The sequence below is a fragment of the Streptomonospora halophila genome, assembly GCF_039542725.1.
GTDB lineage: Bacteria > Actinomycetota > Actinomycetes > Streptosporangiales > Streptosporangiaceae > Streptomonospora > Streptomonospora halophila.
This window is the reverse complement of the sequence record NZ_BAABIK010000012.1, coordinates 1-56,474: the sequence shown is the minus strand read 5'-3', so window position 1 is coordinate 56,474 and position 56,474 is coordinate 1. Positions and strand designations below refer to the sequence as shown.

The 56,474-nt window shown below is 73.7% G+C and carries 47 protein-coding genes; 21 read left to right on the top strand and 26 right to left on the bottom strand.

Annotated features, from left to right (window positions below; genetic code table 11):
• Positions 1-236 precede the first annotated feature (236 nt).
• The 5 genes from nrfD to ABEA15_RS12030 form a co-directional block, all read right to left on the bottom strand.
• Positions 237-1,313, bottom strand: a complete 1,077-nt coding sequence (gene nrfD / locus ABEA15_RS12050; RefSeq protein WP_344147252.1) for an NrfD/PsrC family molybdoenzyme membrane anchor subunit — start codon at positions 1,311-1,313, stop codon at positions 237-239.
• Positions 1,310-2,170 (bottom strand): 4Fe-4S dicluster domain-containing protein, encoded by an 861-nt coding sequence (locus ABEA15_RS12045; RefSeq protein ID WP_345556758.1) that lies wholly within the window; start codon positions 2,168-2,170, stop codon positions 1,310-1,312. Before ABEA15_RS12045 ends, nrfD begins: the two co-directional genes overlap by 4 nt.
• 87 nt (positions 2,171-2,257) lie before the next feature.
• Complete coding sequence (gene fdh / locus ABEA15_RS12040; RefSeq protein ID WP_345556694.1) at positions 2,258-5,509, bottom strand: formate dehydrogenase; 3,252 nt, start codon at positions 5,507-5,509, stop codon at positions 2,258-2,260.
• A 244-nt stretch (positions 5,510-5,753) separates the two neighbouring features.
• The gene (locus ABEA15_RS12035; protein WP_344147247.1) at positions 5,754-6,029 is read right to left on the bottom strand and encodes a hypothetical protein; all 276 of its coding nucleotides are present in this window, start codon (positions 6,027-6,029) and stop codon (positions 5,754-5,756) included.
• A 50-nt stretch (positions 6,030-6,079) separates the two neighbouring features.
• Positions 6,080-7,762 carry a sodium:solute symporter family protein gene (locus ABEA15_RS12030; protein WP_345556693.1) on the bottom strand — a complete coding sequence of 561 codons (1,683 nt, stop codon included), beginning with the start codon at positions 7,760-7,762 and terminating at the stop codon, positions 6,080-6,082.
• A gap of 616 nt (positions 7,763-8,378) precedes the next feature.
• Between ABEA15_RS12030 and ABEA15_RS12025 the strand changes: the two genes are divergently transcribed.
• Positions 8,379-9,224 carry a DeoR/GlpR family DNA-binding transcription regulator gene (locus tag ABEA15_RS12025; protein WP_345556692.1) on the top strand — a complete coding sequence of 282 codons (846 nt, stop codon included), beginning with the start codon at positions 8,379-8,381 and terminating at the stop codon, positions 9,222-9,224.
• Between the two features lie 91 nt (positions 9,225-9,315).
• On the opposite strand, the gene ABEA15_RS12020 is transcribed toward ABEA15_RS12025, so the two are convergent.
• Complete coding sequence (locus ABEA15_RS12020; RefSeq protein WP_345556691.1) at positions 9,316-10,773, bottom strand: YcaO-like family protein; 1,458 nt, start codon at positions 10,771-10,773, stop codon at positions 9,316-9,318.
• Between the two features lie 283 nt (positions 10,774-11,056).
• Between ABEA15_RS12020 and ABEA15_RS12015 the strand changes: the two genes are divergently transcribed.
• Positions 11,057-12,079 carry a methyltransferase domain-containing protein gene (locus tag ABEA15_RS12015; RefSeq protein ID WP_344147237.1) on the top strand — a complete coding sequence of 341 codons (1,023 nt, stop codon included), beginning with the start codon at positions 11,057-11,059 and terminating at the stop codon, positions 12,077-12,079.
• Between the two features lie 87 nt (positions 12,080-12,166).
• Positions 12,167-12,298 carry a hypothetical protein gene (locus ABEA15_RS12010; RefSeq protein ID WP_345556690.1) on the top strand — a complete coding sequence of 44 codons (132 nt, stop codon included), beginning with the start codon at positions 12,167-12,169 and terminating at the stop codon, positions 12,296-12,298.
• A 98-nt stretch (positions 12,299-12,396) separates the two neighbouring features.
• On the opposite strand, the gene ABEA15_RS12005 is transcribed toward ABEA15_RS12010, so the two are convergent.
• Complete coding sequence (locus ABEA15_RS12005) at positions 12,397-13,938, bottom strand: sodium:solute symporter family protein (RefSeq protein ID WP_344147234.1); 1,542 nt, start codon at positions 13,936-13,938, stop codon at positions 12,397-12,399.
• A 274-nt stretch (positions 13,939-14,212) separates the two neighbouring features.
• Here ABEA15_RS12005 and ABEA15_RS12000 point away from each other — a divergent pair, with 274 nt between their 5' ends.
• Positions 14,213-14,437: a hypothetical protein gene (locus ABEA15_RS12000; protein WP_344147231.1), complete on the top strand. Its 225-nt coding sequence runs from the start codon at positions 14,213-14,215 to the stop codon at positions 14,435-14,437.
• Positions 14,438-14,549: 112 nt separating this feature from the next.
• Here the strand turns inward: ABEA15_RS12000 and ABEA15_RS11995 are convergent, their stop codons facing one another.
• The 3 genes from ABEA15_RS11995 to ABEA15_RS11985 form a co-directional block, all read right to left on the bottom strand.
• Complete coding sequence (locus ABEA15_RS11995; RefSeq protein ID WP_344147443.1) at positions 14,550-14,927, bottom strand: RidA family protein; 378 nt, start codon at positions 14,925-14,927, stop codon at positions 14,550-14,552.
• Between the two features lie 137 nt (positions 14,928-15,064).
• Complete coding sequence (locus ABEA15_RS11990; protein ID WP_345556689.1) at positions 15,065-16,393, bottom strand: alanine racemase; 1,329 nt, start codon at positions 16,391-16,393, stop codon at positions 15,065-15,067.
• A gap of 112 nt (positions 16,394-16,505) precedes the next feature.
• Positions 16,506-17,783 (bottom strand): amidohydrolase family protein, encoded by a 1,278-nt coding sequence (locus ABEA15_RS11985; RefSeq protein ID WP_345556688.1) that lies wholly within the window; start codon positions 17,781-17,783, stop codon positions 16,506-16,508.
• Positions 17,784-17,938: 155 nt separating this feature from the next.
• Between ABEA15_RS11985 and ABEA15_RS11980 the strand changes: the two genes are divergently transcribed.
• Positions 17,939-19,084, top strand: a complete 1,146-nt coding sequence (locus ABEA15_RS11980) for a sugar kinase (protein WP_345556687.1) — start codon at positions 17,939-17,941, stop codon at positions 19,082-19,084.
• A gap of 13 nt (positions 19,085-19,097) precedes the next feature.
• On the top strand, positions 19,098-19,865 hold the full coding sequence (locus ABEA15_RS11975) for an IclR family transcriptional regulator (RefSeq protein WP_344147219.1): 768 nt from the start codon (positions 19,098-19,100) through the stop codon (positions 19,863-19,865).
• Positions 19,866-20,363: 498 nt separating this feature from the next.
• Here the strand turns inward: ABEA15_RS11975 and ABEA15_RS11970 are convergent, their stop codons facing one another.
• Entirely contained in the window at positions 20,364-21,845 is a 1,482-nt protein-coding gene (locus ABEA15_RS11970) for an aldehyde dehydrogenase (NADP(+)) (protein ID WP_345556686.1), read from the bottom strand.
• Between the two features lie 509 nt (positions 21,846-22,354).
• The gene (locus ABEA15_RS11965; protein ID WP_345556685.1) at positions 22,355-23,338 is read right to left on the bottom strand and encodes a hypothetical protein; all 984 of its coding nucleotides are present in this window, start codon (positions 23,336-23,338) and stop codon (positions 22,355-22,357) included.
• Positions 23,339-23,757: 419 nt separating this feature from the next.
• On the opposite strand from ABEA15_RS11965, the gene ABEA15_RS11960 reads away from it, so the two are divergent.
• A complete protein-coding gene (locus tag ABEA15_RS11960) occupies positions 23,758-25,209 on the top strand; it encodes a GntP family permease (protein WP_344145435.1) in 1,452 nt (483 codons plus the stop codon).
• A 145-nt stretch (positions 25,210-25,354) separates the two neighbouring features.
• On the opposite strand, the gene ABEA15_RS11955 is transcribed toward ABEA15_RS11960, so the two are convergent.
• Positions 25,355-26,125 carry an IclR family transcriptional regulator gene (locus ABEA15_RS11955; protein ID WP_344145433.1) on the bottom strand — a complete coding sequence of 257 codons (771 nt, stop codon included), beginning with the start codon at positions 26,123-26,125 and terminating at the stop codon, positions 25,355-25,357.
• Between the two features lie 240 nt (positions 26,126-26,365).
• Positions 26,366-28,102: an IlvD/Edd family dehydratase gene (locus ABEA15_RS11950; protein ID WP_344145431.1), complete on the bottom strand. Its 1,737-nt coding sequence runs from the start codon at positions 28,100-28,102 to the stop codon at positions 26,366-26,368.
• A 203-nt stretch (positions 28,103-28,305) separates the two neighbouring features.
• On the opposite strand from ABEA15_RS11950, the gene ABEA15_RS11945 reads away from it, so the two are divergent.
• Positions 28,306-29,106 (top strand): IclR family transcriptional regulator, encoded by an 801-nt coding sequence (locus ABEA15_RS11945; protein WP_344145428.1) that lies wholly within the window; start codon positions 28,306-28,308, stop codon positions 29,104-29,106.
• A 272-nt stretch (positions 29,107-29,378) separates the two neighbouring features.
• Complete coding sequence (locus ABEA15_RS11940; protein WP_345556684.1) at positions 29,379-30,317, top strand: fumarylacetoacetate hydrolase family protein; 939 nt, start codon at positions 29,379-29,381, stop codon at positions 30,315-30,317.
• Between the two features lie 72 nt (positions 30,318-30,389).
• Here the strand turns inward: ABEA15_RS11940 and ABEA15_RS11935 are convergent, their stop codons facing one another.
• From ABEA15_RS11935 to ABEA15_RS11925, 3 genes are all read right to left on the bottom strand, one after another.
• Positions 30,390-31,544, bottom strand: a complete 1,155-nt coding sequence (locus tag ABEA15_RS11935; protein WP_345556683.1) for an aromatic ring-hydroxylating oxygenase subunit alpha — start codon at positions 31,542-31,544, stop codon at positions 30,390-30,392.
• Positions 31,541-32,716 carry an N-methyl-L-tryptophan oxidase gene (solA, locus tag ABEA15_RS11930; RefSeq protein WP_345556682.1) on the bottom strand — a complete coding sequence of 392 codons (1,176 nt, stop codon included), beginning with the start codon at positions 32,714-32,716 and terminating at the stop codon, positions 31,541-31,543. The genes ABEA15_RS11935 and solA overlap by 4 nt, the downstream gene beginning before the upstream one ends.
• 101 nt (positions 32,717-32,817) lie before the next feature.
• Complete coding sequence (locus ABEA15_RS11925) at positions 32,818-35,304, bottom strand: GcvT family protein (RefSeq protein WP_345556681.1); 2,487 nt, start codon at positions 35,302-35,304, stop codon at positions 32,818-32,820.
• A 409-nt stretch (positions 35,305-35,713) separates the two neighbouring features.
• On the opposite strand from ABEA15_RS11925, the gene ABEA15_RS11920 reads away from it, so the two are divergent.
• Together ABEA15_RS11920 and ABEA15_RS11915 are read left to right on the top strand one after the other, a co-directional pair.
• Positions 35,714-36,070: a bifunctional 3-phenylpropionate/cinnamic acid dioxygenase ferredoxin subunit gene (locus ABEA15_RS11920; protein ID WP_345556680.1), complete on the top strand. Its 357-nt coding sequence runs from the start codon at positions 35,714-35,716 to the stop codon at positions 36,068-36,070.
• Positions 36,067-37,236 (top strand): NAD(P)/FAD-dependent oxidoreductase, encoded by a 1,170-nt coding sequence (locus ABEA15_RS11915; RefSeq protein WP_345556679.1) that lies wholly within the window; start codon positions 36,067-36,069, stop codon positions 37,234-37,236. Before ABEA15_RS11920 ends, ABEA15_RS11915 begins: the two co-directional genes overlap by 4 nt.
• A gap of 88 nt (positions 37,237-37,324) precedes the next feature.
• Here ABEA15_RS11915 and xylA read toward each other — a convergent pair whose 3' ends face one another.
• The 4 genes from xylA to ABEA15_RS11895 all read right to left on the bottom strand — a co-directional run bounded on the left by xylA (position 37,325) and on the right by ABEA15_RS11895 (position 41,975).
• Positions 37,325-38,482 (bottom strand): xylose isomerase, encoded by a 1,158-nt coding sequence (gene xylA, locus ABEA15_RS11910; protein ID WP_345556678.1) that lies wholly within the window; start codon positions 38,480-38,482, stop codon positions 37,325-37,327.
• Positions 38,483-38,619: 137 nt separating this feature from the next.
• Positions 38,620-40,011 carry a xylulokinase gene (gene xylB, locus ABEA15_RS11905; protein WP_345556677.1) on the bottom strand — a complete coding sequence of 464 codons (1,392 nt, stop codon included), beginning with the start codon at positions 40,009-40,011 and terminating at the stop codon, positions 38,620-38,622.
• A 257-nt stretch (positions 40,012-40,268) separates the two neighbouring features.
• The gene (locus ABEA15_RS11900) at positions 40,269-41,177 is read right to left on the bottom strand and encodes a helix-turn-helix domain-containing protein (RefSeq protein WP_344145410.1); all 909 of its coding nucleotides are present in this window, start codon (positions 41,175-41,177) and stop codon (positions 40,269-40,271) included.
• Positions 41,178-41,738: 561 nt separating this feature from the next.
• Entirely contained in the window at positions 41,739-41,975 is a 237-nt protein-coding gene (locus tag ABEA15_RS11895; RefSeq protein ID WP_345556757.1) for a DUF397 domain-containing protein, read from the bottom strand.
• Between the two features lie 490 nt (positions 41,976-42,465).
• Between ABEA15_RS11895 and ABEA15_RS11890 the strand changes: the two genes are divergently transcribed.
• From ABEA15_RS11890 to ABEA15_RS11880, 3 genes are all read left to right on the top strand, one after another.
• Positions 42,466-43,029 carry an ATP-binding protein gene (locus ABEA15_RS11890; protein WP_345556676.1) on the top strand — a complete coding sequence of 188 codons (564 nt, stop codon included), beginning with the start codon at positions 42,466-42,468 and terminating at the stop codon, positions 43,027-43,029.
• Between the two features lie 1,047 nt (positions 43,030-44,076).
• The gene (locus tag ABEA15_RS11885; protein WP_344145402.1) at positions 44,077-44,694 is read left to right on the top strand and encodes a TetR/AcrR family transcriptional regulator; all 618 of its coding nucleotides are present in this window, start codon (positions 44,077-44,079) and stop codon (positions 44,692-44,694) included.
• Positions 44,691-45,884: an FAD-dependent monooxygenase gene (locus ABEA15_RS11880; RefSeq protein WP_345556675.1), complete on the top strand. Its 1,194-nt coding sequence runs from the start codon at positions 44,691-44,693 to the stop codon at positions 45,882-45,884. Before ABEA15_RS11885 ends, ABEA15_RS11880 begins: the two co-directional genes overlap by 4 nt.
• Positions 45,885-45,919: 35 nt before the next feature.
• Here the strand turns inward: ABEA15_RS11880 and ABEA15_RS11875 are convergent, their stop codons facing one another.
• Complete coding sequence (locus tag ABEA15_RS11875) at positions 45,920-46,546, bottom strand: TetR-type transcription factor C-terminal domain-containing protein (RefSeq protein ID WP_345556674.1); 627 nt, start codon at positions 46,544-46,546, stop codon at positions 45,920-45,922.
• Between the two features lie 245 nt (positions 46,547-46,791).
• Positions 46,792-47,553: a glycerophosphodiester phosphodiesterase gene (locus ABEA15_RS11870; protein WP_344145396.1), complete on the bottom strand. Its 762-nt coding sequence runs from the start codon at positions 47,551-47,553 to the stop codon at positions 46,792-46,794.
• A gap of 326 nt (positions 47,554-47,879) precedes the next feature.
• On the opposite strand from ABEA15_RS11870, the gene ABEA15_RS11865 reads away from it, so the two are divergent.
• Positions 47,880-48,650 carry a DeoR/GlpR family DNA-binding transcription regulator gene (locus ABEA15_RS11865; RefSeq protein ID WP_344145394.1) on the top strand — a complete coding sequence of 257 codons (771 nt, stop codon included), beginning with the start codon at positions 47,880-47,882 and terminating at the stop codon, positions 48,648-48,650.
• 84 nt (positions 48,651-48,734) lie between these two features.
• Here the strand turns inward: ABEA15_RS11865 and ABEA15_RS11860 are convergent, their stop codons facing one another.
• On the bottom strand, positions 48,735-49,145 hold the full coding sequence (locus ABEA15_RS11860; RefSeq protein WP_344145392.1) for a VOC family protein: 411 nt from the start codon (positions 49,143-49,145) through the stop codon (positions 48,735-48,737).
• Between the two features lie 331 nt (positions 49,146-49,476).
• Here ABEA15_RS11860 and ABEA15_RS11855 point away from each other — a divergent pair, with 331 nt between their 5' ends.
• Positions 49,477-50,157: a PhzF family phenazine biosynthesis protein gene (locus tag ABEA15_RS11855; RefSeq protein ID WP_345556673.1), complete on the top strand. Its 681-nt coding sequence runs from the start codon at positions 49,477-49,479 to the stop codon at positions 50,155-50,157.
• Positions 50,158-50,195: 38 nt separating this feature from the next.
• Here ABEA15_RS11855 and ABEA15_RS11850 read toward each other — a convergent pair whose 3' ends face one another.
• Together ABEA15_RS11850 and ABEA15_RS11845 are read right to left on the bottom strand one after the other, a co-directional pair.
• Positions 50,196-50,837: a class F sortase gene (locus tag ABEA15_RS11850; protein ID WP_345556672.1), complete on the bottom strand. Its 642-nt coding sequence runs from the start codon at positions 50,835-50,837 to the stop codon at positions 50,196-50,198.
• A complete protein-coding gene (locus tag ABEA15_RS11845; protein WP_345556671.1) occupies positions 50,827-51,321 on the bottom strand; it encodes a hypothetical protein in 495 nt (164 codons plus the stop codon). Before ABEA15_RS11845 ends, ABEA15_RS11850 begins: the two co-directional genes overlap by 11 nt.
• 158 nt (positions 51,322-51,479) lie before the next feature.
• On the opposite strand from ABEA15_RS11845, the gene ABEA15_RS11840 reads away from it, so the two are divergent.
• The 5 genes from ABEA15_RS11840 (at position 51,480) to ABEA15_RS11820 (ending at position 55,607) form a co-directional block, all read left to right on the top strand.
• Entirely contained in the window at positions 51,480-52,088 is a 609-nt protein-coding gene (locus ABEA15_RS11840; RefSeq protein WP_345556670.1) for a PadR family transcriptional regulator, read from the top strand.
• 136 nt (positions 52,089-52,224) lie between these two features.
• On the top strand, positions 52,225-53,181 hold the full coding sequence (locus tag ABEA15_RS11835) for an ATP-binding cassette domain-containing protein (RefSeq protein WP_345556669.1): 957 nt from the start codon (positions 52,225-52,227) through the stop codon (positions 53,179-53,181).
• A 228-nt stretch (positions 53,182-53,409) separates the two neighbouring features.
• Positions 53,410-53,988, top strand: coding sequence for an ABC transporter permease (locus ABEA15_RS11830; RefSeq protein ID WP_345556668.1), 579 nt, complete (start codon positions 53,410-53,412; stop codon positions 53,986-53,988).
• A gap of 111 nt (positions 53,989-54,099) precedes the next feature.
• Positions 54,100-54,681 carry a TetR family transcriptional regulator gene (locus tag ABEA15_RS11825; protein ID WP_345556667.1) on the top strand — a complete coding sequence of 194 codons (582 nt, stop codon included), beginning with the start codon at positions 54,100-54,102 and terminating at the stop codon, positions 54,679-54,681.
• A gap of 41 nt (positions 54,682-54,722) precedes the next feature.
• Positions 54,723-55,607, top strand: coding sequence for an ABC transporter ATP-binding protein (locus ABEA15_RS11820; RefSeq protein WP_345556666.1), 885 nt, complete (start codon positions 54,723-54,725; stop codon positions 55,605-55,607).
• The last annotated feature ends 867 nt before the right edge of the window (positions 55,608-56,474 follow it).

Sequence of the window (56,474 nt, the reverse complement as noted above, 5' to 3'; positions counted from 1 at the left end):
GTGTGGGGGTGGTCGTGGTGCGGGGTGTAGCGGGTGTGCGGCTCTTGTCGGTGCGGATCGGCTTGCCGCTGCCCGTGAGGGCGTGCGCGGCCTTTATCCGGTGCCTGCGGGCGGAGTAGCGGCCCACCGGCCGCCGCGGACCCCGCCGGAACGCGGGGGCGGCCCGGGGCCGCGCCGCGCGACTCCGCCCCGCCCGCGCCTGACGCGCGGGCGGGGCGGTTCGGCGGCATTGCCGGTCAGGCCCCGGACGGGCCCTGCGCGGCCTGCTCCCCGCCGTCGGCGCCGCCCTGCTCGGCGGCCCGCTCGCGGTCGCGGATGCGCTGCCGCTGCGGGACGACCGTGTACTTGGGGTCGGCGGCCGAAGCCTGCCCGGCCTTGAAGACGCCGAAGCGGGTGCAGGCCGAGCCCGCCACCAGGGCGGCCCCCGCCACCGCGGACACCGCCCGGCTGCGGCCGCCGAACAGCGCCCCGACGGCGCCGGCGACCGTCAGCGCCTTGGCCGCGCGCATCAGCGTCCCGCCGGGCCCCTGCTTGTAGGGCTCGGCGACCATGCCCATGCGCTTCTCCATGACCGCCAGCGCCGCGTTCTCCAGCGCCGCCCCGGCGATGCCCGCGCGCCGCGCCGGGCCCGCCTGGCCCAGCGGTGCCGCGATCATGCCCGCGCCCCCGGCTGCGGCCGCGCCCGAGCCGACGAACACGAACGGCATCTCCCGGTAGCCGTCATGCCAGGCGGGCACCGCGGTGTTGCAGATCAGCGGGGCGGTGTAGGCCGCAACGGCCGGTCCGACCACGCCGGCGCCGAGCCCGGCCAGGCGGCCCGGACCCGGCAGCAGTCCGGTGGCCTGCGAGGCCGCGGCCGCGGCCGCCAGCGGGCCGTAGCCGGCGAGGATCCACGACCCCACGCTCATCGGCGAGGTCCACTTCACCACCCGCAGCATGTTCAGAAAGCGCTCGGGGCGGCCCAGGTCGTGGATGAGCGCCGCAAGCGATCCGGACACGGCCGCCAGCGCGGTGTAGCGCAGCGGCCGCGCGAGGTCCGGCCGCCCGGTGAGGTCGGCGCCGGCCGCCAGCGCCGACGAGCCGCCGGCCAGCCCGCCCAGGAACAGGTAGCCCGCGATGTCGCGGGCCTGCCAGGTGATCTGGTTGAGCACCGGCCGGTCGTAGTAGGACCGGAACTCCGCGCCGTCGCCGCGGCCGTCGCCCGCCGGCCGCTCGCGCCGGTGCCCGTCGAGGGTGGAGACCGCCCCCGTCACCGCGTCGCGCGCGGGCCGGGCCCCGCGGATGCCCTCCTTGGTCACGTCCGATGTGCTCAACGCCGCCCTCCCAGGAACGTCGCGGTGATTCCGGCCAGTAGCGCCGCCGCCGCGACGCCCGCGTGGCGCCACATCGACGGCAGGTCGCGGGTGGTCACCACCGGGTCCGGCGGCAGCCCGTAGACCTCGGGCTCGTCCAGCAGCAGGAAGAACGCGCCGTCGCCGCCGACCCCGTCGCCGGGGTCGCGGCCGTAGAGCTGCGCGGACTCGATGCCCGCCTCGTGCAGTCCGCGCAGCCGCTCGTCGGCGCGCTCGCGCAGTTCGTCCAGGTCGCCGAACTGGATGGAGTCCGTCGGGCACGCCTTGGCGCACGCCGGCTCCATCCCGTCGCCCATCCGGTCGTAGCACAGCGTGCACTTGAACACGCGGCCGTCGTCCTTGCGCTGGTCGATGACCCCGTAGGGGCAGGCCGGCACGCAGTAGCCGCACCCGTTGCAGATGTCCTCCTGCACCACCACCGTGCCGTACTCGGTGCGGAACAGCGAGCCGGTGGGGCACACGTCCAGGCAGGCGGCGTGCGTGCAGTGCTTGCACACGTCCGAGGACATCAGCCAGCGGAACTCGCCGCGCTCGTCCTCGCCGGAGGAGGAGCCGGGCAGCTGGAAGGAGGGCATGCCCAGGTCGACCGGGTCGGGAGCCCCCTCGGGCCGGCCCACCCCCGTCTCCTGCACGCCGATGGGCTTGCGCTGCTCGATGAAGGCCACGTGGCGCCAGGTGTCGGCGCCGAGGCCGCCGCTGTTGTCGAAGGACATGCCGGTGAAGTCCAGGCCGTCCTCGGGGACCAGGTTCCACTCCTTGCACGCGACCTCGCACGCCTTGCACCCGATGCACACGCTGGTGTCGGTGAAGAAGCCCATGCGGGGGCGGGCGTCCTCGGGTCCCGGGTCCTCGGCGCTTTCGGCGGCGCCGGTGCGCACTCCGGACTGCTCGTCCAAAGCCATGCCTCATACCTCCGTTCCGGTCCGGTCGTCGACACCCGCGCGGCGCTGGTAGTCCAGGACCAGCCGGCGGCGGTCGGCGCCGCGCGGTCGCCGCCCCGGGCGGATGTCGACGGTCAGCGCCTTGACCTCCTGGATGTGCACGTTGGCGTCCAGCGCGATCGACGAGAGCTCGTTGAACGCGTCGCCGGTGGTGTAGCCGTTGGGGCCCCAGTGGTAGGGCATCCCGATCTGGTGCACGGTGCGGTCGTGCACCCGCAGCGGCACCATCCGGTCGGTGACCAGCACCCGCGCCTCGATCGCGTTGCGCGCCGAGACGACGGTGGCCCACCCGCCGTGGGTCAGGCCGCGCTCGCGGGCCAGCTCAGGCGAGACCTCGCAGAAGAACTCGGGCTGCAGCTCGGCCAGGTAGGGCGTCCACCGGCTCATGCCGCCCGCGGTGAAGTGCTCGGTGAGCCGGTACGTGGTCACCACGTAGGGATAGACCTCCGCTCCCGGTGTTCCCGGGTCGGGGTGGTAGCGGTTCTCCGGGTGCGGGTAGACCAGCCGCGCCGGGTTGCGGCTCTGCCCGTAGAGCAGGTTGGAGAACGGCGAGTCCTGGGGCTCGTAGTGGGTGGGCATCGGCCCGTCGGTGAGCCCGGCCGGAGCGTACAGCCAGCCCTTGCCGTCGCCCTGCATGATGAAGGCGTCCGTGCCGCTGAGGGCCTCCACGCCGGCGGCGCCCTCGGGCGGCGTGTAGTCGGGGCTCTTGCCGGCCTCGAAGTCGGGGATGTCGTGGCCGGTCCACCGCCGGTTCGCGCCGTCCCACCACACCAGCGCCTTGCGGTCGCTCCAGGGCGCGCCGTCGGCGTCGGCCGAGGCCCGGTTGTAGAGCACGCGCCGGTTGCTGGGCCAGGACCAGGCCCACTCCGCGGCGATCCAGTCCTGCTCGGTGTGCGGCTTGCGGCGGGCCGCCTGGTTGACGCCGTCGGCGTAGACCCCGCAGTAGATCCAGCAGCCGCAGCTGGTCGAGCCGTCGGCGCGCAGCTCCGTGTAGTCGGAGAGGTGCTCGCCGCCGGGGCCGTAGCCGTTGATCTCGGCCAGGACCGCGGCCGCGTCCGGCTCGGCGCCCTCCTCCAGCGGGTAGTCCCAGGTCAGCTCCAGGATGGGTCGGTCGCGCGGGTCGCTGGAGTCCGCCAGCTTCTCCCGGATGATGCGGCCCAGGTGGTACATGAACCACAGGTCGCTGCGGGCGTCGCCCTGGGGCAGCACCGCGCGGTCGTGCCACTGCAGGGTCCGGTTGGTGTTGGTGAAGGTGCCCGACTTCTCGGTGTGGGCGGCGGCGGGGAAGAAGAACACCTCGGTGCCGATGTCCTCGGTGCGCATCTCGCCCGACTCGATCTCCGGGCCGTCCTGCCACCAGGTGGCGCTTTCGATCAGTGAGAAGTCGCGTACCACCAGCCAGTCCAGGTTGGCCATGCCCAGCCGCTGCGCGCGGGCGTTGGCCGAGCCCACGGCCGGGTTCTCGCCCATCAGGAAGTAGCCCTTGCACACCCCCGCCATCTGCTCCATGACCGTGTCGTAGGTGCTGTGCGAGTCGCCGATGCGCGGCAGGTAGGAGAAGGCGTAGTCGTTTTCGGATGTGGCGTGCTCGCCCCACCAGGCCTTCAGCAGGCTGACGATGTAGGCGTCCATGTTCGCCCAGAAGCCGTTGACCGCGGCGTCGGCGACGCAGAAGTCCTCCAGCGTCTGGTCCTCGTGCGCGTGCGGCATCGGGATGTAGCCGGGGAGCAGGTTGAACAGGGTGGGCACGTCGCTGGAGCCCTGGATGCTGGCGTGGCCGCGCAGCGCCTGGATGCCCCCGCCCGGCCGGCCGATGTTGCCCAGCAGCAGCTGCAGCACCGAGGCCGCGCGGATGTACTGGGCGCCCACCGTGTGCTGGGTCCAGCCCACCGCGTAGCAGAAGGCGGATGTGCGGTCGCGGCCGGAGTTCTCGATCAGCAGGTCGCCCACCCGTTCGAAGATGTCGCGGGGGATGCCGCAGATCTTCTCGACCGCCTCGGGCGTGTAGCGGGAGTAGTGGCGCTTGAGGATCTGGAAGACGCACCGCGGATGCTGCAGGGTCGGGTCGGTCTCGGGCGTGCCGCCCACCGCGGCGCCGCCTGCGCCCTGCTGCTCGGGCCGGCCGGCGCTGCCGGACTCCTGCGGCTGCTGGACGCGGAACTCGTACTCCTGGTCGCGCTTGCCCGATGCGGGGGCGATGTCGGCGCCCTCGTAGTGCCAGGTGTGCACGTTGTACCGGCGCTTGTCCTCGTCGAAGCCGGAGAACAGCCCGTCCAGGTCCTCGGTGTCGCGGAAGCCCTCGTTGACGATCGTGGCGGCGTTGGTGAAGGCCAGCAGGTAGTCGCGGAAGTAGTGCTCCTCGTTGATGACCCGGTTGATGATCCCGCCGAGGAAGGCGATGTCGGTGCCGGCGCGGATAGGCACGTGCATGTCGGCCAGGGCGCTGGTGCGGCTGTAGTGCGGGTCGACGTGGATCACCGCGGCGCCGCGGGCCTTGGCCTCCATCACCCACTGGAACCCGACCGGGTGCGCCTCGGCGTAGTTGGAGCCCTCGATGACGATGCAGTCGGAGTTCTGCAGGTCCTGCATGAACGTGGTGGCACCGCCGCGCCCGAACGAGGTCCCCAGCCCCGCGACGGTCGAGCTGTGGCAGACGCGCGCCTGGTTCTCGATCTGCACCACGCCCAGCGCTGTCAGCAGCTTCTTGATGAGGTAGTTCTCCTCGTTGTCCAGCGTGGCGCCGCCGAGGCTGGCGAGCCCCAGGGTGCGCGCGGTCGTGACGCCGTCCTGCTCGTCCTGCCAGCCCTCGCGCCGCGCCTCGATCACCCGGTCGGCGACCATGTGCATGGCGTCCCACAGGCCGATCTCCTGCCAGTCGGCGCCGTGCGGCGGCCGGTACAGCACCGTGTGCCGGCGCGAGGACCCGGTGGTGAGCTGGAGGCTCGCCGAGCCCTTGGGGCAGAGCCGGCCCCTGCTGATCGGCGAGTCGGGGTCGCCCTCGATCTGGACGACCTGCTCGTCGCGGACATAGACGTTCTGCGCGCAGCCCACCGCGCAGTAGGGGCAGACCGACTTCACCACCCGGTCGGCCTCGGCCGTGCGCGCTCGCAGCGCGCCGGTGGCCGCCGACTTGGCCGCGGCGCCGCGGCCGGACGGGTCGGCTCCGGTGAGCTGCCGGTAGACCGGCCATGACTCGATCAGCGTGCGAACGCCCATCGCCTCTCCTCCGCCTGGTGCACTGGTCGGGCCGACGGGCACGCGGATGCCACCGCTGTGCTCGTGGGGCGCACGGCCGCTACCCGGCGGGTGTGACGCCAAACACCCCGCGCGGGCGCCTGAGCGGGCAAGGGGCGGGGCCGGGCGGTCGGTGCCGGCGCCGCGCGGCCGCACGAGAACGGCCGCCCGCCGTCCGGTCCCCCGCAGGGGACCGGACGGCGGGCGGCCGCGGTGGTACGCGGGCTCAGCTCTGGCCCTCGGACTCCTCGCCGGAGCCTTCGGACGCCTTCAGCGGGCTCAACAGGACCCAGCCGCCCATCAGGCCGCTGAACACCAGCATGCCCAGGCCTGACCACAGGTTGAGGTTGGCGCCGTCGCGGTGGGCCTCGTCGGGGGGCAGCACGAAGCCCATCACGACCAGGACCGCGCCGTAGATGACGAACAGCAGCGCGATGACCGTCCGGACGTCGAAGGCCTTGACGGATCGTCGCTGACCCGAACCGGAGTCGTCAGCACTCATCGGATTGCCTCCTCGGCAGCGTTTCTAGCGGTTGTCCGCCCGGCGTCGGCTCAGGCGAAGATGAAGTTCAGGGCGATGGTGATCACCAGGACGATGGCCGCCAGCACGGCCGGCCGGCGGTACCACCCGGCGTCCTCGCCGGTGTGGGAGGGGCGGCGCGATTCGCGGGGGGTGAGCGCGTGGACCAGTCCGACGAGCTCGGAGTCGGGCTTGGGCCGGGTGAACAGGCTGACCACGACGCTGACGATGATGTCGACCACGAACGCCGCGCCGGCACCGACGAAGCTCGCACCCTGCGCGGACAGCCCGAGCACGCCCGTCTCACCGAGGATGAACACGGCCACGGCCGCCGCGGTACCGCTGACCAGACCGCTCCAGCCCGCGTGCGGCGTCATCCGCTTCCAGTACATGCCCAGGATGAACGTCGCGAACAGTGGCGCGTTGAAGAACGAGAACAGCTGCTGCAGGTAGTCCATCAGGTTGGAGTAGCTCGAGGCGATGTAGGCGGTGCCCACGGCGCCGACGGTGGCGCCCATGGTCACCCAGCGGCCGATGTTCAGGTAGTAGTGGTCCGGCCGGTCCCGGACGATGTAGGACTGCCAGATGTCGTAGGTGAAGACCGTGTTGAAGGAGCTCAGGTTGGCGGCCATGCCCGCCATGAACGAGGCGAGCAGCCCGGCCAGCGCGATGCCCAGCAGCCCGTTGGGCAGCAGGTCGCGCATCAGCAGCAGGATGGCGTCGTTGTAGGTCACATTGGTCTGCTCGCCGGCCTTGAGCGCTACCATCTCGGAGGCGGCGACGCCCGCGATCATGCCGGGGATGACCACCAGGAACGGGATGAACAGCTTGGGGAACGCGCCGATGATGGGCGTGCGCATCGCCGCCGACATGCTCTTGGAGGCCATGGCGCGCTGGACCTCGACGAAGTTGGTGGTCCAGTAGCCGAAGGCCAGGACGAAGCCCAGGCCCAGCACGATGCCGAAGACGCTGAGGATGTCGTTCTCGAAGCCGGTGAGCGCGTTGCCCGGCCACGCCGAGGCCTGCTCGGTACCCAGGTCGGTCTGGCCGAGCTGGTCGACGAGGCCGGACCAGCCGCCGACGCGGTTCAGTCCCGCCAGGGTCAGCGGCAGCAGCGCGGCCACGATGACGAAGAACTGCAGCACCTCGTTGTAGATGGCCGCGGAGAGCCCGCCGAGCGTGATGTAGCTGAGCACGATGACCGCGGCCAGGATCAGCGACAGCCACAGCGGCCAGCCCAGCAGCGCGTCGACGATGGTGGCCAGCAAGAACAGGTTGATGCCGGCGATCAGGATCTGGGCGAGCGCGAAGCTGATGCTGTTGACCAGGTGCGCCGCCTTGCCGAAGCGGCGGTTCATGAACTCGGGGACGCTGCGGACCTTGGAGCCGTAGTAGAACGGCATCATGACCAGGCCCAGGAACAGCATCGCCGGAATGGCGCCGACCCAGAAGTAGTGCATGGTCGCCATGCCGTAGCGGGCGCCGTTGGCCGACATGCCGATGATCTCGATGGCGCCGAGGTTGGCCGCGATGAAGGCCAGACCCGTCACCCAGGCCGGCAGCGACCGCCCGGACAGGAAGAAGTCAAGGCTGGTCGAGACCGAGCGTTTCGCCAGGAAGCCGATGCCCAGCACGAACGCGAAGTACAGCGCGAGCAGGGTGTAGTCGACTGCGTTGGCGTCCAGCCGCAGTGGCTCTTGTGCTAGGGCGATCACTTCGGCCAGTCCTCTCTGAACACGATGGTCCTCGTTCCGTTGGGGGTTGGTCCGCGAGCCCGCCGGCCCGCGACCGGGAAGGGCGCCGGGCTGTGCGGACGGCCCGGCGCCGCCACCCGTGGTCGCGGGCCGGCGCAACCTGCGCGGTATCGGGGGAACTGCCCGCGGTCCACGTGCGGCCGGAAGCGGTGCCGGGCGCGGCGATGCGGCCGGCACCGTGTCGCGGTCGCAGTGGGGCGGGAGCGGCGGACGGCGCGCCTGCTACCCCGATCCCTGTTCAGTTGTCATGCGGTTACCGCCTCAATTTCTCACGAAATCGAACATTAACCCACATTCGATGCGACCATCGTGCACGGGTCCGGGTGTGTCAAGACTGGCACGGCCCTCGTTCGGGCACCGGATCTGACACGCCAGCTCCACTGCAGGCGGCGGCCCTGAGTCGTCTCGGCGCCACCCCGGGCCGTCGCGTGGTCTGCCGGATCTTGACATGAATGTGTGTAATGTCGTTATCATCCCAACACTTTCCAACACCGTCGCGCGGCGGGTCGGACCTGGTGCGGGGCCCGTCCGGGCTCCGCCGGCGTGCCGCGGCGACCGGGCGACGACGGGGGACGCGATGCTGGCCGCTCAGCGACAGGCACTGATCCTCGAACAGGTACGGCGCTCCGGCGGCGTCCGGGTCACCGAGCTCGTCGAGAGCCTCGACGTCTCCGACATGACGGTGCGGCGCGACCTCGACGCGCTGGAGGCGCGGGGCCTGCTGCGCAAGGTCCACGGCGGTGCGCTGGCCCCGCACAGGCACAGCACCGAGGAACCCGGCTTCGAGGCCAACGCGACCTGCCAGGAGGCCGAGAAGCGGGCCATCGCCGCGGCCGCCGCCCGGCTGGTCGAACCCGGCAGCGCCATCGGCGTCTCCGCGGGCACCACCACCTGCGCCCTCGCCCACCACCTGCGCGAGATCCCCGGACTGACCGTGGTCACCAACTGCCTGCGCGTCGCCGACGTCTTCTACCGCTCGCCCCGCTCCGACCAGACCGTCGTACTCGTCGGCGGACTGCGCACGCCCTCCGACGCGCTCGTGGGCCCGCTCGCGGTCGCGGCCGTGCGCAGCCTGCACCTGGACACCCTGCTGCTGGGCGTGCACGGCATCGACCCGCAGGCCGGTCTGACCACGCCCAACCTGATGGAGGGCGAGACCGACCAGGCCCTGGTCGAGGCCGCGCGCAAGCTGATCGTCGTGGCCGACCACACCAAGTGGGAGACCGTGGGCCTGTGCACCATCGCGCCGCTGGAGCGCTGCGACGTGCTGGTCACCGACGCCGGCCTGCATGCGGAGGCGCGCAGACAGGTCTCCGAGCGTGTGGGCGGGCTGATCGTCGCCGAGGAGGTCGAGGAGGCGCGGCCCGAACCGCCGGAGGCGGGCGCCGGAGGCCGGGTCCCCCCGTCCCGCAGGGGAGGCTGAGTCCTGCCGGGTGCGGGCGGGGCGGCTGTGCGGCGCCCCCGTGCTCGCCGGAGGCGGCGGGTCCCGGGGCCCCGGGACCGCGCGGAACCGCTCAGTCGGCCGCTGATCGGGGGGTCCGCGCGCGCCGGCGGTGGGCGCGCCCGCGTGCGCCCGGAAGCGCCACGTGGCCGTTGGTGACCTGGTGGAAGCGCTCCAGACCCGGGCACTGCACCTGCACCAGCGTGGTGCCCAGCTCCAGGCGGCGCAGCACGTGGTAGCCGACCCGGTGGCCCGCTGCCGCCATCCGCGCCACCGCTTCCGCGCGCTGCGCGGCCACTCCCGTGCCCGCCGGCACGGTCTCCTCGGGCGTAGCGACCGGCGGGCACTCGGTGATGCGCTCGGCGAAGTCAAGCTGCGCACAGGCGAGCAGCCTGGGGTGGCCGCTCAGCCGGCGGCTCACCGCCGCCGCGGTGTCGTGCTCGGCCACCACCTCGTCGAAGGTGGGGTACTCGCCGTCGCCGGCACCGTCGCCGGCGGCTCTGCTCCCGGGGGAGTCGCCTTCGCGGGCCGTGTGCTCGTCCACCACCCGCGCCAGCAGCTCACCCTGGACGAACTCGGTCAGCGCCCGCTCGCAGGCGATCCGTCCCGACAGCGAGGCCCCCATGGCGTAGTAGCGCGCGGAGGCACCGGCCGGCTCGGGCGCATAGGCCATGACCACGGGAACACCCAGGTCGGTGGTGAGGTCCAGCAGTGCGACCTCGGAGCCCACCAGGTCGCGGGCGCGCCTCAGCAGGTCCGCGAGCGGGGCGGGCAGTGTGGCCGGGTCGATGCGCCCGGGCATCGGCCCGCGGTCGTAGACCGAGCACAGCAGGAACAGGGAGAAGGCGTCGCGCTCGGCCCATTCGTTGAGCGCATGCAGCAGCGCCTCGTCGCGGGTGGCACCGATGGCGCAGCCGGTGTTGACCGTGTAGGCGACCAGCGGCCGATACTCGGCGGTGTCGCCGAGCGCGGCGCGCCGCCGCGCCATCCCGCCGGTCGGCACCGGGTACCAGGGCGCCCACAGGCACAACGGGGCGGCGAACGGCGCGCCGCCGTCCAGCGGCTCGTAGTCCAGGCAGGCGAGCCGCGCTTCGGGCTGCTCGGCCAGACCGCCGAGCGCGCGGTCCGCGCGGAACGGCCCTTCGGCCAGCTCGGCGGCAGGCCGGCACCGCACGGCCAGGCCGTCCAGCGCCACGGGCCCGCTCAGCGCGTGCTCCAGCGCCTCGAAGCGGGCGCCCGTCCGCGCCGGTTCCAGCGGGCCCTTGCCCGAACCCAGTCCATAGGGCACCTCGGTGCCGTCGGCGTAGCGGAGCTCGCACTGCACGGCGGTGGGCTGGGCGGGGTCCAGCACGCGGTGGCGCGCCCGCCAGCCCAGACCCGCGATGTCGCCGAGCACCAGCCGCTCGGCCTCGGCCACGGGCAACTCGCGTTCGCCGGCACCCGACCAGGGCGGCCCGGAGGCCCCGGCGGGCCCGTCCGCCCGGCGCGCGGCCGGGCGGACGGGCGCGGCGATCCAGTCGGACCGCGGCAACGGCCTACTGCTCCGCGGCCTCGTCGAGCTCCTGCACGGCGTCGTCGATCTCGTCGGCGTGGTCGAGCGTGACGTTCCATTCGTAAGCGACACAAGCCATTGTCAGCTCCACAGGGTGTTCGGCTCATGAGGTCTTTCGCGCCCCATGTGTCAACCTTTTGTAGCGGAGGGGGGCCAACCTGTCACCCCCTTGGCCGGAACCGGCGCCTGCGTTCACATCGCGGGCACGGCTTCGACCGGGGCGCCGAGCCGCCGGGTCGCGCGGCCGTGGCAGACTCCCCGCATGTCCGCCACCGACGCCGACCCGGCCCGCCGGGTCGACGACCTGCTCCGCGGCGCGTGGGTGCTCGCCGCGCTGGCGCGCGCAGCCGACACCGGCGACCCGCTCGAACCCGAACTGGGAGAGGCCCTGGGCGCCGCCGGATGCGCCGAGCGCTCCGCAGGCCGCTGGCGGCTGCTGCCGGAGTACCGCTCGCTGGTCGATGCCTCGCGGCCCGCCGGGCGCGCCGCCTTGCCCGACCGCATCGGCCGCATGCTGCACTGGGCCGGCGACGCCGCCGAGGGCCTGCCCGCCGATGCCCGCGAGCACAGCGACGCGGAACTGCGCGACGAGGGCGACGAGTCCGGCCGCCGGTTCACGGCCCTGCTGGACACGCTCGCCGAAGCCGACGGCGCCCTGCGGGACCTGCTGGGCTCGCCCGGGCTGCGCTTTCTGGACGTCGGTACCGGGACCGGTGCCGTCGCCGCGGCCGTGGTCGGGCGCGTGCCGAGCGCCGTCGCTGTCGGCGTGGACCGCGACGCGCGCGTCCTCGGCCTGGCTGCCGAGCGCGTCGAGCGCGGCGGACTCGGCGACCGTGTCCGGCTGCGCCGCCAGGACGCGTCCGAGATCGCCGACTCCGGCGCCTTCGACCTGGCGTGGCTGCCGCTCTCGGTGCTCGCGCCCGGGGCCGCGCGCGCGGCCCTGCCCCGGGTGCGCGCTGCGCTGCGCCCCGGCGGCGTCCTCATCGCAGCCACGGCGCTGAAGGAGGAGTCCCGCGAGGGGCCGGGGACCGGGCACGACGGCGCCGACCGCGACCGGCTCGCCCAGGCCCTGACACGCTGGCGCATGGCCCGCGCCGGCATCGCCGCATGGCCCCCCGGCGAGGCGGCCGACCACCTGCGCGAGGCCGGCTTCACCGCGGTGCGCCGCCCCGGCGCGCACGGCCACCCGGTGGCCGCCCTCCTCGCCTGCGCACCGGAGACCCGGTCGGCCCGACCGCACGACGGGCCGGGGACAGGCGCGGAGAACGGGGCAGGTGACAGGTGAACCGTGACGACTGCGGCCGGTTCCGCGGAACGGGGTGAAGGGCGAGGATCGGCGCCGGGGGCCGCGGAAACGCGCTGGTTCCCCCGCATGAGTGCGACCCTTGGACTCCACGCCGCGCCCGTGCCCGGCGATCCTCTGGGCGACCGCATCACCGCGGCGGTCGTGACCGCGGTGCTCCTCGCGCTGCCGGTGTGGCCGGAGTCCTCGAACGGGGCGTGAAGCCGGGAGCCGGGTTAGCGGCGGTAGCGGACCGGCCGGTCGGCGCCGCGGCGTCCCGCGTGCTGCGGGCGCCGGACGCCGACCGGCGGGCCCTCGCCTCAGGGGCGCGGCTCGGGCGGTTCGGTGCCGGTGCCGCCCGTCCGCTCGGGGGCGTCTTCGGAGCCCTCGGCGCCGCGCAGGTGCGTGCCCACGTCCAGCGCGGCCCGCTCCTCGGCCAGCAGCCGCAGCGCCTCCTCGCGGGTGACGTGGGACCTCGGCGTGACGAGGCTGACCGCCACGCCGGCCACCAGGGCCGCCGCGATCGACGGGATGACCGGGTTGCCCCAGAACTCCGACCACGCCGGAATGTTCTGCACGGCGAGCGCCACCGCCGAACCGCCGACCATCGCGGCCAGCCCGCCCTGCCAGGTGGCCCGCGGCCAGAACTTGCCCAGCAGCGACGCGACGAGCAGGCCGGTCAGCACCGTGGAGATCATCAGCGTGATGTAGTCGATGATCGTGTCGGCGATCAGCGCGCCCGCCAGCGCGAGGACGAGCACGCCCACCAGCGCGATCCGCGAGTAGCGCACCATGTGCTCGGCGCGCGGCAGCCGCCCGGTGACCAGCTGCACCACGTCGCGCAGGAGGATGGTCACACCCGCGACGGCGTCGGAGTCGCCGGAGGACATCGTCGCCGACAGCCCCGCGATCAGCAGGAAGGCGCCCAGCCACACGGGGAAGACGGTGGTCGCCAGCATCGGGAAGGCGGCATCCGGGTTCGCCAGACCGGGGTCGATCGCGCGGGCGGCGAGCCCGGCCACGGCCGGGAGCACCGCGAAGGCGGCGAACAGCAGCGCCACCCAGCTGAAGCTGCGCCGCACGGTGCCGACGTCGGCCGCGGAGTAGATGCGCTGGCGATAGGACGGAGTGGCCAGCACGCCGACGGCGATGACCAGCGCCAGCGAGAGAGCGGGAAGCGCGCCCAGGGCCTCGATCCCCAGCATGGAGGTCGCCTCCTCGGGAGCGCCCTCCTGGATGCCGCTGAAGCCGCCGGTGTAGACCAGGGAGACGACGGCGAGCACGGTGAAGCCGACGAAGAGGATCGTGCCCTGGAGCGCGTCGGTGACCACCACGGCGAGGTAACCGCCGACAACCGTGTAGAGGCCGAAGCCGAGCGCGACGACGACCTTGGCGAGGGCGGGATCCATGCCGGTGAGGAAGGACAGGTACAGGGCTCCGCCCATGATGTGCGCGCCCAGCCAGCCCACCGAGGCGAGGAGGAGGACGATCGACACCACGGCCTTGATCAGCCGGTTGGCGCCGAAGTAGTAGCTCATCTCCTCGGCGAAGGTCATGAACCCGTGGCGGCGGACGTCGGAGAACAGCCAGACCAGCGCGAGGACTCCGGCAGCGCCGCCGATGCCGTAGAGGGCGCCGGCCCAGCCGTTCTCATAGGCGAAGCCCACCGCGCCCAGGCTGGATCCGGTCCCGACCAGGGTGGCCAGCGTGGTCCCCATGAGCAGGGGGGTGCCGAGCTTGCGCCCGGCCAGCAGGAAGTCCTCGCCGCTGCGGTTGCGGCGGGACACCCACACGCCGATGCCGAGCATGACGATCAGGGTGCCGACGAATGCGATCAGATAGACGGGGCTGTTGTCGTTCATTGTTGCCTCCGTTGCCGGAAGCCCGGCCGCGACGGCCGGGGACAGGGGATGGGGAGGGTGCCGCGCGGGGCGGCGGGTTGCGGTCCGGGACCGGGGCGCAGGGCCCGCGGTACGGCGGCCCGCACAGTGGGTGGGTAGTGGGTGGTGAGTGGTGGACGGCCGGTGGCCGGTGGCCGCCGGACCGGGGAACCGGACCGGCGGTGCGTGCGTCCGTTATCCGAGGCCCCGTGCCGCGCACCGCGGCGCGGCGGGGCCGCAGAGGAGCTGAGCGCCCATGGACGCCGGACGGCTGTTCGTCATCGTGCTGATGCTGGTGTTCGCCGGCGTCTTCGCCGCGGTCGTGGTCAAGCCCGAGCTGGTGCCGCGCCGGACGAACCTGCACGGCAAGCCCCGCCTGCGCGCGGCCGTGCTGGCGGGCGACCGCATCACCGCCGCGCTCCTGCTGGCGATGATCCTCTTCGCGCTGTTCTCGCCGAGCACGTGGAACCCGGACGCCTAGCCCGCGGCCGGCCCGCGCCTTCCCGTACGCGACGGCCGGGAAGGCCCGAGGGCCCGCGGGGCCGCGCAGCGCCCGCGGTCCGGCGGCGGGGCACCGGCGGACGACCCCGCGGCTAGGCCGGCCGGTAGAGCACCGCGTCGACCTCGATGGCGAAGCCGGGCAGGTCGGCCTGCAGCGTGGTACGGGCCGGCGGCTCGCCGCCGAAGTACTCCGCGAACAGCTCGTTCATCGCGGCGAAGTCCTCCAGGTCGCGGAGGTAGACGCCCACGCGGACCGCGTCCGCGAGGCTCGCGCCCGCCGCCTCGGCCACCGCCGCGAGATTGTCGAACGTCGCCCGGGCCTGGTCGACGAAGGGCCCCTCGACGAGCGAGCGGTCGAGGCGGTGCGGGGTCGCCCCGGAGAGGTAGACGAAGTCGCCGGCCACCACGGCCGGGGAGTAGGGGCCGCCGGGAGGGGCGGCCTTGGGTGCCTGGATCGTGCGCTTGGCCATGATGGGACGGACCTTTCCGGTGGTGTGCATCGTGTCGTGCGTTGTGCCGTGTGTTGGGTGCCGTGTTGTGCCCCGAGCGCCGTGCGGCACGCGGTCCACGGCGGCGCGCGGTCGGCGGTCGGACGCCGAACCGCAGGTCAGAACAGGGTGCGGACGGCGTCGACCACCCGGTCCCGGGAGTCCAGGACGGGGATCAGCGGCCACTTGTCGAAGACGGTGCAGGCGTGCGACAGGCCGAGCTCGACCACGTCGCCGACCCGCGGCGCCGCCTCGCCCGCGCCCTCATCGACGTCGAGGAAGCCGTGGTGGTCGTTGAGCTCGACCACGCGGACTTCGTCCTCCAGCGGGACCCGCCCGCCGTCGCGCAGGAGGGCGCGGGGGCGGGGCAGGTCGATGTCGAAGGACACGTCGCGCTTGCCGACGCCGAGCAGGGCCCGGCCCGGCTCCGGGCACGAGAGCACCCGGGCGTAGCAGGTCAGCGCCGGCCGCAGCGGATCGGGATCGGCGCCGCTGCGCAGCGGCGACGCGCGCTCCATGAACATGTCGTCGTGGGTGATGTAGCAGCCCGAGCGGATGACGGGCCGAAGCGGGCGCGAGAGCTCCGGCAGCGCCGCGAGCGCCTCGGCGGCCAGGTCGGGGTAGGCGCTGCCGCCCGCGGTGACGACGATCTCGTCGGCGGCAAAGAACAGCCCTTCGGCGTCGGCGCGGGCGGTGAACTCGGCCAGGCCGGCCAGCCACGCGCGGACGCGCTCGGGCGCGTCGCCGTCGCGGCGCTGGGGAAGCACCCCCTCGTAGCCTTCGACACCGGCCAGGCGCAGTCGATCGGCGGCCGCGATCCGGCGGGCGAGGTCCAGGGCGTCCTCGGTGCCGCGCACCCCCGTGCGGCGCCCGGACACGCCCAGTTCCAGCAGCACCGGGAGCGGGCGGGGCGCGTCCGCCATCGCGGCCTCCAGCGCCGCCGCCCCGGCGGCGGAGTCGACCAGGCACATCGGGGTGAAGCCGGGGTCGGCCAGCTCTTGCGCCAGCCAGGCGAGCTGAGCCGGTTCGACCACCTCGTTGGCGATCAGGACGCGGCGGGCGCCGAACCGGCGCATCACGCGGGCCTGGGCGACGGTGGCGGCAGTCAGCCCCCACGCCCCCCGGTCCAGTTGTGCCGACCACAGGTGCGGCGACATCGTGGTCTTGCCGTGCGGGGCGAGGTCGGCGCCGCGGTCGGCGCACCAGCGGGCGAAGCGGTCGAGGTTGTGGCGCAGCGCGTCCTCGCGCAGCACGACCGCGGGCAGCCACAGGTCGTGGAGCGTCAGCCCGGCCGCGCGCACATCGGCGGCGCTTGCGGGGCTCGCGGGCAGCGACCGGGCCTCGACGGGTTCGGAGTCGAGGACGGCCAGCTCTCCGGCGGGCAGGCCGGAGCCGGCGAGGGCGGACGGCGGGCCGCCGCGCGGCGGGGCGGATGCGGGTTCGGTCATCGGGTGTGCGGCGCGCCGTCCCGGCCTGCTTCGTGCGGGGCGCGCGCCGCCTCCCTCCCTTCAGGACGGGCTGGTTGTTCGGCGGTCGGCGGCTGCTGTGCGGGTGCGGCGGTCATGCGCCGTCCCGGGGGAAGGGCTCGTCGAAGTCCTCGGGGCGCTCCAGGCGCCGCACCGCCGACCGGGTGCGCCGTACGCGCTCGTTTTCGGCGCCGCTCTGCGCCGGGCTGAGCGGCACCCACGGCGCCGGGGGCTCGGCCGCGCACGGGGGCAGCGGGCGGCCGCCGACGTAGGTCGCCGTGTTGGTGAGCCGGACCGGCGCATCCCGGACGGTGCCGTGCACGTCGACCACGGGGAAGCGGCCCTCCTCCAGGTCGAAGACGGCGATGTCGGCCGCGGCGCCCGGCGCGAGCGTGCCCGCGTCCAGCCCGAGGGCTCGCGCGGGGCGCACGGTCGCGGCCGCGACCGCCTCGGACAGGCCCACCCCGGCGGCCGTCAGCTTGGCCATGACCGTGGGCAGGTCGAACGCGGGGCCGTGCACCGAGCGCGCGTGCAGGTCGGAGGATGCGGTCGGACGCACCCCCTCGGCCACCTCGGTCTCCAGCACGTCGAACGCCAGGGCGCCGGATCCGTGGCCGAGGTCGAAGACCGCGCCGGCGTCCAGGGCGCGGCGCGCGGGGTCGGTCAGGCGGCCGCCGGAGACCAGGTCCGAGGGGCAGCCGGAGGCGCAGTGGGTGAGGATGTCGCCTTCGGCCAGTACGGGCGCGATGTCGGCGATCGTCGGCGGCCCGTAGCCGACGTGCACCATCAGCGGGCGCTCCAGACGCCGGGCGAGCGCGGCGGCGCGGTGCAGCGGCTCCAGGCCGTGCCGGCCGACCGTTCGGGCGTCGATGCGCGCCTTGACCCCGCGCACGAAGTCGCCGTGGCGGGCGGCGACCGCGGCCGCGGTGTCGATGTCGAGGTTGTCCAGCGCGTGGTGCTCGCCGGTCTCGGCCACCAGGCCGAGGGCCGAGACGTTGATCAGCGCGTGTACGCGCACCCGCGCCGGTTCGGCGGCGAACCGGCGCAGGCCGTCCATGCTGTAGGCGCCGGCGGAGCCCGCGTCGACCCAGGTGGTGACGCCGGTGCGCCAGGCGACCGGATCGGGGTCGACGCCCCAGTAGGTGGCGCCGTGCCAGACGTGGGTGTGCATGTCGACCAGGCCGGGCGTTACCAGGCGGCCGTCGGCGTCGACGACCTCGGCCGCCGCGTCGGCGGCGGGTGCCGGGCCGCTGCCGGCGCCGTGCCGCCGCACCTCGGCGATGCGGCCACCGCGGACGGCGACGTCGGCGACCGCGTCGAGTCCTGACGCGGGGTCGACGACGCGGCCTCCGCGCAGCAGCAGATCCCACATTCCCGCCTCCGAGAGCCGATCGGTGTCGCAGTGACTGCGCCGGTGTGTTGCGGCCTGCGCAGCAATGTTGCGTATGTGTCAGCAAGTGCTTAGCATTTCGCCGAGACAATGGTCAACAAGCGGCGGTTCAAAAACGGCCGACGGGGAGGTCCCGCGTGAGCAGTGATCACCAGCCGGAGGCAGGGGCCGCGCCCGGCGGCGCCGAGGCGGTGTGCGTCGGGGAGACCATGGCGCTGCTGGTGCCCGAGCCCGGTACGCCTGAGCCGGGCACCTCCCGGTTGCTGGGCGATCCCCCACCCGGCTACCGGCTGGAGATCGGCGGTGCGGAGTCCAACGTCGCGGTCTATCTGGCCCGGGCGGGCCACCGCGTCGCCTGGCACAGCGCCCTGGGCGACGACCCGTTCGGCCGCCACGTGCTGGCGCGGCTCGGGGCCGAGGGCGTGCACTGCGCCGTGCGCACCGACCCGCAGCGCCGCACCGGCCTCTACGTCAAGGAGCCCGACGGCGCCGGCGGCACGCGCGTGCGCTACTACCGCACCGACTCGGCCGCCTCGGCCCTCGGTGCCGCCGACGCCGCGCGGGTGCGCGCCGCGCAGCCGCGGCTGGTGCACACCACGGGGATCACCGCCGTGCTCTCCGACAGCTGCCGCGAGCTGGTCGACGGCCTGCTGGACGGGCTGATGCCGGGTACCCTGCGCAGCTTCGACGTCAACTACCGGCCCGCCCTGCACGGGCCCGCCGAGGCGGAGCTCGTGCTCCAGGCGGCACGCCGCGCCGACGTGGTGTTCTGCGGCCTCGACGAGGCGGCCGCGCTGTGGGGCGCGACCGAACCCCACGAGGTGCGCGACCTCCTGGACGGTCCCGGTGGCGACCGCGGCGGCGGGACCCGCGGCGGCCCCGGCCTGGTGGTCGTCAAGCAGGGAGGGCGGGGAGCGACCGCTTTCCGCGGTGGCGAATACTGGTACGAGCCCGCGCCGGCGGTCACCGTCGTCGAGCCCACCGGCGCCGGCGACGCCTTCGCGGCGGGCGTGCTGCACGGACTGCTCACGGGAGCGGGGGTGCAGGAGTGCCTGGCCGGGGGAGCGCGGCTGGCCGGAGCGGTGCTGCTGGTGCCCGGCGACATCCCGCCGCGGTCGGACACCGGTGACGGCGGGTTGGCGGAGGGCGGCGACGGGGTGTCGTCGGCAGGCGGCGGGTTGTCGGCAGGCGGCGGCGAGTCGCCCGTAGGCGGTGCCGAGCAGGGGTTGTCGCCGCAGTGGGACCGCGCGGCCCGTGGGGCGAAAGCGCGGCCGAGCGAGTAAGGAAGGGGCCCGGATGTCCAGCAGTGTGGAACGAGCCCTGCGGATACTCGTCGAGCTGGCCTCGGGGCCGGCGACCATCAGCGACCTCGGACGGCGGCTGGACGTGCACCGCACGACGTCCCTGCGCCTGCTGCGCACGCTGGAGGAGGAGCGGTTCGTGCGGCGCATGGAGGACGGCCGCTACCGGATCGGACCGCGCATGACCAGCCTCGCGCAGGTCGCGCTGGAGGGCTTGGACGTGCGCGCCGCGGCGGCCGGCCACCTGCGTGAGCTGGGCACCGCTTGCGGGCATACCGTGCACCTGGCGGCGCGCGAGGGCCGCGCCATGGTCTACCTGGACAAGGTGGAGTCGAGCCACGCGGTGCGCATGTACTCCCGCATCGGAGCCCCCGCTCCGCTGCACGCGACGGGCGTGGGCAAGGCGGTCCTGGCCGCGATGCCGCAAGACGAGCGCGACGGGCTGCTGGGCGAGCCGCCCTACGACCGCTGCACCCCCAACACCCGCACGACCCGTGAAGAGCTGGCCGCCGACCTCGCCGAGGTCGCCGATCGGGGATGGGCGCTCGACGACTTCGAGCACGAGGAGTTCATCCACTGCGTGGCCGCCCCGATCCGCGACGCCGCGGGAACGGTCACGGCGGCGGTCTCGGTCTCGGCGCCGAACATGGTCCTCGACCGTCCGCAGCTTCTTGATCTGGTACGGCCCTTGCAGCGGACCGCCGCCGCCATCAGCGAGGAACTGGGGTGGAGCCCCGACGTGAGCGGCTCGGGCGCGCACTGAGCCCTCAGCCGAGCAGCCGTGCGCGCAGCGCCGCAATGTGGGCGCCGAACACCCCGGCCAACCGGCCTATCCCACGTGGCCGCGGCGCCGACCTCGGCGAGAGAGGGCAGGAGCATGGCGACCAGCCCATACGGTCGCGCCCCGCGGCGCCGTGGAAGAGCACGTCCCGGGGCGCTGCGGCCGAGAGTCGAAGACCGCGCCGCAGCGGGTCGCGCCGCCGCTGCGCGTCGGCAGCCGGCTGAGACCGCGCGTTCTGTGGAAGCCGTGCCAGTAGGCGCGTCCACGTGTCCGGTCCACGTGTCCGATGGTGCCCCGCGCGACGGGGGCGGCGAGGGCGGTGGGTGGCTCAGCCCGCGGGGATCGGTTCGGGTGCTTGCTGGTTGAGCAGGCGACGAGGGCGGCGAGGGCGGTGCACGTCGCGGCCGCGCCCGGGCGGATGGGCGCGGCCGCGACGTGGGCTGGGCCCGGGCGGGCTGGGCCCCGGTACCGACGGGAGCCTCAGGGCAGGCGGAGCTCGCCGTCGATGCGGCGGGGGATGCCGAGAGGGTTGCCGTCGCGCAGGGCCTCGGGCAGGTGGTGCTGGGGGATCTGCTGGTAGCACACCGGCCGCAGGAAGCGGCGGATCGCCGTGCTGCCCACCGATGTGTGCAGCACCGACGTGGTCGCGGGGTAGGGGCCGCCGTGGTGCATGGCGTGGGTGACCGAGACCCCGGTGGGCCAGCCGTTCCACAGCACGCGGCCCGCGCGGCGGCGCAGGCGGTCCAGCAGCGGCCCCGCCTGGTCGTCGCTGTCCTCGCCGTGCACGGTGGCGGTGAGCTGGCCCGGCAGGGCGTCGGCGACGCCGAGCGCCTCGGCCGGGTCGGTGTAGGTGACCACCAGCGAGACCGGGCCGAAGCGCTCCTCCAGCAGGTCCTCGGAGTTCTCCAGGAACCGCGTGGCCGTGGTGCGCACCAGCGACGGCGTCCACACCGACGTCCCGTCCGCGTCGTCGTGCCGGCCGCCCTCGACCAGGACCTCGACCGCGTCGTGGCCGGCCAGCGACCGGTAGCCCTCGGCGTAGCCGTGCTCGATCCGCTCGTTGAGCATCGGCGCGCCCGGGCGCTCCCGGACGGACTCGGCCAGGGAGTCCATCGGGGTCCCCTCGGGCACCAGCAGTACGCCTGGCTTGGTGCAGAACTGGCCCGTGCCCAGGGTGAACGAGTCGGCGTAGCCGCTGAGGATCTCGTCGGCGCGCGCCTTCGCCGCGGCGCGGGTGACGAAGACGGGGTTGAGGCTGCCCAGCTCGCCGTAGAAGGGGATCGGGTCGGGGCGGCCGACCGCGAGGTCGTGCAGCGCCCGGCCGCCGGGGATCGACCCGGTGAACCCGACGGCGCGGGTGAGCGGGTGCAGCACCGCGCTGCGGCCGGTCTCCTGGCCGAGGACCACGGAGAAGACGCCGTCGGGCGCGCCGGCGGCGCGCAGCGCGGCCGTGACGACCTCGCCGGTGCGCACCGACAGCTCCGGGTGGCCGGGGTGGGCCTTGACGACGACGGGGTTGCCCGCAGCCAGGGCCGAGGCGCTGTCGCCGCCGATCACGCTGAAGGCGAAGGGGAAGTTGCTGGCGCCGAACACCACCACCGGTCCCAGCGGCTCCAGGATGCGGCGCACGTCGGGACGCGGGCCCACCGGCCATTCGGGGTCGGGGTGGTCGACGGCGGCCTCCAGGTAGGCGCCGTCCTCCAGCACCTCGGCGAACAGCCGCAGCTGGAACGTCGTGCGTGCCAACTCGCCTTTGAGCCGTGCCTCGGGCAGGCGGCTCTCGCGCCGGGCGATCGGCACGAGATCGTCGGCCGCCGCGTCGACGGCGTCGCCGACGGCGCGCAGCATGGCGGCGCGCTCGCGCGGTGCCAGGGCGCCGAACGCCTCGGCCGCCTCGGCCGCGGACTCCAGGATGCGGTCCAGCTCCGCGTCGGTGGTGTCACGAATACCGGTCTGGGTCATCGTCTGCTTCCTCGCGTTGGCGTGCGGTCGGATGGAATGCGCTTTCCGTTGTTGTTCCTACCACGGCTGCGCCGCGACCGGGGCGACCGGAGCCGTCCCGCTCACGCCCGGCCCGCCCGGGAGCCGCAGGGCGGCCGGCGGCGTCGGGGGACCGATCGGCGGGCGCCTCCTCATCCCGGCCTGCCCCGCTGTCGGCCCCGTCACCCGTGCGCCCGCTGACCGGGGGTGTGTCGCCGATCGCCATTCTGCCGCGCGGGGCGCCGAGAGCGGCAGGCGGCCTGCGGGAGCCCCGCTCCCGCCGCGTCGTCGGAGCCCCGGCGGGGCGCGGTGCGCAGCCGCCGGTCGGGGCCGGTCGGGCCGGTCAGGCCGGTCGGGCAGGTGGGCGCAGGCCCGCCGGTGGCGCCGCTGCACGAGTATGCCGCACCCCGCTGGGCCCGCCGGGCGGGGGCACCCGTCGGGCGCCGCCCGCCGCGGACGTACCGTCGAACGCGACACGGAGCGGAACCGCGTCACGCCGATGCGCTCCCCCCCGCGAATCCGGTGGGCGCGAAGCGGGCGCACCCGGGCTGCTCGCGCCGGCCCGGTGCGGACATCCGCGGCGGGTCCGGAGTGCGCGCGAGCGCGTCCAGGCCCAGGCGCGCGCGGCGGACCCGTTCGCGGGACGAGGCCGCCACCACCGCGCTGAGCTGCTCGCCCGCGGGATAGACGTCGGGCGCGTTGCGCAAGCCGAACTTCACGTACACCGGCGCCGCCGCGCGGATGATCCCGGCGATCTCGTGGTGGCGCACGAACCCGCCGATGTTGTCGGGCGCCTCGACGTAGAAGTCCAGGGTCACCGGTCCGGCCGCCCGCAACTCGGCCAGCTGGTGCAGGCTCAGGTCCGAGGGGACATTGACGGTGTCGGCGCCCAGGCGCTCCTGCACGGCCAGCGCCGCCGGGTTGACCGGGCCCGCCATCACCGAGACCTTCAGCTGCAGGTCGGCGGGCAGGTCGCCGTCGGCCCGCCTGCTGTGCAGCACCCACAGCAGGCCCTCGTCGGCCACCAGCAGGCTGCGCACGCCCAGCGACGCCGCCCGCTCGGCCTCGGCGACCCCCGCTTCGAGCTGCGCGGCGCCTCTGCTGCGGGAGGAGGCCGAGCCGGCGGCGCTGTCCCGCGCGGCGCCGATGTCCCAGTTGGCGCCGGGGCGGGCGAACAGGCACAGCTCGACGCCGGCCTCCGCGCACGTCCGCACCATCTCGGTGATCTCGCCGTCGGTCAGCATGGTCACGCCCGACCCCTGCGAGACGCGGTGGATCGGCACCTCCCACTCCGCGGCGGCCGACAGCACCGCCTGCAGCGCTCCCGGGCCCTCGACGCTGGGGATCTCCAACCGCCAGGCGCCCCCGTCGGGGAACGCCAGCGGGGAGGCGGGCGGTTCTGCGTCGGTTGCGGGCAGGCCGAGCGCGTCGAGCGCGGCGCGGCCGGGGGGCGGGTGCGGCGCGGAGTCGGTCATGGCGGTCCTCACGGCGGGGGCGACGGGTCGGAGGGCGGAGTCCGCCGGCGCAGGGGCGGCGGAGCGTCCGGGATGCACTCTGTTCTGTATACCGAACGATGTTCTCTATATCGTCACTGCACCTTATGGGTGGCGCGGGAGCCGGTCAACGGGAGGGTGTCCGGCGCACCCGACCGGTGATGCGCGCCACTGGCCGGGTTGACCTGCCGCACACCGCGAATCTAAGGTGACGAAATAGCAGACGTCGTCCGAAATATAGAACACCGAGGTGCGGCGATGCACCGCCACCGCACGCCCCTCACGATCAGCGGCGCCCCCAGCCGCCCCGGCCCCCGCGCCGCCGGCGGCCGCGCCCCCCGCCCCCGACGGCGCGCACCGACGCGCGCCACCGCAACCAGCCCTCGGACAGGTCCCCATCCATGGCAGATACAGCGAACCTCCCCACGGCATGGCTCCTCGCCGTCGCCGTGCTATCCATCGCCACCCTGCTCTTTCTCATCATCAAGGTGCGCCTGCACGCCGTCCTCGCGCTGATCCTGGTCAGCGCCGCGACCGCGCTGGCCACCGGAACACCTCCGGGCAAGCTCGTACCCCTGCTCCTCGACGGGCTGGGCTCGACACTCGGCGAGGTCGTCCTGCTGATCGGGTTCGGCGCGATCCTCGGCCGGCTCATCGAGGTCTCCGGCGGCGCCCAGGTGCTCTGCGACGGGCTCACCCGCCTGTTCGGCGAGCGCCGCGCGCCGCTCGCGCTGAGCGTCGCCTCACTGCTGTTCGGCTTCCCGATCTTCCTGGACGCCGCGTTCGTGGTGATGCTGCCCATCATCTTCTCGGTCGCCCGGCGCATGGGCGGGTCGGTGCTGCTCTACGCCCTGCCGGCCACCGGCGCCTTCCTGGCCATGCACGCGCTGCTGCCGCCCCACCCGGGACCGGTCGCGGCCACCCAGCTGGTCGGCGCGGACATGGGCGTCGTGGTGCTCACCGGCCTGCTGGTGGCCCTGCCCACCTGGTACGTCAGCGGCTACCTGCTCGGCCGTTGGCTGGGCGCCCGCAACGATGTGCCCATCCCGGCGATCCTGGGCGGTCCCGGCGCCGGGTCGGACGGCTCCGCGGAGCGCAGCGGCCCCGCGGACGGCGGCGGCTCCGGCCCCGGGCAGCAGGAGCCGGTCGCCCCGCCGCGCATGCCGGTGCTGCTGTTCCTGCTGCTGCTGCCGGTGGTGCTGATCTTCGTCAACACCGGACTGGAGACACTCGGCGCCGCCGGCGCCGTCGACAAGAAGGCGCTGTGGGTGCAGTCGCTGCAAGCGCTCGGCCAGACTCCGGCGGCGCTGCTGATCACCGTGCTGGCCGCCCTGTACCTGCTCGGGTGGCGCCGCCGCGGCGACGGCGCGTCGCTGGAGCGCCTCATCGACCGCGCGCTGGCGCCCGTATGCACGATCATCCTGCTCACCGGCGCCGGCGGCATGTTCGGTGCGGTCATGGCCGAGAGCCGCATCGGCGACGCGCTGGCCGACGGGCTGGACGCGATGGGTCTGCCGCTCATCGTGGCCGCGTTCCTGATCGCCGTGGTGATGCGGGTGGCCCAGGGCTCGGCGACCGTGGCCACCACGACCGCGGCCGGGCTGCTGGCGCCGGCCGTGCAGGCCGCGGGCGGGCACTCGCAGTTCGAGCTGGCGCTGATCGTCCTCGCCATGTGCGCCGGCGGGATCGTGCTGTCCCACGTCAACGACTCGGGCTTCTGGCTCGTGCGCGGCTTCCTGGAGATGGACACGAAGACGACGCTGCGCACCTGGACGGTCCAGGCCACCGCCGTGGGCCTGATGGCGTTCGCACTGGTGTGCGCGCTTTACGGGCTGTCCGTGCTGGTGTTCTGAGGACGCGCGCTCCGGCGGGTGCGGCTTTCGGGCCGCGCCCGCCGGCTGCCGTGTCCGGCCGCGCCGCCGCGCGCATCCGCCGCACGCACCGATGCGCACCCGCACGCGGCCCGCCCAGCTCCGCCCCCGCTGGGCCTCGCACCCATCAGGCCCGGACGCGCCCGCCCAACGCGGTGGTGAAGCGGCGCGCCCCGTCGGCCACGAGGTCCTCCAGCTCCGCGCGGCGCTCCTCGGACCAGCGGTGCAGCGGCACCGAGACGCTCACGGCCGCCACGACCTGGTCGGTGCGGTCGCGCACGGGAGCCGCCACACAGCACACGTCGGGGTTGGACTCGCAGATCTCCACCGCGGTGCCCGCCTCGCGGACGCGCCGCAGCTCGTCGAGCAGCGCGGGCACCCCGGTGATGCTGCGCGGCGTCATCGGCTCGGGCGGAGTCCGCGCGAGCCGCGTGCGCAGCTCGTGCTCGGGCAGCGCAGCCAGCAATACCTTGCCCAGCGCGGTGCAGTGTGCCGGGATGCGCCCGCCCAGGGTGGAGACCATCCGCACCGCGTGCGAGCTGTCGACCTTGGCGACGTAGACGATGTGCACGTCGTCGAGGACGGCCACGTGCGAGGTCTCGTTGCACGCCTCCACCAGCTCGCGGGCGGTCTGCCGGCCGGTGCGCGCGGTGTCGAGCCCTTCGGCGTAGGCGCTGCCCAGCCGGAACAACTGCAGGCCGAGCCGGTAGCGGCCGGGGATCTCGGGGTGGGGATCGAGGTACTGCCGGTCGACCAGGGTGTGCAGGAGCTCGTGCACCGTGGTGCGCGGCAGGTCGAGCTCCTCGACCACCTCGGGCGCGCTGACCGACTCCCGCCCGTCGGTGAACAGCTCCAGGATGTCCAGGGCACGCAGGAGAGCGGGGGTGCGGCGGGCCATCGGCGTGCGGTCCTCCCTGAGGGCGGCGGAACGCGCCCAGGCTAGGCTGCGGACCCGCCCGGGCGCGAACGGGGTCCTTGCAGGCCGAAGTATAGAACGATATTCGATATTTGGCACAGCTACGGCAGGCGAAGGCACCGGAAGCAGGTCGGCCGGCCGGTCGCTCGGTTCCCGCCTCCGGTGCGCTCGGACCCGCACAGCCCCCGGAGGCGCACACGGCGCGCGCTCGGGGGAGCGGGGTCAGTGGGACTCGCGCGGGACCTCGTGGCCGCTGGAGCCGACCAGGAAGTCCAGGTCGGCGCCCCGGTCGGCCTGGAGCACGCGTTCGCAGTACAGGCGCACCCAGCCGCGGTCCGAATGCGGGCGGGGCGCAGCCCACTCGGCGCGGCGGCGCTCCAGCTCGGCGTCGTCGACGTGCAGGGTCAGCGTGCGCGCCGGGACGTCCAGGCTGATCTCGTCGCCGTCGCGCACCAGCGCCAGCGGGCCGCCCACGGCGGCTTCGGGCGCGGTGTGCAGCACCACCGTGCCGTAGGCGGTCCCGGACATGCGCCCGTCGCAGATGCGCACCATGTCGCTCACGCCTTGGGCGAGCAGCTTGGAGGGCAGCGCGACGTTGCTGACCTCGGGCATGCCGGGGTAGCCGGCCGGGCCGCAGTTGCGCAGCACCAGCACGGTGTCGGCGTCGACGTCGAGCTCGGGGTCATCGGCGACCGCGTAGTACTCCTCGGGGGAGTCGAAGACCAGCGCCCGACCGCGGTGGACGAGCAGGTGCGGGCTCGCCGCCGACTGCTTGACCACCGCCCCGGAGGGCGCCAGGTTGCCGCGCAGCACGGCGGTGCCGGTGCCGGCGGGCTGCAGCGGGTCGTCGATCGGCCGGATGACCTCGCGGTTGTGGCACTCGGCGGTGCGCGCGGCCGCCCCGAGGGGCTCGCCGGTCACCGTGGGCGCGTCGGCGTGCAGCAGCCCGCCCAGTTCGGCGACGACCGCGGGCAGTCCGCCCGCATAGCAGAAGTCCTCCATCAGGAACCGGCCGCTGGGCATCAGGTCCAGCAGCGTCGGCACCTCGCGCGCCAGCACGTCGAAGTCGTCCAGGCTCAGGTCCACGCCCAGCCGCCCGGCGATCGCCAGCAGGTGGATGACGGCGTTGGTGGAGCCGCCGATGGCGGCGTTGATCCGGATCGCGTTCTCGAAGGCCTCGCGGGTCATGATGGAGGAGGGCCGCACGTCCTGCTCGACCATCTCGACGATGCGCCGGCCCGAGCGCTGCGCGGCGGCGTAGCGCCGGGCGTCCACCGCCGGCCACGTCGCGGCGTAGGCCGGCTGCATGCCCAGGGCCTCGGCCATGCACGCCATCGTCGAGGCGGTGCCCATGGTCATGCAGTGGCCGTTGGAGCGGGACATGCACGACTCGGCGAAGGAGCAGTCGGCCTCGGTCATCCGCCCGGCGCGCACCTCCTCCTCGAACTTCCACACATGGGTGCCCGAGCCGATGTCCTCGCCCCGGAACTTGCCGTTGAGCATCGGCCCGCCGGTGATCATCAGCGCGGGCAGGTCGGTGCTGGCGGCGGCCATCAGCAGGCCCGGCGTCGTCTTGTCGCAGCCGGAGAGCAGCACGACCCCGTCCAGCGGGTTGGCGCGCATCAGCTCCTCGGCCTCCATGGCCAGCAGGTTGCGGTACAGCATCGCGGTGGGCCGCAGCACCGTCTCGCCCAGGGCCATGACGGGGAACTCCAGAGGAAAGCCCCCGGCCTGCCAGACCCCGCGCTTGACCGATTCGGCGACACGGGAGAGATGGGCGTTGCAGGGGGCCAGCTCCGATCCGGAGACGGCGATCCCGATGACCGGGCGGCCGTCGAAGACCTCGTCGCTGAAGCCCTGGTTGCGCATCCAGGACCGGTAGAGCATCCCCGACCGGCCGCTCGCGCCGAACCAGTGCGTGCTGCGGCGGTCGGATTCGTTCTCGTCGGTGCTGGTCATTGCGGGCACTCCTCTGCGGTGTCGTGGCTGGCGATGGGGACCGGCCCGGGGACCGGCGGACCTCGGCGCCCGGTCGCGGGCGTGCTGTGCTCGGGCGGCGGGTGCGGCGGCGGCCCGTGTTCAGTATGTTGAACCCGCGGCGGGGTGCCGGAAGGCGGCTCCCCGCATCGGTGATCCGACAGGCGCGGGAGGTGGCCGCGGGCATGGACGACGGAGCGGCGCAGGGTGAGCGCTCGCTGGCGCCGGCGGTCACGCGGGCGGCGGCCATCCTCGACATGCTCGCCGAGCGGCGCGGCCGGGCGGTCTCGCTGGCCGAGCTCGCGCGCGGGCTCGGCGCGGCGAAGTCGTCGGTCTCCAACGTCTGCGGCGCGCTTGCGGAGGCCGGGCTGGTGCGCCGCACCCCCGAGGGCTTCGGGCTGGGGCGGCGCCTCGTGGGCTACGCCGAGGCCTACCTGGCCGGCGTCGACATCGTCCGCGAGTTCCAGGACGTCTGCCGCGAACGCGACGACTGCCAGGAGGAGACCGTCCAGCTGGCGGTCCTCGGCGAGACCGGGCTGGAGGTCGTCTACCTGGCGCGGCGCGACGGGCGCCACCCGGTGGTGCTGGCCTCGCAGATCGGCCGTCCGCTGCCGGCGACGACCACCGCCACGGGCAAGGCCATGCTCGCCGAACTGCCCCCCGCGGAGCTGGCCGCGCGGCTCGATGCGGCGGGACCGCTGCCGCACCCCACCGCCGAATCCATCACCGACCCCGACGAGCTGCGGCGCGACCTCGACGCGGTGCGCGAGCGCGGGTACGCCCTCGACTCCGGCGAGACCCTGGAGGGCCTGCTGTGCCTGGCGGCGACGGTGCCCGGCACCGCCACGCGGGGGCAGGCGGCGGCCGTGAGCTTCACCGGGCTGGCCACCGCCGCTTCGGCGGGACGGCAGCGGGAGCGGGCGGAGCGGCTGCGCGGCCTGGCCGGCGACCTCGGCGCGCGCATGGGCGCCCCCGAGCCCCGCTAGCGCGGCGGCCGCCGCGGTGCCCGTCCGGCGTACGCGCTCCCTCACGGCCGGGGTCCCGGACGCGGTGCACTGCGCGTCGGTCCCGGGTGTTCAACATGTGGAACGGAAGTCAGCATGATGAAAGGGACGTTAAGCGGCCGTTGTGGCGCAGGTCAAATTCCCGCCCGCGGGTGATGTACGCCAGTGGCCGTTCGGTGTTACGTTCAACATGCCGTTCACTGTTCTGCATGTTGAACGGTTGTGTGGAGCCGAGCGACGGAAGGGTGCGAACAGTGCGCGGGATTCTCCGCTACGCCGATGCCGACGGGCGCGTGCGCGTAGGACTCGGCGACGACGATGGCGAGGCGGTCGTTCGTCCGCTCCCCGACGTGCGCGACATGGCCGATCTGCTGGGCAGACCGCTGGCCGAGATCCGCGAACTGGCCGCCGCCGCGTCCGGCGAGCGGCTCGCGGCCCGGCTGGCGGACGTCGCGGTCCTGCCCCCCGTCGACGGCGGCACCGAGGTGTGGGCCGGCGGCGTGACCTACGAGCGCTCCCGCGAGGCGCGCGGCGAGGAGAGCGACAGCGCCGACCTCTACGACCGCGTCTACGACGCCGACCGCCCCGAGCTGTTCTTCAAGTCGGTCGCCTGGCGGGTGGTGACCGACGGCGAGCCCATCGGCGTGCGCGCCGACTCCGCCCTGGACGTGCCGGAGCCCGAGCTGGCGCTCTTCGTCAACGCCCACGCGGAGATCGTCGGATACGGCGTCTGCGACGACGTCAGCTCCCGCTCCATCGAGGGGGAGAACGCCCTCTACCTGCCCCAGGCCAAGGTCTACGCCGGAGGGTGCGCTCTCGGCGCCTTCGTCAGACCGGTCTGGGAGCTCGACGACCCGCGCGCCGGTGCCGTGCGGATGAGCGTGCTGCGCGGCGGCGAGGAGGCGTTCACCGGCGAGGTCGCGCTGGCCGGCCTGCGCCGCAGGCCCGAGGACCTGGTCTCCAGCCTGTTCGACTGCTATCCCTTCCCCGACGGCGCCGTCCTGGCCACCGGAACCGGAATCGTGCCGGACATGGATTTCACGCTGCAGGAGGACGACGTGGTCGACATCGAGATCACCGGCGTGGGCTCCCTGCGCAACACCGTGGTGCGCGGCCAGCGCGCGCTGGACTGGCTGGTCGCCGCGCGGAGCGAGCCGGCGCTGCGCGGTCCCCGCGCCCCGCTGCCCGAGTGACGTACGGAGGCCGGTGCGGCGCGGTGCAGCGGGGCGCGTGCCCTCACGCGCCCCGCCCCTGCCGCGCCCGCCCTACTCCGGGGGGTCGCCGAGCAGGTCGGCGACCCAGGCGTGGAACTCGGCGATGTGGTGCTCGACCGGCACCAGCACCCCGCCCGTGCGGTAGGCGCGCGAGGACATGGCCGGCTGGCAGCGCTCGCAGGCCTCGAAGTCCTGGCGGTTGACGCGGTCGAACAGCTCCACCGAGTGGGACAGGTCGGTTCCGGACTCCACCACCTCGGGGCTGTAGAGCCAGTCGCACTCGATCAGCGTGCGGTCGGGGGCCAGCGGGAACATGCGGTGCACGATCACGTGGTCGGGTACCAGGTTGAGGAACACCTGCGGCCGCACGGTGACGGCGTAGTAGCGGCGGTCCTGCTCCTCGCCGACGCCGCCGAGGCGGCCGAACCCGGCCGTGCCGTCGACGGTGAACCCGTCGACGTCGGAGCCGAACTCCGCCCCGTGGCCCACGTGGTACTGCGCGGCGTAGCCCTCGGCGAACTCCGGCAGCACCTCGGTCAGCTCGGGATGGATGGTGCCGCAGTGGTAGCACTCCATGAAGTTCTCGACGACCAGCTTCCAGTTGGCCGCGACGTCGTAGGAGATGCGCCGGCCCAGCGCCAGCCCCTCGACGCCGTAGCGCTCCACCACGTCCTCGTCGCCGAGGCGCCGCGCCACCGCGCCGCGCACCGTCTCGTCGAAGGACGGCGGCTCGTCGGCCAGGCACACCCACACGTACCCCAGCCACTCGCGCACGTGCACGCCGATGAGACCGCGCTCGCGCTTGTCGACGCCGGGCATGTCGGCCATGTTGGGCGCGGCCACCAGGCGCCCGTCCAGGTCGTAGGTCCAGGCGTGGTACGGGCACTGCAGCGAGCGGCGGACCTCGCCGGACTCGGCGGTGCACAGCTGCGCTCCGCGGTGCCGGCACACGTTCAAGAACGCGCGTACGGCGCCGGAGCGGGTGCGGCAGACCAGCACGCTCTCCCGCCCCACGGTCGCGGTGCGGAAGGCGCCCGGCCGGGCCAGGTCGGCGCTGCGCACCGCGCAGAACCAGTGGGACTCAAGGATCAGCTCCTGCTCGCGGGCGAACACCGCGGGATCGGTGTAGTAGTGCCCCGCAAGCGTGGGCAGCAGCTCCGCGGGCGGGGCCGCCGTACCGGGGGCGTCGGGGTCGGTCGCTGTCAACGGGCCACCTCCTGCGGGGCCGCCGCGGCGCGGCGCGGCCGCGGCTCGAACAGGTCGACGGGGTGGGCGGTGGTCCCCTCGGTCGCCAGGTCGGCGGCGATCTCGCCGACCACCGGGGTGAACTTGAACCCGTGCCCGGAGAACCCGCAGGCGACGGTGACCTGGGGGTGCTCGGGGTGGGCGCCGATCACGAAGTGCTCGTCGGCGGTGGTGGTGTACATGCAGGCGGCGCCGCGCAGGAAGCCGCCGGGCAGGTCGGGGATGCGGGTGCTCAGGTGGTCGGCGATCGCCGCGATCTCGGCGGGATGGATCCTGCGGTCCAGGGACTCCGGAGTGCAGGCGGTGCCGCGCCGGAAGAACGCGGTCTTGACGCCCTCGCCCGGTCCCTCATAGGCGGGGAACCCGTAGACCTGCACGCCCGCGGGCGCCTCCCACACGTAGACGGGATGGCGGTCGGGTGTGAACGGCGCGGTGCCGCCGCGCGGCGCGAACCAGTACTGCACCTGCCGTTCGACGGTGAAGTCCACGCCGAGGTCCGCCAGCAGTCGCGGCGCCCACGCGCCCGGGCACACCACCAGCCGTGCGGCGGTGTAGGAGTCCTCGGCGGTGGCGATCCGCACGCCTTCGCCCCCGGGTAGAGCGGTCCAGGTGTGCACGGGTTCGTGGAAGCGCAGGTCGGCCCCTGACCGTTCGGCCAGGCCGAGGTGCGCGGACACCGCGGCCTCGGGCCGCACGAACCCGCCGCGCTCTTCGTAGAGGGCGACCTCGTCGGCCTGCGGCGCCATCGTGGGGAAGCGGCGGCGGATGTCGCCGGCGTCCAGCATCTCGTGCGCCAGTCCCCACCGCCGGGCCGAGTCGCGGCTGCCGGCCACGGTGCGGGTTCCGGGCCGGCCCACCATCAGCGCGCCGGTCACGGTCAGCAGGCCGGTCCCGGAGTCGCGCTCCAGCGCCTCCCACAGCTCGTAGGCGCGCAGCAGCAGCGGAACGTAGTCGGGGTGCTCGAAGTAGGCCTGGCGGATGATGCGCGACCCGCCGTGGCTGGAGCCCCGGTCGTGGGCGGGGCCGAAGCGCTCCAGGCCGAGCACGCGCTGCCCGCGTGCGGCCAGGTGGTAGGCGGCGGCGCTGCCCATCGCGCCGAGTCCGATGACGGCGACGTCGTAGGAGCGGTCCATAGGGTGGGTGCCTCCTCGGCGGCGGATGCGGAAGGTGTCGCGGTCGGAGGGGCAGGTGCTCGCCCGCGGCCGCTCCTCGGTACGGGGCGCGGTGTGCGCATTCAGCGGCGGATGCGGGCCATCTGCGGGTCGAACAGCGGTTCGGCGGCCACGGTGGCGGCCAGCGGCTCGCCGAAGTACTCCACCTCCACGGCGGTGCCGGGCAGGCCGGCCTCGGCGGGCAGCCACGCGTAGGCGACGGTTCGGCCCAATGTCGTGCTGTAGGCGGCGCTGGTGACGTATCCGGCGGGCGCGCCGTCGACGAGCACCGGTTCGCGGCCCATCGCCGTGCGCTCCGGGTCGTCCAGGGTCAGGCAGCTCAGCCTGCGCCGGGGCTCGCGCTCCGCTGCGGCGGCGACGGCCTCGCGCCCGATGAAGTCGCCCTTGTCCAGCCGAACCGCGAACCCCAGACCGGCCTCATAGGGGTCGTGTTCGGTGGTCATGTCGGTGCCGGCCAGGCGGTAGCCCTTCTCCAGCCGCAGGCTGTTGAAGGCCCCGCGGCCCGCGGCGACCGCGCCCAGTCCGCGCCCGGCCTCCCACAGCGTGTCCCACAGCCGCAGGCCCAGGTCGGCGCCGGTGTAGAGCTCCCAGCCCAGCTCGCCCACGTAGGACACCCGCAGGGCGAGCACCGGCACATGCCCGATGTGCACACGCCGGGCCTTGAAGAAGCCGAAACCCTCGTGCGAGAGGTCGTCCCCGCTGAGCGGCTGCACCAGGTCGCGCGCGAGCGGCCCCCACACCCCGATGCAGCAGGTGCCCGCCGTGGTCTCGCGCAGGACCGCCGAGCCGTCGGCGGGCAGGTGGGCGCGCAGCCACTCGACGTCGAGGCTGCTGCTCACGGCGACCTGGAAGAAGTCCTCGTCCAGGCGGGCGACGGTGAGGTCGCTGCGCACTCCGCCGCCGGGATCCAGCAGCAGCGTGTAGGCGACGCCTCCGGGTTTGCGGTCGAGCTGGTTGGTGGTCATGCGCTGCAGGAACGCGAGCGCGCCCGGACCGCTGACCTCCAGCCGCTTCAGCGGCGTCATGTCATACAGCGCCACGCCCTCGCGGGTCGCGCGGGCCTCGGCGCAGACGAGGGGGGAGTGGTAGCGGGCGGCCCAGGGGTCGTGCACGGCACCCTCGTCCTCGGGGCGCACCAGCGGGGCGTTGGCCGTGTACCAGTGCGGCCGCTCCCAACCGCCGCCCTCCAGGAAGAACGCGCCCAGATCGCGCTCGCGCTGGTAGAAGGGGCTGGTGCGCAGCGGGCGCGGCCCCTCGATCGGCTGCGCCGGGTGCACGACGTCGTAGACCTCGACGAAGCTCTGCTTGCCGCGGTCGGCCACGTAGGCGGGGGAGAGCTGCGCGTCCTCGAAGCGGTGCACGTCGCACTCGTGCACGTCGGTCGAGGGGCGGCCCTCGGCGATCCATTCGGCGACGGCCCGGGCCGCGCCGGCGGAGTGGGTCACCCACACGGCCTCGGCCAGCCAGAACCCGCGCAGCGCCCGCGACTCGCCCAGCAGCGGCATGCCGTCCGGCGTGAACGAGAAGACGCCGTTGAAGCCCTCCTCGATCGTGGAGCCGGCCAGGGCAGGCAGCAGCTCCACGCTGTCGCGCCAGCTCGGGTCGAAGTCGGCGGGGGTGAACTCCAGTTTCGAGGGCATGTCCTCGGAGGCCTCCGCGCCGGGCTCGGCGACGTCGGCCAGGTGCACCGGCATGGGACGGTGTGCATAGGAGCCGATCCCGATCCGGTCCCCGTGCTCGCGGAAGTAGAGGTCGCGGTCCTGATGGCGCAGCAGCGGGCGGCGCGCCTCGATCTCGGGCGGGTTCTCCACCCCCTCGACGGGCGCGGTGAAGGCGTACTGGTGGGCCAGGGGCAGCAGCGGGACCGCGACTCCGGCCATCCGCCCGATCGCCGGCCCCCAGAACCCGGCCGCCGAAACCACGACGTCGGCGGGGAAGGCGCCGCGGTCGGTGACCACCCCGCGCACCCGGCCGCCGTCGCGCTCGACCCCCACCACGGTGTGGTGGTCCAAGAAGGCCGCGCCCCGCGCCGTCGCGGCGCGCGCCTGGGCCTCGCCGGCGCGCACCGCCTTGGCCAGCCCGTCGTCGGGGGTGTACAGCCCGCCCAGGACCCGGTCGCTGTCGAGCAGCGGCCACATCCGCGCGCACTCGTCCGGCCCGACGAGCTCGGCCCGCACACCCCAGGAGCGCGCAAGGCCGAGCTTGCGCTTGAGGTCGTCCCAGCGCTGGGGCGTGGTGGCCGCCTCCAGGCCGCCCACGGCACGGAAGCACCACCGGCCGTCGAGGTCGAGCCGGGAGTACTTGGCCACGGTGTACTTCGCGAACTCGGTCATCGTCTTGGACGGGTTGGTGGCGAACACCAGGCCCGGCGCGTGCGAGCTGGAGCCGCCGGTGGCGAACAGCGGCCCCTGCTCCAGGACGGTGACGTCGTGGAGTCCGCGGGCGGTGAGCTCGTCGGCCAGGGCGCAGCCGACGATGCCGGCGCCGATGATCACGACGCGCGGGCGCGGGGGGCGGTGGGTGCGTGGCGGCGGAACGGAGGCGGTCATTGGCGTCCCCCTCGGAACACGGGCAACCGGTGCGGCGCGGGCGGGTACGCCCGTCACGTTTCGTACTATGCATCTCACTGCGTTATCAGCAACAGGCTGACCCGCCGGAAAGGCCGCGTCAAGAGGCGGAATGTTAATCAATATTTCGCGGAAGTTGCTGATCACCAGGGATTCCAGAGGGCTTGACGGCGATCGGGGCGGCCGCAGACACTGTTGCGTACTAGGCGTGTAGTTGCGCATTAGGGGACGAAGATCATCCCCGTTGACGTCGTCCACCGCGGCACTCCGCCGCGGGTCCCACCACCGGAACCAGGCCCCTGCCCGCCGCATGCCCGCCGCATGCCGCACGGCATCCCGGCGGAGCGCGACCGATCAGCACACCCGACCCGAAGGAGAGGAGGAGCTCGCCATGATCTATGCCTGCCACCTGAACGACCTGCCCCAGGGCGAGTCGCTGCGTGTGATGGCCTACGTCCCCATCGCCCTGTTCAACGCCGACGGCGAGATCTATGCCGTCGACGACACCTGCACCCACCAGAACGCCTCCCTTTCCGAGGGCTGGCTGGAGGGGTGCCACGTCGAGTGCCCGCTGCACGAGGCCGCTTTCGACCTGCGCACCGGCCAACCGAGCTGCCTGCCCGCCAAGCACCCCGTGCGCACCTACGAGGTCACCGTCGCCGAGGACGGCGGCGTCTACGTGCACGCGGCCGCGGCCGAGCCGGCAGCCGCGCCCGCCGCCGAGCGCGTCGTCGAGGGCGCGGCATGAGGGCGGTGGCCGTGGTCGGCGCGTCGCTGGCCGGCCTGGAAACCGCCCGAGCGCTGCGCCGGCAGGGGTTCGAGGGCAGGCTGACGGTCATCGGCGACGAGCACGGCCCGCCCTACGACCGACCGCCGCTGTCCAAGGAGTTCCTGCTGGGCAAGGCCGACACCGAGGACATCGCCCTGCTCGACGCCGACGACGCCGACCTGGACCTCGACTGGCGGCTGGGCGTGCGCGCCGCGGGCCTGGACCTGCGGCGGCGGAGTGTGCGGCTCGCCGACGAGGCCGAGATCGGCGCGGACGCCGTGGTCGTGGCCACCGGCGCCGCCCCGAACCGGCTGCCGGGCACCGCCGGACTGGCCGGGGTGCACGTGCTGCGCAGCCTGGCCGACGCGCAGGCGCTGCGCGCCGACCTCGCCGCCGGGTCGCCGCGCGTGGCGGTCATCGGGGGCTCCTTCATCGGCGCCGAGATCGCTTCGGCGTGCTCGGCGCTGGGGCTGGAGACCACCGTGGTCGAGGCGCTGGAGGTGCCGATGGAGGCGGTGCTGGGACCGGGCGTCGCCCGCGTCGCGGCAGGCCTGCACGGCGACAACGGGGTGCGGCTGCTGTGCGGGGTTCCCGTCGGCGGCCTCCGCGGGCACGACCGCGTCACCGGGGTCGAGCTCGCCGACGGCACCCTGGTGCCCGCCGACGTCGTCGTCATGGGGATCGGTGCGCGGCCCAACACCGCCTGGCTCACCGGATCCGGCCTGGAGCTGGACGACGGCGTCGTCTGCGACACGGGGATGCTGACCGCCGCCGGCCGGGTCGCCGCAGTGGGCGACGTGGCGCGCTGCCGCGGCGCCGACGGCACGAGCGCCAGGTTCGAGCACTGGACCGGCGCCGTCCAGCAGCCCGCCGTCGCGGCGGCCAACCTGCTCGCCGGCGCCACGGTCCAGGAGTACCGGCGCGCCCCTTACTTCTGGTCGGACCAGTACGGGCTGCGGCTGCAGTTCGCCGGCCGGGTGCAGCAGGGTGACGAGCTGCGCGTCGTCGAGGGCTCGCTCGACGACCGCTCCTTCGCGGCGGTCTACGAACGCGGGGGCGAGGTGACCGCCGCGGCGGCCATGGACCGCCCGCGCGCCTTCACCCGCCTGCGCCGCGGCATAGGCCGGGCGGCGGCCCCGGTGTAAGCCGCCGCCCGGCGTCCTCGACGCGCCGTGGAGGCCGCCGCCGGCCGGAGGGGGAGCCCCGGCCGGCGGCGGAGAGGGGGCACGCCGCTCAGCGCACGCCCATCAGGTGGTCCAGGGCCAACTGGTCCAACCGCTCGAAGTGGTAGCCGCGCTCGCCGACCGCCGGCAGGTCCAGCTCCTCGCCGAGCAGGTCGGCGACCGACTCGCCCTCGCGGAGCGTGGGCTCGGACAGCTCGCCCACCCGCGAGGCCTCCAGGGCGGCCCGGACCTCCGGGTCGGCGCGGAAGGCCGCGGCCTTCTCCCGCAGGATCAGGTAGTTGCGCATGCAGCCCGCGGCCGAGGCCCACACGCCGTCCATGTCCTCGGTCCGCGGCGGCTTGAAGTCGAAGTGCCGCGGCCCCGTGTACCCGGCGTTCTCCAACAGGTCGACCAGGAAGAACGCCTCCTTGAGGTCGCCGGCGCCGAAGCGCAGGTCCTGGTCGTACTTCACACCCCGCTGGCCGTTGAGGTCGATGTGGTACAGCTTGCCGTGCCACAGGGCCTGGGCGATGCCGTGCGCGAAGTTCAGCCCGGCCATCTGCTCGTGGCCGACCTCCGGGTTGACGCCCACCATCTCGGGGTGTTCCAACTCGTTGATGAAGGCCAGCGCGTGGCCCACGGTGGGCAGCAGCACGTCGCCGCGCGGCTCGTTGGGCTTGGGTTCCAGAGCGAAGCGCAGCCCGTAGCCCTGCTCGCGGACGTAGGCGCAGAGGAAGTCGAACGCCTCGCGCAGCCGGTCCAGGGCGGCGCGTCCGTTCTTGCCCGCCTCGGTCTCGGCGCCGTCCTGGCCGCCCCAGCACACGTAGGTGTGCGCGCCCATCTCCGCGGCCAGGTCGATGTTGCGGAGGACCTTGCGGAGGGCGTATCGGCGCACGTCGCGGCTGTTGGAGGTGAAGCCGCCGTCGCGGAACACCGGGTCGCTGAACAGGTTCGTGGTGGCCATCGGCACGACCAGGCCGGTCTCCTCCAGCGCACCGCGGAAGCGCTTGAGGACCTGCTCGCGGGCGGCGGCGTCGCTGCCGGGCGGGATGAGGTCGTCGTCGTGGAAGGTGACGCCGTAGGCGCCGAGGTCGGAGAGGCGGCGCACGGCCTCGACGGGGTCCAGCACCGGGCGCACCGGCTCGCCGAACGTGTTGACGCCGCGCCACCCCACGGTCCACAGGCCGAAGGTGAACTTGTCCTCGCGGACGGGCTGGTAGTCGTTCATCGGATTACCTCCATCGATGCCCCCGCCGTCAGACCGGGGAGGAAGCGGATTTCGCCGTGTGGCAGGCCGGGTGACGGCGGTGCGCCGCCGGGGCGCGGCCGCTGCACGATGCCTGCGCGGTTCTGCCTGCCCAGCGGTCAGGCAAGGGCGTTGCGCGCCCGCGAGTAGCGTTCGCGGACACCGGGTGCGGGGTCGGCCTCGTAGACCTGGGCGCTGCCCGGTCCGGCCCACTCCGGCGGCTCGGCGGTGCCCGCCAGCACCCACGCGGCCTGACGGGCGGCGCCGTCGGCGACATACTCGCCGGGCTCGGGCACCACGACGGGCCGCCCGAGGATCTGCGGCGCGATCGCGCGCACCGCCTCCGAGCGGGCGGCGCCCCCGATCAGCAGCACGCGGTGGACCGGGACGTCCTGGGCGGTCAGCGCGTCGACGGCGTCGGCCAGGCCGCAGAGCATGCCCTCGACGAACGCGCGGGCGATCGCCGCGGGGTGCAGGTTGGCCCGCGTCATGCCGTCGAGGCGGCCGGTGGCGTCGGGCAGGTTCGGGGTGCGCTCGCCGTCGAGGTAGGGGAGCAGGGTGAGGCCCTCCGCGCCCGACGGCGCCGACAGCGCGAGCCGGCCGAACTCCTCCAGGTCCGTGCCCAGCATCCGCGCGCCGGCGTCGAGGACGCGGGCGGCGTTGAGGGTGGCCACCAGCGGCAGGAACCGTCCGGTGGCGTCGGCGAACCCGGTGACCAGGCCGGAGGCGTCGGCCACCGGCTTGTCGGCGACGGCGAAGGCGGTGCCCGAGGTCCCCAGGGACACGACGACGTCGCCGGGGCGGGCCTCCAGGCCGAGTGCGGCGGCCATGTTGTCGCCGGTGCCCGGTGCCACGGTGGCGATCTCGGGCAGGCCGGGCACGCGGACCGCGCCGGCGTTCTCCGCGGGCCGGGCGACGCGGGGCACCTCCAGGTCGCGGCCGAAGGCCAGGCGCAGCAGGTCCGGGCGGTAGGTGCCTTCGGCAGTGTCGAAGTAGCCGGTGCCCGAGGCGTCGCCGCGGTCGGTGACGGGGTCGGTCTCACCGCGCAGGCGCCAGGTCAGCCAGTCGTGGGGGAGCATGACCCGGCGGGTGCGGGCGGCGTTGTCCGGCTCGTGCTCGGCCAGCCAGCGCAGCTTGGTGACGGTGAGGCTGGCCACGGGGACGCTGCCCACCGCGCGGGCCCACTCGGCGGGGCCGCCGAGTTCGGCGACGAGGTCCTGCGCGGCGCCGGCCGAGCGGGTGTCGTTCCACAGCAGGGCGGGGCGCACGACCCGGTCTTCGCCGTCGACGGCGACCATGCCGTGCTGCTGGGCGCCCACCCCGATCGCCACGACGTCGTCGAGCATTCCGTCGCCGCAGACCTTCAGCAGCGCGTCCCACCAGTGCCGCGGTTCGATCTCGGTTCCGTCGGGATGAGGCGCCTGCGCGCGCCGCACCAGCACGCCGGTGTCCGCGTCGCGTACGACAATCTTGGTGCCCTGGGTGGACGAGTCCACTCCCGCGACCAGCATCGTCGGACCTCCAAGCGCGTCGTGATCGGGGTGATCGTTGAGGGGTACGGTGACTCGGTGCCGAGGCGGTGTGACGTTCGCCGCGCACCGCGGTAAGGATTAGTTTGGTCTCCGGACTAATCAAAAGTCAATCCCGCCGACCCAGGCGAAGGCGCTGGTTGCCGGGGGAGCGGTCGGGCCGGGCGGTGCCGGGTGCGCCGGCGGGAGCGGCGGGTCCGGCCGCCGCGCGACCGCGGCCCGGGACCCGCCCGCCTGCCTCAGCCGAGGTCGTCGAGGATGCGGCGCAGGTAGCGAGGGGTCTCCGAGGCCGGAGCGGCCTCCAGGCAGAGCCGGTCCATGACGGCCATGTAATGGTCGGTCTCCTCGGGCTTGTCGAAGTAGACCGAGCTGGTGAGCTGCTCCAGATAGACCACGTCGGGCAGGTCGGCGCCGGTGAAGCGCAGGATGCTGAAGGGCCCGCCCGCCGCCGCGTGCCCGCCGCGCGCGAAGGGCACGATCTGCAGCGTGACGTTGGGCAGCGTGGCCATCTCGATCAGGTGCTCCAGCTGCGCGCGCATCGCGTGCGTGCCGCCGAGCGGACGGCGCAGCGCGGCCTCGTCGACCACGGCCCACAGGCGCGGGGCGTTCGGGCCGGTCAGACGCTCCTGGCGCGTCATGCGCAGGTGCACGCGGCGGTCGATCTCGTCGACGGGCGCGTTGCCGTGGCCCAGCATGATCACCGCGCGGGCGTACTCCTCGGCCTGCAGCAGGCCCGGCACGAACTGAAGCTCATAAGTACGGATGATCGAGGCGGCTTCCTCAAGGCCGACGTAGACCTCGAACCAGCTCGGCAGCACGTCGCTGTACTTGTGCCACCAGCCGGGGTTGTTGGCCTGGCGCGCGAGGGAGAGCAGCGTGCCGCGCTCCTCGGAGTCGTCCACGCCGTAGAGCGAGAGCAGGTCCGCCACGTCGCGCTCCTTGAAACTGACCTGGCCGAGCTCCAAGCGACTGATCTTCGCGTGCGAGGCACGGATCTCGTAGCCGGCGTCCTCGCGGCTGATGCCCTTGGCCGTTCGGAGCCGCCGGAGCTGGGTGCCCAGCAGAATGCGCAACACAGTCGGCCCGCCCCGTGACTGGGCGAGTACGTTCGCAGGGGGAGTGTCCTCCTCCGGCCGCGCTATCTCCATTTTGCCCCTCCGAGAGCAGCTGACCGAGACAGTGAATCAGAATAGCGGCGGGTACGGCAATTGCCGCGGAACGCCGCACACGCTCGGTGTTGTGACCGGATGCTGTTAGTTGCACACGCTGTGACCAGGTGAAGACGCATCCGGATCACTGTCGCCGGTCGGCCGGCGGGCGGCGGGCGCCGGAGGGGAAGTGGAGGCCGCCGGCATCCCGAGGGAAGCGAGTGAATTCCGCGGACATTATCGAATACCGCCACGGATTTGCGTCGAGATATCCGCGAAGTTCACCGATCGCGCTGGCAACCGCGGCGCGGGGATGTGCGTCTGCGCGGATGCGCGCGTGGACGCGCGTGGTAGAAGGTGTGCGCTCGGAGCGGGGGTGCTCCCGGCGGCGCACGCGCCGCGGAAGAGGGCGAAGCCGGCCCGGCCCTCCCCGGAGGGTCATCACGGGGGTCAATGTGGGGCGGGGGCGCTGCAAGGGAGTGGGGGATGCGTACCGTCCCGTCCTCGGACCGGTTGCGCTGTGGGCCACCCGCGCCGGGCCGTCCGCGTTCAGCGGGCGTATCAGTCGAGCAGGTGGTCGAACTCGCCCTGTTTGGCCCCGTGGACGAAGGCCGTCATCTCAGCGGGCGTGTAGATGAGGGCGGGACCGTTGGGGTGGCGGGAGTTGCGCACGGCGATCTCCCCGTCCGGCAGGCGGGCGACCTCAACGCAGTTGCCGCTGGGGTTGCTGAGCTCGGACTTGCGCCACACGGCGCCCCGGAGGCTGCCGGCGGGGATGCCGTTGTAGGTCTGCTGCATCGGTGTTCTCTCTTTCGGTCCTGTCGCCATACCAAGATCATCCGCGACTCGCGCGCAGACTACATGATGCACGTGCATATGTGCTTGCAGGGGTTCTTGCGTTGGTAAGCCACGTTAACTATGGCAATACCCGCTAAGAAGCCGCGGGTGGGGCAAGGCGGGGCGCTCGGAGCAAATCGGGACTTTCGGTCCAACTTCCGAGTCGCGTTCGGTTCGCCGCCCACCCCGGGCGAGTGCCGTGGCCTGCGGCGATGCCGGATCGATCCCCTGTGGCCTGCGACGACGGGGCGGCGTTGCCGGTCGAGACGCGTCCGGTGCCCGGCCGGTTCGCTTAAATTTTCATAACAACCGGCCTCAGGGAGGACATGCGGCGCACTTCTCACTAGACTGCGTTATGCACATGCATTCGTGCTTACGTCTGTAAGCGACGAGAGATAGGGATGCAAGTGGACCCGTACGGTGCGAGTAGCCCGACAGCGCAAGGAGCGCGATGACTGCGCACTCTGCCCACTTCCACGCCGGTGGCCTCTTCCTGGCGTCCGGAGGCGCCCGAGTCCCGTCGGCCCGCGTCGGCGACGTGCCCGGAGGCTGGCAAGGCCTGTCGTTGGCACCGCTGCCGGTCGGGGAGCACTTCATCCGCCCCATCACCGCGGTGTGCGGACTGGGGTTCCACCCCGCCTCGGTCAAGCGGGCCCGCGACTTCGCCGCGGGGGTGCTGGAGGACTGGGGACTGGAGTCCCTCTCCTGCGACCTCCGCCTGGTCGTCTCCGAGCTGGTCACCAACGCGTGCCGACACGCCGCGCCGGTGGACTCGGGGATGATCTCCGAGTGGTCCGTGCAGTTCGGCCTGGTGCGCGGCGACGGGGAGCTCACCTGCATGGTATTCGACCCCAGCAGGGCCGCGCCTGTCATAAGCGAGCTCGACGAGGGCTGCGGCGAGGGCGGCCGGGGCCTGCGCCTCATCGACTCCTACAGCTCCGACTGGGGCTGGAACATCCTCGACGGGCAGGGAAAGGTGGTCTGGGCCGCGTTCTCCATTCCCGACGCGCCCTGAGGGGCACCACCCGATCAAACCCTCGCCCTTCCGGATAGGGCGCCGCCGCCGGTTCCGGCGGCGGCGCCCCTCATCACCCGGCGCCGATCGCCCGGGGAAACCGCCCCGGCGCGCCGCCGGCTCCGCTTCGCGGCCTCGTCGGGCGTCAACGCCTCCTTTCGGCGCCGCTCGCCCCTCATGCCCCCCGGCCGCCCGTCCGCTCGCGCCGTCCCTCGCTGCGCAGATGAGCGGATCCTCATCGTCGTTTCATCTCGGCGCCGGGGCGGGTCCGGCAGGATCACCGGCATGAACCCGCTGTACCGCACCGCGGCGACCGCCGTCGCGGTGGTCTCCCCTCGCAGGCGTCCGCCGTGGTCCGAGCCTCCGGGAGCGATGCGCCGCCCGCCCGTCCTCCCGGCCGTGTGACCATCGGCGAGTCGCCCGTATCCTCCCCTCCGCCCCGGTCTCCTCGGGCGGCGCCGAGCCGCGGCCCGCGCCGTCAGGAGGCCGTGGGCCCGCCCTCGCCCGTCACCGGCGACGACGGTGAGGACGGCGACGTGCGCGCCGAGCGCGGCCCTGAGGCCTCCACGCTCACCGCCGGCGAGCTCACCCTGGACCTGCGCGCCCGCCGCGCCGCCACCGGCGCGGGCACCGCCGACCTCACCGCGCGCGAGTTCGCGCTGCTGGAGCTGTCGCTGCGCCATCGCGATCAGGTGCTCACACCGGCAGCTCCTCAGTCCCGTGGGGGGCTACGGCTACGACCCGGGGTCCGACGTCGCGACGCCTCCATCCGCGCTCTGCGCAAGAAGGTCGGCGCCGAGAGGATCGAGACCGCGCGCGGGACGGGCTTCCGCCTCTGCGGATGGGGCCGCCGAGCCGCCCCGGGCTCCACGAGCCGCCGCCCCTTCCACCGCTCCCGCCTCCCCCTCCTCGCGTCCCGCATCCGCCGGCTCTGCGGCCGCCGCGGTGAGGCGTGTGCTATTTTGGGCATCCGACCAAGTCGAACGCCCAAGTACGAGCGCGCGGCCGCACCGGTCTCCGGCGGTCGACGCAGGGCAGGGAGGGCCCATGGCACGACCCACCACGGCCGAACGCGGGCGCGAGGTGCGCCGCAAGCTGCTCGACGTGGCCTGCCGGCTCATCGCCGAGCGCGGCTGGACCGCGGTCAGCACCCGGATGCTGGCCGACCGGGCCGGCGTCACGCCGGGTCTGGTGCACTACCACTTCTCCTCGGTGCAGGCGCTGCTGTCCGAGGCCGCCACCGGTGCCATGCGCGACTACCTCGCCCAGGCGCCGGGCCTGTTCGACCGGGCGGACTCCCCGCGCCGGGGGCTGGAGCTGCTGCTGGGCGAGCTGGACCGGCACACCGGCCTCGACCCGCAGTCGCTGCTGTTCATCGAGGCCTACCTCGCCGCCACCCGCGACGACGCGCTGCGCGGCGAGATCTCCGCGGTGGTGGCCGAGTTCCGGTCGCGGGTGGCCGACTGGCTGGGCCGGTGCGGCGTGGCCGACCCGGACGGCACCGCGGCGGTGCTGGCGGCCGCGATCGACGGCGTCCTGATGCACCGGGCGCTGAGTCCCGGAATGAGCGGCGCCGACGTCGCCCCCGTCTTGGGCCGCATCCTCGCGCCCGCCGCCGGCGAGCGCGGACCCCACGAAACGGAAGGAACAGGTGATCCGGCATGAGGATCGTCGTCTGCGGCGCAGGCATAGCGGGGCTCGCCCTCGCCCAGCGCCTCGACACCCTCGGATTCGAGGTGGTGGTCCTGGAGAAGGCGTCCGGCCCCCGCCCGCAGGGCTACATGATCGACTTCTTCGGCCCGGGCTACGAGGCGGCGGAGGCCGTCGGCGTGCTCCCGCGGCTGCGCGAGCTCAGCCACCGGGTCGACGAGGCCCGCTACGTCGACGCGCGCGGGCGCAACCGCGGCGGGCTCGACTACGACCGCTTCGCCCGCGCGGTCGGCGGCCGCCTGCTCAGCATCATGCGCCCCGACTTGGAGCAGGGGCTGCGGGAGCAGCTTTCGGACCGCGTCGACCTGCGCTACTCCACCTCGATCGCCGACCTGGACAACCGCGACGACGGCGTGCGGCTGCGGCTGACCGACGGCAGTGAGCTGGAGGCCGCACTGCTCGTCGGCGCCGACGGCATCCACTCCCAAGTCCGCCGGGACGTCTTCGGCGAGGAGGAGCGGTTCATCCGCTACCTGGGCTTCCACACCGCCGCCTACGTCTTCTCCGACCCCGGGCTGCGCGACGAGATCGGCGACGCGTTCCGGCTGACCGACAGCGTCGGGCGGATGATGGGCTTCTACGCCCTGCGCGGCGACCGGGTGGCCGCCTTCGCCGTGCACCGCACGCCCGACCCCGCACTGCCCGAGGACTTCCGCGCCACGCTGCGCGAGGTCTACGGCTCGCTGGGCTGGGTGGTGCCCCGCGCTCTGGAGGCGTGCCCGCCTTCCGATGAGATCTACTACGACCAGGTCGCCCAGATCAGCATGTCCCCCTGGAGCCGCGGCCGCGTCGTCCTGCTCGGCGACTCCTGCCAGGCGGTGTCCCTGCTGGCCGGGATGGGCGCGTCGCTGGCCGTTGCGGGTGCGCACGTGCTGGCCGAGCACCTGGTCCGCGAGGACACGGTGGAGGCAGCGCTGCGGAGCTACGAGGAGGGGTGGCGGCCCGTCGTCGAGGAGAAGCAGCAGGTGGGCCGCCGCGGCGCTCGCGTGTTCCTGCCCGACACGCGCTGGGCGCTGTGGGGGCGGCGGATCGCGCTGCGGATGTCGCGCATCCCCGGGGTCGACCGCTATATCGCCGCGTCGCTGACCGGCAAGCCGGTTCCCCTGCCCGAGCCCTCGGCCCCGAGCGGCGCTCGCCGCGGCTGAGTCGGCGCCGCCCCGAGCACGGAGCGCGCGGGCGGCTAGTCGCGCGGGGCGCCGAGGTGGTGGTGGACGATCAGGTCGGTGTAGACGTCGCCGAGCTCGGCGGCCGTCAACCCGTCCTCCGGGTCGTACCAGTTGACCACCGACTCCAGGGCCTCCAGCACCGTCCCCGCCGCCGCTCCGGGATCGGCCACCCGGAACCGCCCCTGCGCGGTGCCGTCGGCGACGACGGTGCGCAGGTGATCGCGGTAGGACTGGCGCAGTTCGGCGAGTTCGCGGTGGCGGCCGGGGTGGACGGCGCGCAGCGTGGGCAGCACGGTGCGGCGCAGGTCCTCCTCGGTGCGGTGGTGGCGGCAGTGGTCGATGTGCCGCCGCACCAGGCGTTCGAGCCGTTTGTGGGGAGCGCCCGGACCGCGGTCGGCAAGCTGGTCGCGTACCAGCCTCCGGGCGCTGTGCAGCGCGATGGCGCAGGCGAGGTCGAGTCTCGTGGGGAAGGCTCTGCGGAAGTCGGCGGGATCGAGCCCGGTCTCGCCCGCGACCTCGCGTGCGACGGAGGCCATGTCCGGTCCGTGCAGCCCGTGCCGGGCGAACGAGCGTGCCGCCGCGTTCAGGGTGCGGTCGAGGGTCTGCGCGTCATGGTGGGTGAGGTCCGCCGTCATGATCATCTCTGCAGGGCCGGCCCCGAGGGAAGGGGCGTAGTCGAGGGGTGCGCCGGACGAATTCGCCGTCGGCGTATTCGAGGGTAGCGATATTCTCCGGACTTTTCAGAGAAATGCGGGACGCGCGGCGGCTCCGATAAGGGGCGCTCCGGGGCGCACGGCAGCGCTGCGCCTGTGACATGGGCGTCGTCGGGCGGCGGCACGGGTGGCCCGGTTTCCCTCGCTGGAAATGAACTGAATTCATTTCCCGGTCAGAGAAGTTCGCCGCTCTTCTCCGCAGCGAAGACCGGGTTTTCCTGCGGTCCGGATTCCCCCGTGTGCTCGCGGTTTCGGGTCAGGGGCACCAGTTCGCCGATGTTGGCGGTGATGATGGAGTCCACGCCCATTCCCGCGAGGCGCACCATTTCCGGGAAGTCGTCGACCGTCCAAGCCGCCACGCCGTATCCGTGGCGCTGGATCTCCACCACCAGCTCCCGGGTGAGCATCCGGTAGTCGGCGCTGAAGAAGTCGGGGCGCAGGTCCTCCCAGACACCGGGCGCCGGAAGGTCGGGCCGGTCCCAGGGCAGCGCGATGGGCGCGGCGGACAGCTTCGCCCGCAGCGCCCGCAGCGTCTCGACCGGCCCGGTGTAGCGGACGTGGTCGCTCATGCCGTGCTCGCCCACCACCGCCTCGGCCGCCAGCGCGGTGTCGGCGGAGTCCACCTCGCACAACAGGGAGCAGGGAATGCGCTGCCTTCCCGCTTCGGCGAGCACCTCCATGAACGTGGGGATGCGCTGCTCGACGTCGGTGCCCAGAACCGCGAGGTCGGCCAAGCCCGCGCCCACGGCGGGCCGCTCCAGGCCCCAGTCCTCCTTGAGGCTGCTGTCGCGCACCACCACCACGTGGCCGTCGGCCGTCATGCGCAGGTCCACGGCCAGCGCGTCGGCGCCGGCCGCGATCGCGGAGCGGATCGCGGGCAGCGTGTTCTCGCGGAAGCGGGAGGTGTCGCCCCGCAGTGCGGTCGCCAGCGTCATCGGTGATCCCCCAGCCCGTTCATCGGCGGCGATGGGCCGCCGGACGTGGGAACACAGTGCCAAACCGGGCAGCCCTACGTGGGCGGACTCGGCGTACTCAGATGGATTCGGCTGTAGTGCGAACGCAATATGAGTGTCTGGAACCCGAGGCGGCCTTCCCGGGGCGCCTGCGGCACGCGGACGGCGCATCCGATGGTCCGGCGAACAACGCGGAGACAGCGGGGCGGGCGGCGGACCGCTCTCGCGGACTGGGACACTTCTGTGGTAAGCACACGCGCCCGCCGTCGAGGCCGGCGCAGGTCCGACGACGACTCCGAAGGCGAAAGATGATCCCCGACCAGCGCCGCGAGCACATCCTCAAGCTCCTGCAGGAGCGGCATGTGCTGAGCATCAACGAGCTCACCTCGATGCTGTCCGTCTCGCATATGACGGTGCGGCGCGACATCCAGGCCCTGGAGAACGACGGCAAGGTGCTCTCGGTGACGGGCGGCGTGCGCCTGGCGGCGCGGCTGAAGAGCGAGCCGTCCTATCTCGCGAAGGCCCAGCTGGAGGTGCCGGCCAAGCGCGCCATCACGCGCGCTGCGGCCGAGCTGGTGCGCGAGAACTTCACCATCTTCCTCGACGCCGGCACCACGTCCCTGCAGATGGTGCCGATGCTGACCGAGAAGGTGGGGCTGACGGTGGTGACCAACGACTTCAACGTGGTCGGCCACCTCATGGAGTACCCCAACATCGAGCTGATCCACACCGGCGGCGTGGTCTCGCACGCCGACCACTCGTCCGTCGGGCAGTTCACCGCCGACTTCTTGAGCAAGGTCAACGTCGACATCGCCTTCATCGCGAGCAGCTCCTGGGACGTGGAGCGGGGTTCGACGACGCCGTCGGAGGCCAAGGTGGTGGCCAAGCAGCAGCTGCTGCGGGTGGCGTCGAAGAGCGTGCTCACCGTGGACAGCACCAAGTACGGCAAGTTCGGGACGTTCAGGGTGGCGCGCCTGGAGGAGTTCGACCTGATCGTCACCGACGACCGGCTGCCGCAGTCGGCGGCCGACGAGATCCGGGCCCAGGACGTGCGGTTGGAGCTGGTCTCCCCGGAGTGATCGCGGGACGGCGAGCCCGGGCCGAGGAACGGGACCCGGGGCCGTGACAGGCGGTCGGTCGGGCGGGCGGAGGGAAGCCGGGGCTCAGGCCACGTCGCTGCCCAGCTCGGCCGGGCAGAACAGCTCCAGCTGGATGCCGTCGGGGTCGGAGAACTGGATCATGGAGCCGTTGTCGGAGTGCACGATCGGCGAGTGGTCGATGTCCAGCTCGGTGAGCCGGTCCTCCCAGTAGTCCAGCTCGCCGAGGCTGCCGACCTGGAAGGCGACGTGGTCCATGCCCGTTCGCCGGTGGTCGAAGGTGGCCTTGAACTGGTCCTTGTGCTGAATGAAGCCCAGCACGACTCCGCACGGGTGTCGGCACTCGGTGAGCAGCCACTGCTTGCCGTCACGAGTCTTGTACTCCTTGAAACCGAGTACGGACCGGTAGAACTCGATACTGGCGTCACGGTCGCGCACTGACAGCGTGATGTGCGCGAGACCGGTCACTCGAGGCACGGAAACCTCTCTCCGGCGGTCCAGTGCCCGTTTACCGGGCGGGAACAGCGTTAGCACAATTCTTGAGAATACGCGGGTCAGGGGCACACTCAAGGGGTTGTTAATGCACGCTTAACGGGACGGGCGGGTGCGGCTCGCACCCGGGCCCCCGGCGGTCGGGGCCCGCACGGTCGCTGTGGCCGGGATCGCGCGGCCGCACCCGGCCGCGTGTGAGAGCACGCACACCAAGACGGCGTCAACGGGCGGTCGGCGTCCGACCGGCCCCGCCGGCGGCGGAGGCGGGCGCCGCGCGGAACCGCAGCCGCGCCCGCCTCCGTGGCAGAGTGGCGACATGAGCGCGAACACCACACTGGACGTCGTCACCGTCTTCCTCGGCGACGGCGGCACCGGCGGCAACAGGCTCGGCGTCTTCCTGGACCCGCCCGACCTCGCCGTGGCGGACCGCCGGCGCATCGCCGCCGATCTCGGCTTCGCCGAGACCGTCTTCCTGGGACAGGCCGACGGCCGGCTGCACATCCACACTCCCGCCGTGGAGCTGCCGCTGGCCGGCCATCCGCTCGTCGGCACGTCCTGGCTGCTGGCGCAGCGGGGGAGTCCGACCGAGGTCCTCAACCCGCCGGCGGGCCCGGTGCCCACCTGGACCGAGGGCGAGCGGGTGTGGATCAGGGCCGATCCCGACCTCGCGCCCGTCTTCGAGACCAGGCAGATGTCCTCGCCGGCCGAGGTGGACGCGCTGGCGGGCGGCGAGCCAGGCGTCGACCTGCACGTATGGGCCTGGGAGGACGAAGCGGCCGGGCGCGTGCGGGTGCGGGTGTTCCCGCACGAGATGGGTATCGGCGAGGACGAGGCCACCGGCGCCGCCGCGTTGCGGCTGGGCCGGCGCCTCGGCCGCGAGCTGACCGTGCGCCAGGGGATGGGCTCGCGTATCGACGTGCGGCCCGGGCCCGACGGCACCGTCGAGGTCGGCGGCCGCTGCGCGCATCTGGAGACCCGGGAGTACCCGCTGCCCTGAGGCCGTGCGGATGCGGGTCCGGGCGGCCCCGGCCGCGCTCAGTCCGGTACCAGGCGCGCGTAGACGATCAGGTTCCGGCGATAGCGGGCGCCCGCTGAGTCGAAGGGCCCGGCGCAGGTGATCAGCCGCAGCGCCGCGTGGTCCACGGGACCGTAGACCTTCGCCGAGGGGAAGCGGGCCTTGGCGGCCCGCTCGGTGCGCCGTACCCGGAACACGGCGGTCGAGCCGTCGGCGCGGCCGATGCGCACGGTGTCGCCGGACTCCAGCTCCTCCAGCCGGAAGAACACCGACGGGCCCGACGCGGTGTCGCGGTGCCCGACGATCACAGCCGGGCCCTTCTCGCCGGGCGCGGCGCCCAGCCGGTACCAGCCGGCGGTGCCCGTGTCCTCCAGCGGCGGCACTTCCAGCGCGCCGTCGGCGTCGAGGCCTACGGGGACGATCCGCGCCGACGCGCCGATCGCGCCGACGCTGATGCGCACCGGAGCGGGGGCGCGGGGCGGCACCGCCGACGGAGCCTGTGCGGCGGCCGGTGCGCGCCCCGGCGGATCGGGCGCGGCGTCGGGCGGTCCGGGGCCGGACGCGTCGGTCCGCGGTGCGGCGGAGGATCCGGAGACCGCGGAAACCACCAGGGCGGCGGCGAGCGCGCAGGCCAGGGCGTTGACGGCTCCCTCAGGCCGCACGGCGCAGGAGGCGGCGGTACGCGGCGGCCGCGGCGCCCAGAGCCAGCAGTGCGGCCCCGGCGACGGCGGCGAGCAGCGGCGGGCCGGACTCGGGGGCGGCCCCGCCGCCCCCGGTCTGCGGCGCGCCGAACGGGGTCGGCGTGAGCGGGCCGCGCACGACGGTCAGTTCGCCTTCGACGGTCTCGGTGGAGCTGCCGCCCGCGCACTCGGCCATGATCCCGTAGACGCCCGGCTGCGTGCCCGGCGCCACCACGACCGGGACGGTGCCGGTGCCGCCGACCACCTCGGCCGAGGGGACGCCCTGGAACGCCCGGGAGGTGAACTCCAGCCGTTCGGCCGGTCCCTCGCACGGGGCGCGCAGCGTGACCGAGTCGCCGGGTGCGGCGGTCTCCGGAACGGCCTCGATCCCGGCAGAGGCCCCGGCTGCGCCGGCGCACAGCGCCAGCGCGCTCACCGTGAGGCCGATCGTCATCAGAAGGCGCATGTCGTCTCCCCATCGCCGCACATCGGACAACCGAACGATGTCACAAACAGTAACCAATAGTCACGCACCGTTGTCAGGAGTGTCGGCGGCTTCCGATGCGGCGCAGGCCCGGCCCTATCCTCGAAGGAAGGCGAGATTCGGGCAGGGCGGAGCGAGCGATGTCGGCCACGCGGTTGCTGGTACTGGGAGCGGTGCGCGCATCGGGTCGGGCGCACGGGTACCAGGTGCGGCGCGAACTGCTGAGCTGGGGCACCGAGCACTGGGCCAGCGTCAATCCCGGGTCCGTCTACCACGCGCTGCGCCAGCTGCTGAAGGGTGGGATGCTGCGCGGCGCGGGCGTCGAGGAGAGCGGTGAAGGGCCCGAGCGCACGCTCTTCGAGCTGACCGAGAGCGGCGAGGAGGAGTTCCTCCGGCTGCTCGCCAAGGCGCTGTCGGACGCCTCGGCCAAGCCGGAGTTCTTCGGTGCGGGAATCGTCTTTCTCACGTGCCAGCCGCGGGAGCGGGCCGTGAGGCTGTTGCGGCACCGCCTGGCCCGGCTCGAAGGCGATCAGCGCAGCCTGAAGGCGATGCTGGACGAGGGTGCCGTGACCGGCGCCAAGCCGCCGCACGTCTGGGAACTCTTCCGGTCGTGGGTCGTCAGCGGAGACGCGGCCGTCACCTTCACCGCCGAGCTGATCGAGCGCCTGGAGGCCGGCGCCTACACCATGTCCGGCGAGCAGGGGACCGTGTTCGGCGAGCCCAGCGAGGCCTCGTCGGCGCAGCGCTGACCGGGCCCCGGTGCAGGGCCTGCGCCCGGCGGCGGGGTGGCGCGACCAGCTAATCAAGTTTGACTACCTTGCCCGGGTTCGCCATGCTTGGCGAAGTGTTCAAGTTTGACTACCGATGTCACTCCCAGGGGGAGCAGTGATCCATACCCGTGAACTCGGCCGGACGTTCAAGACGAAGACCGGCACCGTCGAGGCGGTGCGCAGCCTCGACCTCGACATCGGGGCGGGCGAGCTCGTCGCGTTCCTCGGCCCCAACGGTGCGGGCAAGTCCACCACGTTGCGCATGCTCACCACGCTCCTGCTGCCGACCTCCGGCAGCGCCGCCGTCGCCGGATGCGACGTGGTCGCCGACCCCCGCGGGGTGCGCCGGCGCATCGGCTACGTCGGCCAGGGCCACGCGGCCGGAACGGGCCAGTACGTCGCCGAGGAGCTGATCAGCCAGGGCCGGCTCTACGGGCTTAGCAAGGCCGAGGCGAGGTCGCGCTCCGCCGAGCTGCTGGCCGATCTGGAGCTGGAGGGCCTGGACAAGCGCGAGGCCGGCCACCTCTCCGGCGGGCAGCAGCGGCGGCTGGACATCGCCATGGGCCTGATCCACCGGCCCGAGCTGCTGTTTCTGGACGAGCCCTCCACCGGCCTCGACCCGCACAGCCGCGCCAACCTCTGGGCGCACATCGCCCGGCTTCGCGAGAGGTACGGCACCACCATCCTGCTGACGACCCACTACCTCGACGAGGCCGACGGCGTCGCCGAGCGCGTGGTCGTCATCGACCACGGCTCGGTGATCGCCGACGGCACGCCCGACGAGCTCAAGGGCAAGGTCTCGGGCGACCTGGTGACCCTGGAGACCGGCTCGGAGGAGGACGCCCGCGCAGCGGCGGCCGCCGTCGAGGCGGTGCCCTCGGCGCACTCGGTGGACACCGCGGCGGCCGCGGTGCGGCTGCGTGTCGACCGCGGCGACGCGGTCCTGCCCGAGGTCCTGCGCGCCGTCGACGCGCGCGGGCTGGAGCTGCGCACCGTGCAGGTGCACCGGCCCTCGCTGGACGACGTCTTCCTCACCCTGACGGGGCGCAGCCTGCGCGAGAGCGCCGAATGAGCGCCCGGCCCGCCCTCCGCCACGACATGACGGACCGAAAGGAACGCTGACGATGTCCCTCCTGCGCGACACCTGGCTGATCTGCCTCCGCCAGTTGCGCCCCACCCTGCACAGCCCTGTCACGGGCATGGGCTTCAGCATGCTCCAGCCGGTGCTCTACCTGACGCTCTTCGCGCCGCTGCTGGCGGGGATGCCCGGCGGGATGGGCCAGAACTCCTGCAGTGGTTCGTGCCGGGTGTCCTCGCCATGCTCGCGCTGTTCGGCACGTCCTTCGCGGGCTTCGGGCTGCTGCCGGAGCTGCGCAGCGGCGCGCACGAGCGGCTGCTGGCCGCACCGGTCAACCGCGTCGCCCTGCTCCTGGGGCGGGTCATGCGCGACATCACGGTGCTGCTCTGCCAGGCGACCGTGATCCTGCTGCTGGTCCTCCCGTTCGGACTGCGGGTGTCGCCGGCGGGCGCTGTCGCCGGTCTGCTGGTGCTGCTCGTCATGGGCATCGGCCTGGGCACGCTGTCGTACATGCTGGCGATGTCGGTGAAACAGGAGTTCCTCTTCCCGGCGATCCTGCAGACCACGACGATGCCGCTGATCCTGCTGTCCGGCATCCTGCTGCCCATGGACCTGGCGCCGACCTGGCTCTACGCGCTTTCCCGCGCCAACCCGCTGAGCCACGTCGTCGACGCCGAGCGTGCGCTCTTCGCCGGTGACTTCGGCGACCCCTCCGTCTACATCGGCTCCGGCGTGGCCGTCGCGGTCGCCGTCGTCGCGCTCGGCCTCGGCACCCGTCTGATGCGCCGCCTGGCGGCCTGACCGGGCGCCCGCCCCGCACCGGGCGCCCGCGGGACGGGCGCGGGGCCTTGCGGCTGCGGTGTTAGTCGCTAACATGTTAGTGACTAACATTTCTCCGGCGAGGACGAGCTCATGGGCGACGACTGGCGGGAACGGAAGAAGGCGCGGACCCGGGAGCGGATCCAGCGCGAGGCGCTGCGCCTGTTCGGCGAGCAGGGCTACGACGACACCACGGTGGCGGCGATCGCCGCGGCCGCGGGCGTCTCCCACACCACCTTCTTCCGCTACTTCCCGACCAAGGAGGACGTCGTGCTCGGCGACGATTACGACCCTCTGATCGAGGAGGCGCTGCGCAGCCGCCCGCGCTCCGAGGGCCTCGTCGAGCGGGTCCGCGGCGCGGTGGGCGAAGGGCTGGCCGCCGTCTACGCCGCCGACCGCGACGCGCTGCTCGCCCGCGTGCGCCTCGTGCTGGGCGCGCCGGCACTGCGCGCGCGGCTCTGGGAGCAGATGCAGGAGACGCAGTCGCTGTTCGAACGGGCGCTGGCGGACACCGACGACCCGGCCGAGGTCCCGATGCGGGTCCGCATCGTCGCCGCCGCGTGCCTGGCCGTGCTCGTCACCGCCCTCACCGAGTGGAGCCGCGGCGAGGGCGGTGCCGAGCTGCCGGAGCTCGTCGACGATGCGTTCCTCCAGCTGAGCGCGGAACTGGCATGAGGCGGCACCGGCGCGGCACGCGCCCGCACGGAGGCGGCGGGGTGGACACGCGCGGACCGGACGCCGGTGCGGCGGTGATCGCGGTCGAGGACCTGCGCGTGCGCTACCGCGGCGCCGACGCGGACGCCGTCGCGGGGATGACCTTCGCCGTCGCCCCCGGCGAGGTGTTCGGCTTCCTCGGCCCCAGCGGGGCGGGGAAGTCGACGGTGCAGCACGTGCTCACCCGCCTTCTCCGCGGCTACACCGGCAGCGCCCGGGTGTTCGGCCGGCCGCTGGACCGCTGGGGCGCCGACTACCACGAGCGCATCGGTGTCGGCTTCGAGCTTCCCGTCGCGTTCGGCAAGCTCACCGCCGCGGAGAACCTCGCCGCGGTCGCGGGCCTCTACCGCCGGCCGACGCGTCCGGTACGCGAGCTGCTGGAGCTGGTGGACCTCGGCACGGCCGCCGACCGCCGCGTCGACGGCTTCTCCAAGGGCATGCGCATGCGGCTCAACCTGGCCCGCGCGCTCGCCCACCGGCCCGATCTGCTGTTCCTGGACGAGCCCACCGGCGGCCAGGACCCCGTGCACGCCGCCGCACTGCGCGACGTGGTCCGCGACCAGGCGCGCCAGGGCACGACGGTGTTTCTGACCACACACGACATGGCCACGGCCGACCGGCTGTGCGACCGCGTCGCGTTCGTCGTGGACGGCCGGATCGCGGCCGTGGACTCGCCGCGCGCCTTCAAGCTGCGCTACGGGCGGCCGGGAGTGCGGGTGGAGTACCGCGTCGGGGGCCGACTGGACTCCCGCGAGGTCCCGCTGGACGCGCTGGCCGCCGCTCCGGACCTGGCCGAGCTGTTCGCGGGCGGCGCGGTCGAGACGGTGCACACCCGCGAGGCGTCGCTGGACGACGTGTTCGCCACCGTCACCAGGACGCGGCTGTGATCGCGCCGGGTGCGCCGGCGCGCGCGGCGGCCGGACTGGCGCTGGAGTGGCGGGTGGAGCTGCGCCACGGCGTCCCCGCGGCCGCGGCGGTACTCGCCGTGCTGTGGAGCGCGGTGCTGGCCGCCGTCCCCGCCGGCGCCGCCCCCGCGGCCGCCGTCTACCTGCTGATCGTCGACACCGCGGGCTTCGGGGTCCTCTTCGCGGTGGTGCTGGTGCTCTTCGAGCGGACGGAGGGCGGCCGGGACGTCCTCGCGGTGTCGCCGCAGCGTGCGGCGGAGTACGTCGGCGCCAAGCTCGCCGTGCTCACGGCGCTCTCGGCGGCGATCGCGGTCCCGGCGACCCTTGCGGCCGCGCGCGAGCGGTCCCCGGCCGCCGTCGCGGCGGCGCTGCCGCCCGTCCTGCTCGGCGTGGCACTGCTGTCCCTGCTGCTGGTCGGCCTGGCGCTGGCGGTCTGCGGGGGTGCGGGCGGGCCGGGTGTGCTGTTCACCCGGCTGCCCCTGGTCGCACCGCTGGTCGCGGCCCCGGTGGCGCAGGTCTCCGGTGCGCTCGACCACCCCCTTCTGTACGCGGTGCCCACCACGGGCGGCGCCGAGCTGATCCGCGCCGGGCTCCTCCCGCACGCGGCCCCGGGACCGGTGCCCCTGGCGCTGGGCGCGCTGTACCTGGCGGCCTGCGCGGCGGGCGCCGCCGCGCAGGCCTGCCGGGCGGTGGGGCCCAAGACGGCGGCCGGAGCGCCTTCGGGCGGCCCGTCGGCGGTACGGGCGGGCGGCGCCGAGGGCGCGCGCGCAGCCGCCAGCGCACCGGCAAAGGCGCGGGCGGTGCGCGCGGGCGAAGTCGGAGGCCAAGCGGGCTTAGGAAGACAAAACA

Excerpts from the sequence above, each read along its gene's own strand:
- ABEA15_RS11875 (WP_345556674.1), bottom strand. The coding sequence starts at position 46,546 with ATGATCATGACGGCGGACCTCACCCACCATGACGCGCAGACCCTCGAC.
- ABEA15_RS11960 (WP_344145435.1), top strand. The coding sequence starts at position 23,758 with ATGGCAGATACAGCGAACCTCCCCACGGCATGGCTCCTCGCCGTCGCC.
- ABEA15_RS12025 (WP_345556692.1), top strand. The coding sequence starts at position 8,379 with ATGCTGGCCGCTCAGCGACAGGCACTGATCCTCGAACAGGTACGGCGC.
- ABEA15_RS11865 (WP_344145394.1), top strand. The coding sequence starts at position 47,880 with ATGATCCCCGACCAGCGCCGCGAGCACATCCTCAAGCTCCTGCAGGAG.
- ABEA15_RS11945 (WP_344145428.1), top strand. The coding sequence starts at position 28,306 with ATGGACGACGGAGCGGCGCAGGGTGAGCGCTCGCTGGCGCCGGCGGTC.
- ABEA15_RS11900 (WP_344145410.1), bottom strand. The coding sequence starts at position 41,177 with ATGGAGATAGCGCGGCCGGAGGAGGACACTCCCCCTGCGAACGTACTC.
- ABEA15_RS11825 (WP_345556667.1), top strand. The coding sequence starts at position 54,100 with ATGGGCGACGACTGGCGGGAACGGAAGAAGGCGCGGACCCGGGAGCGG.
- ABEA15_RS11920 (WP_345556680.1), top strand. The coding sequence starts at position 35,714 with ATGATCTATGCCTGCCACCTGAACGACCTGCCCCAGGGCGAGTCGCTG.
- ABEA15_RS11870 (WP_344145396.1), bottom strand. The coding sequence starts at position 47,553 with ATGACGCTGGCGACCGCACTGCGGGGCGACACCTCCCGCTTCCGCGAG.
- ABEA15_RS11970 (WP_345556686.1), bottom strand. The coding sequence starts at position 21,845 with ATGACCCAGACCGGTATTCGTGACACCACCGACGCGGAGCTGGACCGC.
- ABEA15_RS11955 (WP_344145433.1), bottom strand. The coding sequence starts at position 26,125 with ATGGCCCGCCGCACCCCCGCTCTCCTGCGTGCCCTGGACATCCTGGAG.
- xylB (WP_345556677.1), bottom strand. The coding sequence starts at position 40,011 with ATGCTGGTCGCGGGAGTGGACTCGTCCACCCAGGGCACCAAGATTGTC.
- ABEA15_RS11915 (WP_345556679.1), top strand. The coding sequence starts at position 36,067 with ATGAGGGCGGTGGCCGTGGTCGGCGCGTCGCTGGCCGGCCTGGAAACC.
- ABEA15_RS11840 (WP_345556670.1), top strand. The coding sequence starts at position 51,480 with ATGTCGGCCACGCGGTTGCTGGTACTGGGAGCGGTGCGCGCATCGGGT.
- ABEA15_RS11985 (WP_345556688.1), bottom strand. The coding sequence starts at position 17,783 with ATGTGGGATCTGCTGCTGCGCGGAGGCCGCGTCGTCGACCCCGCGTCA.
- ABEA15_RS11965 (WP_345556685.1), bottom strand. The coding sequence starts at position 23,338 with ATGACCGACTCCGCGCCGCACCCGCCCCCCGGCCGCGCCGCGCTCGAC.
- ABEA15_RS11950 (WP_344145431.1), bottom strand. The coding sequence starts at position 28,102 with ATGACCAGCACCGACGAGAACGAATCCGACCGCCGCAGCACGCACTGG.
- ABEA15_RS11990 (WP_345556689.1), bottom strand. The coding sequence starts at position 16,393 with ATGACCGAACCCGCATCCGCCCCGCCGCGCGGCGGCCCGCCGTCCGCC.
- ABEA15_RS11975 (WP_344147219.1), top strand. The coding sequence starts at position 19,098 with ATGTCCAGCAGTGTGGAACGAGCCCTGCGGATACTCGTCGAGCTGGCC.
- ABEA15_RS11885 (WP_344145402.1), top strand. The coding sequence starts at position 44,077 with ATGGCACGACCCACCACGGCCGAACGCGGGCGCGAGGTGCGCCGCAAG.
- ABEA15_RS12035 (WP_344147247.1), bottom strand. The coding sequence starts at position 6,029 with ATGAGTGCTGACGACTCCGGTTCGGGTCAGCGACGATCCGTCAAGGCC.
- ABEA15_RS12005 (WP_344147234.1), bottom strand. The coding sequence starts at position 13,938 with ATGAACGACAACAGCCCCGTCTATCTGATCGCATTCGTCGGCACCCTG.
- ABEA15_RS11895 (WP_345556757.1), bottom strand. The coding sequence starts at position 41,975 with ATGCAGCAGACCTACAACGGCATCCCCGCCGGCAGCCTCCGGGGCGCC.
- ABEA15_RS11880 (WP_345556675.1), top strand. The coding sequence starts at position 44,691 with ATGAGGATCGTCGTCTGCGGCGCAGGCATAGCGGGGCTCGCCCTCGCC.
- ABEA15_RS11890 (WP_345556676.1), top strand. The coding sequence starts at position 42,466 with ATGACTGCGCACTCTGCCCACTTCCACGCCGGTGGCCTCTTCCTGGCG.
- solA (WP_345556682.1), bottom strand. The coding sequence starts at position 32,716 with ATGGACCGCTCCTACGACGTCGCCGTCATCGGACTCGGCGCGATGGGC.
- ABEA15_RS12000 (WP_344147231.1), top strand. The coding sequence starts at position 14,213 with ATGGACGCCGGACGGCTGTTCGTCATCGTGCTGATGCTGGTGTTCGCC.
- ABEA15_RS12015 (WP_344147237.1), top strand. The coding sequence starts at position 11,057 with ATGTCCGCCACCGACGCCGACCCGGCCCGCCGGGTCGACGACCTGCTC.
- ABEA15_RS12045 (WP_345556758.1), bottom strand. The coding sequence starts at position 2,170 with ATGGGCTTCTTCACCGACACCAGCGTGTGCATCGGGTGCAAGGCGTGC.
- ABEA15_RS12010 (WP_345556690.1), top strand. The coding sequence starts at position 12,167 with ATGAGTGCGACCCTTGGACTCCACGCCGCGCCCGTGCCCGGCGATCCT.
- fdh (WP_345556694.1), bottom strand. The coding sequence starts at position 5,509 with ATGGGCGTTCGCACGCTGATCGAGTCATGGCCGGTCTACCGGCAGCTC.
- xylA (WP_345556678.1), bottom strand. The coding sequence starts at position 38,482 with ATGAACGACTACCAGCCCGTCCGCGAGGACAAGTTCACCTTCGGCCTG.
- ABEA15_RS11925 (WP_345556681.1), bottom strand. The coding sequence starts at position 35,304 with ATGACCGCCTCCGTTCCGCCGCCACGCACCCACCGCCCCCCGCGCCCG.
- ABEA15_RS11845 (WP_345556671.1), bottom strand. The coding sequence starts at position 51,321 with ATGCGCCTTCTGATGACGATCGGCCTCACGGTGAGCGCGCTGGCGCTG.
- ABEA15_RS11855 (WP_345556673.1), top strand. The coding sequence starts at position 49,477 with ATGAGCGCGAACACCACACTGGACGTCGTCACCGTCTTCCTCGGCGAC.
- ABEA15_RS11995 (WP_344147443.1), bottom strand. The coding sequence starts at position 14,927 with ATGGCCAAGCGCACGATCCAGGCACCCAAGGCCGCCCCTCCCGGCGGC.